52 protein-coding genes and 1 riboswitch (2 of these 53 running past the window's edge) are annotated in these 56,611 nt (G+C 62.0%); of the genes, 36 read left to right on the top strand and 16 right to left on the bottom strand.

Features of this window, described 5'->3' with window-relative positions:
• From ISP18_RS13300 to ISP18_RS13290, 3 genes are all read left to right on the top strand, one after another.
• On the top strand, positions 1–311 hold the 3' portion of the coding sequence (locus tag ISP18_RS13300; RefSeq protein ID WP_115494911.1) for a response regulator transcription factor. It extends 376 nt beyond the left edge of the window; only the last 311 of its 687 coding nucleotides appear in the window; its start codon lies off the left edge, out of view; the stop codon is at positions 309–311.
• Entirely contained in the window at positions 295–1,587 is a 1,293-nt protein-coding gene (locus tag ISP18_RS13295) for a sensor histidine kinase (RefSeq protein WP_380012632.1), read from the top strand. The genes ISP18_RS13300 and ISP18_RS13295 overlap by 17 nt, the downstream gene beginning before the upstream one ends.
• Positions 1,588–1,698: 111 nt before the next feature.
• Positions 1,699–2,037 carry an endonuclease domain-containing protein gene (locus ISP18_RS13290; RefSeq protein ID WP_380012629.1) on the top strand — a complete coding sequence of 113 codons (339 nt, stop codon included), beginning with the start codon at positions 1,699–1,701 and terminating at the stop codon, positions 2,035–2,037.
• A 101-nt stretch (positions 2,038–2,138) separates the two neighbouring features.
• Here the strand turns inward: ISP18_RS13290 and ISP18_RS13285 are convergent, their stop codons facing one another.
• Entirely contained in the window at positions 2,139–3,521 is a 1,383-nt protein-coding gene (locus ISP18_RS13285) for an L-serine ammonia-lyase (RefSeq protein ID WP_380012626.1), read from the bottom strand.
• Between the two features lie 77 nt (positions 3,522–3,598).
• Between ISP18_RS13285 and ISP18_RS13280 the strand changes: the two genes are divergently transcribed.
• The gene (locus ISP18_RS13280; RefSeq protein ID WP_380012623.1) at positions 3,599–3,832 is read left to right on the top strand and encodes a glutaredoxin family protein; all 234 of its coding nucleotides are present in this window, start codon (positions 3,599–3,601) and stop codon (positions 3,830–3,832) included.
• A gap of 100 nt (positions 3,833–3,932) precedes the next feature.
• Here ISP18_RS13280 and ISP18_RS13275 read toward each other — a convergent pair whose 3' ends face one another.
• From ISP18_RS13275 to ISP18_RS13265, 3 genes are read right to left on the bottom strand one after another with little or no spacing between them, the layout of a single operon-like run.
• Positions 3,933–4,493 (bottom strand): YceI family protein, encoded by a 561-nt coding sequence (locus ISP18_RS13275; RefSeq protein ID WP_380012620.1) that lies wholly within the window; start codon positions 4,491–4,493, stop codon positions 3,933–3,935.
• The gene (locus ISP18_RS13270; protein ID WP_380012617.1) at positions 4,490–5,071 is read right to left on the bottom strand and encodes a cytochrome b; all 582 of its coding nucleotides are present in this window, start codon (positions 5,069–5,071) and stop codon (positions 4,490–4,492) included. Before ISP18_RS13270 ends, ISP18_RS13275 begins: the two co-directional genes overlap by 4 nt.
• Positions 5,068–5,685, bottom strand: coding sequence for a YceI family protein (locus ISP18_RS13265; protein ID WP_380012614.1), 618 nt, complete (start codon positions 5,683–5,685; stop codon positions 5,068–5,070). The genes ISP18_RS13270 and ISP18_RS13265 overlap by 4 nt, the downstream gene beginning before the upstream one ends.
• A 172-nt stretch (positions 5,686–5,857) precedes the next feature.
• Here ISP18_RS13265 and ISP18_RS13260 point away from each other — a divergent pair, with 172 nt between their 5' ends.
• Entirely contained in the window at positions 5,858–9,469 is a 3,612-nt protein-coding gene (locus ISP18_RS13260) for a hybrid sensor histidine kinase/response regulator (RefSeq protein WP_380012611.1), read from the top strand.
• Between the two features lie 39 nt (positions 9,470–9,508).
• On the opposite strand, the gene ISP18_RS13255 is transcribed toward ISP18_RS13260, so the two are convergent.
• Positions 9,509–9,931, bottom strand: coding sequence for a DNA polymerase III subunit chi (locus ISP18_RS13255; RefSeq protein WP_380012608.1), 423 nt, complete (start codon positions 9,929–9,931; stop codon positions 9,509–9,511).
• 63 nt (positions 9,932–9,994) lie between these two features.
• Positions 9,995–11,488, bottom strand: coding sequence for a leucyl aminopeptidase (locus ISP18_RS13250; RefSeq protein WP_380012605.1), 1,494 nt, complete (start codon positions 11,486–11,488; stop codon positions 9,995–9,997).
• Positions 11,489–11,586: 98 nt separating this feature from the next.
• Between ISP18_RS13250 and lptF the strand changes: the two genes are divergently transcribed.
• From lptF to ltaE, 4 genes are all read left to right on the top strand, one after another.
• Entirely contained in the window at positions 11,587–12,690 is a 1,104-nt protein-coding gene (lptF, locus tag ISP18_RS13245; RefSeq protein ID WP_380012602.1) for an LPS export ABC transporter permease LptF, read from the top strand.
• The gene (lptG, locus tag ISP18_RS13240) at positions 12,690–13,793 is read left to right on the top strand and encodes an LPS export ABC transporter permease LptG (RefSeq protein WP_380012599.1); all 1,104 of its coding nucleotides are present in this window, start codon (positions 12,690–12,692) and stop codon (positions 13,791–13,793) included. Before lptF ends, lptG begins: the two co-directional genes overlap by 1 nt.
• Positions 13,786–14,238 (top strand): putative toxin-antitoxin system toxin component, PIN family, encoded by a 453-nt coding sequence (locus ISP18_RS13235; protein ID WP_380012596.1) that lies wholly within the window; start codon positions 13,786–13,788, stop codon positions 14,236–14,238. The genes lptG and ISP18_RS13235 overlap by 8 nt, the downstream gene beginning before the upstream one ends.
• A 100-nt stretch (positions 14,239–14,338) precedes the next feature.
• The gene (gene ltaE / locus ISP18_RS13230) at positions 14,339–15,358 is read left to right on the top strand and encodes a low-specificity L-threonine aldolase (RefSeq protein WP_380012593.1); all 1,020 of its coding nucleotides are present in this window, start codon (positions 14,339–14,341) and stop codon (positions 15,356–15,358) included.
• A gap of 36 nt (positions 15,359–15,394) precedes the next feature.
• Here ltaE and ISP18_RS13225 read toward each other — a convergent pair whose 3' ends face one another.
• Together ISP18_RS13225 and ISP18_RS13220 are read right to left on the bottom strand one after the other, a co-directional pair.
• Entirely contained in the window at positions 15,395–16,666 is a 1,272-nt protein-coding gene (locus ISP18_RS13225; protein ID WP_380012590.1) for a polyhydroxyalkanoate depolymerase, read from the bottom strand.
• Between the two features lie 148 nt (positions 16,667–16,814).
• Positions 16,815–17,315 (bottom strand): RDD family protein, encoded by a 501-nt coding sequence (locus ISP18_RS13220; protein ID WP_380012587.1) that lies wholly within the window; start codon positions 17,313–17,315, stop codon positions 16,815–16,817.
• 23 nt (positions 17,316–17,338) lie between these two features.
• Between ISP18_RS13220 and xerD the strand changes: the two genes are divergently transcribed.
• From xerD to ISP18_RS13185, 7 genes are all read left to right on the top strand, one after another.
• Complete coding sequence (gene xerD, locus ISP18_RS13215; protein ID WP_380012584.1) at positions 17,339–18,289, top strand: site-specific tyrosine recombinase XerD; 951 nt, start codon at positions 17,339–17,341, stop codon at positions 18,287–18,289.
• Positions 18,290–18,399: 110 nt separating this feature from the next.
• The gene (locus ISP18_RS13210; protein WP_380012581.1) at positions 18,400–19,182 is read left to right on the top strand and encodes a thioredoxin fold domain-containing protein; all 783 of its coding nucleotides are present in this window, start codon (positions 18,400–18,402) and stop codon (positions 19,180–19,182) included.
• An 82-nt stretch (positions 19,183–19,264) separates the two neighbouring features.
• Positions 19,265–20,125 (top strand): DNA ligase, encoded by an 861-nt coding sequence (locus ISP18_RS13205; protein ID WP_380012578.1) that lies wholly within the window; start codon positions 19,265–19,267, stop codon positions 20,123–20,125.
• 100 nt (positions 20,126–20,225) lie between these two features.
• On the top strand, positions 20,226–24,086 hold the full coding sequence (gene purL / locus ISP18_RS13200; RefSeq protein ID WP_380012576.1) for a phosphoribosylformylglycinamidine synthase: 3,861 nt from the start codon (positions 20,226–20,228) through the stop codon (positions 24,084–24,086).
• On the top strand, positions 24,044–24,838 hold the full coding sequence (locus ISP18_RS13195) for a hypothetical protein (protein ID WP_380012573.1): 795 nt from the start codon (positions 24,044–24,046) through the stop codon (positions 24,836–24,838). Before purL ends, ISP18_RS13195 begins: the two co-directional genes overlap by 43 nt.
• Positions 24,839–24,963: 125 nt before the next feature.
• Positions 24,964–25,830 carry a glycosyltransferase family 2 protein gene (locus ISP18_RS13190; RefSeq protein ID WP_380012570.1) on the top strand — a complete coding sequence of 289 codons (867 nt, stop codon included), beginning with the start codon at positions 24,964–24,966 and terminating at the stop codon, positions 25,828–25,830.
• Positions 25,827–26,729, top strand: a complete 903-nt coding sequence (locus ISP18_RS13185; RefSeq protein WP_380012567.1) for a DMT family transporter — start codon at positions 25,827–25,829, stop codon at positions 26,727–26,729. Before ISP18_RS13190 ends, ISP18_RS13185 begins: the two co-directional genes overlap by 4 nt.
• A 75-nt stretch (positions 26,730–26,804) precedes the next feature.
• Here ISP18_RS13185 and ISP18_RS13180 read toward each other — a convergent pair whose 3' ends face one another.
• The 3 genes from ISP18_RS13180 to ISP18_RS13170 form a co-directional block, all read right to left on the bottom strand.
• A complete protein-coding gene (locus ISP18_RS13180) occupies positions 26,805–27,290 on the bottom strand; it encodes a DUF2127 domain-containing protein (protein WP_380012564.1) in 486 nt (161 codons plus the stop codon).
• A 132-nt stretch (positions 27,291–27,422) separates the two neighbouring features.
• Positions 27,423–27,617 carry a YbdD/YjiX family protein gene (locus ISP18_RS13175; protein ID WP_380012561.1) on the bottom strand — a complete coding sequence of 65 codons (195 nt, stop codon included), beginning with the start codon at positions 27,615–27,617 and terminating at the stop codon, positions 27,423–27,425.
• Complete coding sequence (locus tag ISP18_RS13170; protein WP_380012558.1) at positions 27,614–29,701, bottom strand: carbon starvation CstA family protein; 2,088 nt, start codon at positions 29,699–29,701, stop codon at positions 27,614–27,616. The genes ISP18_RS13175 and ISP18_RS13170 overlap by 4 nt, the downstream gene beginning before the upstream one ends.
• Before the next feature lie 169 nt (positions 29,702–29,870).
• Here ISP18_RS13170 and def point away from each other — a divergent pair, with 169 nt between their 5' ends.
• On the top strand, positions 29,871–30,410 hold the full coding sequence (def, locus tag ISP18_RS13165) for a peptide deformylase (protein WP_380012555.1): 540 nt from the start codon (positions 29,871–29,873) through the stop codon (positions 30,408–30,410).
• Positions 30,411–30,418: 8 nt separating this feature from the next.
• Here the strand turns inward: def and ISP18_RS13160 are convergent, their stop codons facing one another.
• From ISP18_RS13160 to ettA, 4 genes are all read right to left on the bottom strand, one after another.
• Entirely contained in the window at positions 30,419–31,249 is an 831-nt protein-coding gene (locus ISP18_RS13160) for an undecaprenyl-diphosphate phosphatase (protein ID WP_380012552.1), read from the bottom strand.
• 354 nt (positions 31,250–31,603) lie between these two features.
• Positions 31,604–33,535, bottom strand: a complete 1,932-nt coding sequence (locus ISP18_RS13155) for a S1 family peptidase (RefSeq protein WP_380012549.1) — start codon at positions 33,533–33,535, stop codon at positions 31,604–31,606.
• Between the two features lie 194 nt (positions 33,536–33,729).
• Positions 33,730–34,542, bottom strand: a complete 813-nt coding sequence (gene pyrF / locus ISP18_RS13150) for an orotidine-5'-phosphate decarboxylase (RefSeq protein WP_380012546.1) — start codon at positions 34,540–34,542, stop codon at positions 33,730–33,732.
• A gap of 182 nt (positions 34,543–34,724) precedes the next feature.
• Positions 34,725–36,386 carry an energy-dependent translational throttle protein EttA gene (gene ettA, locus ISP18_RS13145; RefSeq protein ID WP_380012543.1) on the bottom strand — a complete coding sequence of 554 codons (1,662 nt, stop codon included), beginning with the start codon at positions 36,384–36,386 and terminating at the stop codon, positions 34,725–34,727.
• A 203-nt stretch (positions 36,387–36,589) separates the two neighbouring features.
• On the opposite strand from ettA, the gene ISP18_RS13140 reads away from it, so the two are divergent.
• From ISP18_RS13140 to nrdR, 4 genes are all read left to right on the top strand, one after another.
• Complete coding sequence (locus ISP18_RS13140) at positions 36,590–37,459, top strand: DUF817 domain-containing protein (RefSeq protein WP_380012540.1); 870 nt, start codon at positions 36,590–36,592, stop codon at positions 37,457–37,459.
• Positions 37,460–37,709: 250 nt separating this feature from the next.
• Complete coding sequence (glyA, locus tag ISP18_RS13135) at positions 37,710–38,963, top strand: serine hydroxymethyltransferase (RefSeq protein WP_380012537.1); 1,254 nt, start codon at positions 37,710–37,712, stop codon at positions 38,961–38,963.
• Positions 38,964–39,008: 45 nt separating this feature from the next.
• Positions 39,009–39,413 (top strand): four helix bundle protein, encoded by a 405-nt coding sequence (locus tag ISP18_RS13130; protein WP_380012534.1) that lies wholly within the window; start codon positions 39,009–39,011, stop codon positions 39,411–39,413.
• 4 nt (positions 39,414–39,417) lie between these two features.
• Positions 39,418–39,954, top strand: a complete 537-nt coding sequence (gene nrdR, locus ISP18_RS13125) for a transcriptional regulator NrdR (RefSeq protein ID WP_380012531.1) — start codon at positions 39,418–39,420, stop codon at positions 39,952–39,954.
• Between the two features lie 129 nt (positions 39,955–40,083).
• On the opposite strand, the gene cysK is transcribed toward nrdR, so the two are convergent.
• Positions 40,084–41,040 (bottom strand): cysteine synthase A, encoded by a 957-nt coding sequence (gene cysK, locus ISP18_RS13120; protein ID WP_380012528.1) that lies wholly within the window; start codon positions 41,038–41,040, stop codon positions 40,084–40,086.
• A gap of 385 nt (positions 41,041–41,425) precedes the next feature.
• On the opposite strand from cysK, the gene ribD reads away from it, so the two are divergent.
• The 15 genes from ribD to ISP18_RS13045 form a co-directional block, all read left to right on the top strand.
• The gene (gene ribD, locus ISP18_RS13115) at positions 41,426–42,541 is read left to right on the top strand and encodes a bifunctional diaminohydroxyphosphoribosylaminopyrimidine deaminase/5-amino-6-(5-phosphoribosylamino)uracil reductase RibD (RefSeq protein ID WP_380012525.1); all 1,116 of its coding nucleotides are present in this window, start codon (positions 41,426–41,428) and stop codon (positions 42,539–42,541) included.
• A 33-nt stretch (positions 42,542–42,574) separates the two neighbouring features.
• Positions 42,575–43,588, top strand: a complete 1,014-nt coding sequence (locus ISP18_RS13110; protein ID WP_380012521.1) for a Gfo/Idh/MocA family protein — start codon at positions 42,575–42,577, stop codon at positions 43,586–43,588.
• Positions 43,589–43,729: 141 nt separating this feature from the next.
• A riboswitch (FMN riboswitch) is annotated at positions 43,730–43,877 on the top strand.
• Between the two features lie 128 nt (positions 43,878–44,005).
• Positions 44,006–44,647: a riboflavin synthase gene (locus ISP18_RS13105; RefSeq protein WP_380012518.1), complete on the top strand. Its 642-nt coding sequence runs from the start codon at positions 44,006–44,008 to the stop codon at positions 44,645–44,647.
• A gap of 90 nt (positions 44,648–44,737) precedes the next feature.
• On the top strand, positions 44,738–45,832 hold the full coding sequence (gene ribBA / locus ISP18_RS13100; protein ID WP_380012515.1) for a bifunctional 3,4-dihydroxy-2-butanone-4-phosphate synthase/GTP cyclohydrolase II: 1,095 nt from the start codon (positions 44,738–44,740) through the stop codon (positions 45,830–45,832).
• Positions 45,833–46,032: 200 nt separating this feature from the next.
• Positions 46,033–48,246 (top strand): beta-glucosidase family protein, encoded by a 2,214-nt coding sequence (locus ISP18_RS13095; protein WP_380012512.1) that lies wholly within the window; start codon positions 46,033–46,035, stop codon positions 48,244–48,246.
• 145 nt (positions 48,247–48,391) lie between these two features.
• Positions 48,392–49,348 carry a muramoyltetrapeptide carboxypeptidase gene (ldcA, locus tag ISP18_RS13090; RefSeq protein ID WP_380012509.1) on the top strand — a complete coding sequence of 319 codons (957 nt, stop codon included), beginning with the start codon at positions 48,392–48,394 and terminating at the stop codon, positions 49,346–49,348.
• 355 nt (positions 49,349–49,703) lie between these two features.
• Positions 49,704–50,165, top strand: coding sequence for a 6,7-dimethyl-8-ribityllumazine synthase (ribH, locus tag ISP18_RS13085; protein WP_380012506.1), 462 nt, complete (start codon positions 49,704–49,706; stop codon positions 50,163–50,165).
• On the top strand, positions 50,165–50,611 hold the full coding sequence (gene nusB, locus ISP18_RS13080; protein WP_380012503.1) for a transcription antitermination factor NusB: 447 nt from the start codon (positions 50,165–50,167) through the stop codon (positions 50,609–50,611). The genes ribH and nusB overlap by 1 nt, the downstream gene beginning before the upstream one ends.
• Positions 50,612–50,786: 175 nt before the next feature.
• Positions 50,787–51,746 carry a thiamine-phosphate kinase gene (gene thiL / locus ISP18_RS13075; protein ID WP_380012500.1) on the top strand — a complete coding sequence of 320 codons (960 nt, stop codon included), beginning with the start codon at positions 50,787–50,789 and terminating at the stop codon, positions 51,744–51,746.
• The gene (locus tag ISP18_RS13070) at positions 51,743–52,240 is read left to right on the top strand and encodes a phosphatidylglycerophosphatase A family protein (RefSeq protein WP_380012497.1); all 498 of its coding nucleotides are present in this window, start codon (positions 51,743–51,745) and stop codon (positions 52,238–52,240) included. Before thiL ends, ISP18_RS13070 begins: the two co-directional genes overlap by 4 nt.
• Before the next feature lie 115 nt (positions 52,241–52,355).
• Entirely contained in the window at positions 52,356–53,120 is a 765-nt protein-coding gene (locus tag ISP18_RS13065) for a hypothetical protein (RefSeq protein ID WP_380012494.1), read from the top strand.
• An 11-nt stretch (positions 53,121–53,131) separates the two neighbouring features.
• Positions 53,132–54,100 carry a potassium channel beta subunit family protein gene (locus ISP18_RS13060; protein WP_380012491.1) on the top strand — a complete coding sequence of 323 codons (969 nt, stop codon included), beginning with the start codon at positions 53,132–53,134 and terminating at the stop codon, positions 54,098–54,100.
• Positions 54,101–54,311: 211 nt separating this feature from the next.
• A complete protein-coding gene (hemP, locus tag ISP18_RS13055) occupies positions 54,312–54,521 on the top strand; it encodes a hemin uptake protein HemP (RefSeq protein WP_380012488.1) in 210 nt (69 codons plus the stop codon).
• A 93-nt stretch (positions 54,522–54,614) separates the two neighbouring features.
• Positions 54,615–55,175, top strand: coding sequence for a hypothetical protein (locus tag ISP18_RS13050; RefSeq protein ID WP_380012485.1), 561 nt, complete (start codon positions 54,615–54,617; stop codon positions 55,173–55,175).
• 169 nt (positions 55,176–55,344) lie between these two features.
• A protein-coding gene (locus tag ISP18_RS13045) for an efflux RND transporter periplasmic adaptor subunit (protein ID WP_380012482.1) crosses the window boundary here: on the top strand, positions 55,345–56,611 show its 5' portion. 5 nt of this gene lie beyond the right edge of the window; the window shows 1,267 of its 1,272 coding nt (coding positions 1–1,267); it begins with the start codon at positions 55,345–55,347; its stop codon lies beyond the right edge, outside the window.

Genomic DNA, 56,611 nt, shown 5'->3' with positions numbered 1-56,611 from the left:
GGGTGCTGAAGGTGGCCGACCTCACCTACAACCTGGATACCCTCACGGTGACCCGCGACGGCAAATCCATCCAGCTCAACCCCATCGGCCTGAAGTTGCTGCAGGCGCTGATGGAAGCCAGCCCCTCCGTCGTCACGCGCCAGGATCTGGAGCAGAAAGTGTGGGGCGAGGAACTGCCCGACAGCGACAGCCTGCGCGTACACATCCATGGCCTGCGCGCCGCGATCGACAAGCCGTTCGAAAAGGCCTTGATCCACACCAGGCACGGCATCGGTTACCGCATGGTCGATCCGGATGCAGTCCAGGCGTAAGCTGCGGTTCCGCCTGATCATCTCCTTCGCGCTGTTCGGCTTCGGCCTCAGCGCGTTGTTTGCTGTGGCGTCGTTGTATGTGCGTGCCAAGGTCGAGAACCAGCTGATTAATGCCAGTCTGCAAAGTGACGTCGACCAGGCAGTTGAGAACACGCATAGCAGTCCTGAGCAACCGTCGCGCTCTCAACTTATCGATGCATGGATGTGGAGCGATCGCACCATCTATAAAGCGCCGCTCGCCTGGCAGAACCTTGCCCCAGGCGTGTACGACATGCACGACGTGGACAAGGATGGCCGGACCAGGCATTACAAGCTTGCGGTTGCGCGCAAGTACGGCTTGATCGGCTTCATCAGCTACGACATCAGTCGCGAGGATCTGGGCAAGCGCCAACTCGTTACGTCGCTGGTTGCTTCCGTCATCCTGTTCAGCCTGCTGTCTCTCGCGATCGGCTTATGGTTGTCGCGCAAAGTGCTCAAGCCGGTGAGTGAACTGGCGCTGCGTCTGCGGGATTTCCGCAAAGCAGGACGCGCCGAACTCTTGGCGCCGCATTTTGCCGACGACGAAGTGGGCGAGCTCGCGCAAGCACTCGACGAATACGCCTCGCGGCTTACCGCAATGGTGGAGCGCGATCGCGAGTTCAATTCGGATGTGAGCCATGAGCTGCGTACGCCGCTGGCGGTGATTTCCAGCACCACGGAGTTATTGCAAGGCTCGCCCGACCTCACCGACAAGCTACGCGAACGCCTCAAGCGCATCGAACGCGCATCACGTCAGGCGACGGAACTGATCGAAGCGCTTCTGTTGCTATCTCGCGCCGAACGTCGTGGACCGACACGCGGTGAAACCACCGAAGTTGCCAAAGTGGCTTCCGACGTGATTGAAAGCCAGCGCCCACAAATCCGCGACAAACCGATTGAAGTGGAACTGACGCAGGGCGATCCAGTGACCGTCAACGCGCCGGCATCCGTATTGTCGGTGGCGCTCACCAATCTGATCGGGAACGCAATCAAATACACCCTGGAAGGTCGCGTGACAGTGCAGGTGGAAAAGGGTCGCATCGACGTGATCGACACCGGTCCCGGCATCAAGCCCGAAGACGCGGAACGTCTGTTTCAGCGCGGCGTGCGTGGTGAAGGTGCGGGCGGCAGCGGCGCAGGTTTGGGGCTCGCCATCGTGCGCCGTTTGTGCGAACTCTACGGTTGGGATGTATCGATCAGGCCGCGCACGGATGCCAATGGCGCCATTGCCAGTATCGTGTTCGAGCGTGGCAGTTAGATAGCCTGGAAACTTCCATGAAAACTTGATCCTGCAAGAGGCCGCTCCCTTCCCTGCTTGCAGGGGAGGGTTGGGGTGGGGTGAACACTTGCGATGAAGCAACGGATTGCGATGCAGAAAACATGGAAACATGCTCGTCACTTGCGAACATTTGCCACGGATGCGGAACGCCTTCTATGGCATCACTTGCGTGGCCGGCAGCTTGGCGAATACAAATTTCGGCGCCAATACCCAGTAGCCGGGTACATCGTGGACTTCGTTTGCGTATCAGCCAGGCTCGCCATCGAACTGGATGGTGGACAACATTTGGATGCGACCATCTACGACGCAAAGCGTACGCAACTCATCGAAGCACATGGCTACCAAGTATTGCGCTTTTGGAACGATGACGTGCTACTGCGTACCACTGATGTGTTGGAAAAGATTTGGCGACTGCTGCACGAAACGTAAATTGCTTGGGAAAGCCTGAGGCTAGTACTCACCCCACCCCAACCCTCCCCTACAAGCAGGGGAGGGAGTCATTCCCGGCATTGTGAGGGGTGTTCAAAAGATCAGCACTCGATTACGTTGACCGCCAAACCTCCGCGCGACGTTTCCTTGTACTTGTCCTTCATGTCGCGCCCGGTATCGCGCATGGTCTTGATCACCTTGTCGAGCGACACGCGATGCTTGCCGTCGCTCTTCAATGCCATGCGGCTGGCGTTGATGGCTTTTACCGAACCCATGGCGTTGCGTTCGATACATGGGATCTGCACCAGGCCACCGATGGGGTCGCAGGTGAGGCCGAGGTTGTGTTCCATGCCGATTTCGGCGGCGTTTTCGATTTGCGCAACGCTACCACCAAGTGCTGCGGTAAGGCCGCCGGCAGCCATCGAGCAGGCGACGCCTACTTCGCCCTGGCAGCCCACTTCCGCGCCGGAAATGGAAGCGTTCTCCTTGTAGAGAATGCCGATCGCCGCGGCGGTGAGCAGAAAATCGATTACGCCGTTCTCGTCGGATTTCGGGCAGAAGCGGTGGTAGTAATGCAGCACGGCCGGAACGATGCCGGCGGCGCCGTTGGTCGGCGCGGTGACCACGCGACCGCCCGCGGCGTTTTCTTCGTTCACCGCCAGCGCGTAGAGATTCACCCAGTCGAGAATGGTGAGTGGATCCCTGAGTGCAGCCTCGGGCTGGCCGCGCAGTTCCGCCGCCATCGCCGGCGCGCGCCGCGCGACCTTGAGTCCGCCGGGCAGCACGCCGGACGAACGCAGGCCGCGCTCTACACAACCTTGCATTGCCTTCCAGATGGTGAGCAGACCCGCACGCACGTCGGCTTCGCTACGCCACACCTTTTCGTTTTCCATCATCAGCTGTGCGATGGTCATGCCATGTTGCTCGCATAGTGCAAGCAGTTTTTCGCCGGTGTGGAATGGGTAGGGCTGTTCGGTGGTGTCGGCAACGATGCGGTCTTCCGCCGCTTCATCGTGATTGACTACGAAACCGCCGCCTACCGAGTAGTAATCACGCGTGGCCAGTTCGTGGCCTTCGGCATCGTAGGCGGTGAAGCGCATGCCGTTGGTGTGGAACGGCAGCTTCTGGCGTTTGTTGAAAACCAAGTCGCGCTTTTCGTCGAATTCGATCTCGTGCTTGCCGAGCACGAGGATGCGATGGGTGGTGCGCACACGCTTGAGGATCTCCGGAATGTGGTCAGGATCGACCGTATCCGGATGCTCGCCCTCGAAGCCGAGGATCACGGCCTTGTCGGTACCATGCCCGCGACCTGTCATCGCCAGCGAGCCGTAGAGCTCCGCACGCACCTGCGCAACGCGATCGAGCACGCCTTTTTCTTCCAGCCAGCGCTCGGAAAAGCGCGCGGCTGCGCGCATAGGGCCCACAGTGTGGGAGGAAGAAGGGCCGATGCCGATCTTGAAGATATCGAAAGCGCTGACCGCCATGGGGAAGACTGCGAGGGTGGGGATGAACCGGCTATTCTACGCGGGGGTTTCATCCGGAGCATTCTGCAAGCGCACGTATGGTCCACTTCGTGCTCTATCAACGTGATTATTGTCACCTGTGCGATCAGGCGCTGGCGGTGCTGGCCGAGGCTCGCGTGCCGGATTTCGACAGCGTGTGGGTGGACGACAGCGAGGAACTAGAGGATCGCTACGGCACACGCGTGCCCGTGCTATGCGATCGGCGCAACGGACGGGAGCTGGATTGGCCGTTCGATGCGGCAGCGGTGAGGCGCTGGATCGGGCTTGCGTGATGGGACGTAGGTTGGGATGCAGCATAGCCGTACCCCAACGCGGCAATAGGTACAGCAATGTTGGGGTTCGCGCGCGCTCACCCCAACCTACGCGAAGAGACTATTTCGCGCTGAGTACCAAGTGTGCCGTCACCTTCACATCCGGTCCGATCACCGACGTATCCGCGTACTGGCCGCCACCCACGCCGAAATCCAACCGCTTCACGGTGCCGGTCACATCCAGCGTGGCGCCGGTACCTTGTGGCTTGAACACCACGTTCAAGCTCACCGGCTTGGTTACGCCGCGCAGTGTCAGCATGCCGTCGGCGACTACTTGGCTGCCTTGCTGATGGAAGGCGGTGGTGACGAAATGCGCCTGCGGGAATTTCGCGACGTTGAAGAAATCCGGGCCGGGAAGCGCGCTGTCACGATCGTTGTCGCCGGTCTTGCCGCTGGACAGATCGACCGTCACGTCGAACTTGGAAGCGGTCAGTTTTGCCGCGTCGTAGCTGATCGCAGCGGTCCACTTGTCGAAATGTCCGTCGAAATTGCTGCCTTGGAAGTTGCTGGTGAAGCCTAGCGTGCTACCTGATTGCACGGCGTAATCAGCAGCGCCGGCGATACACGGCGCCATCAAAGCAAGCACCAGGGCGAGCGAGCGGGACTGCATGCGGATGTTCATGAGAGATCTCCTGAGGGAAGCTTGTTCTGGCGCGCGCGTGCGAATGGCAGCATGCGGCGCAATACGTTGTCCTGGTCGAAAAAGTGATGCTTCAGCGCAGCGCCGACGTGTCCGATCAGCACCAGCAGCAGCAGATAGAACAGCCACTCGTGCACCGTGCCCGCGAGATGCGAAAGCTCGTCGTTCTTGGCGGCCAACGGCGGCAGGTTGAACAGCTTGAACCATTGCAGCGGATAACCGTGCAAGGAATTGAACAGCCAGCCGCTTAGCGGCATGGCGAGAATGAATCCGTACAGCAGCACATGCGTGGCGTGCGCCACGATGCGCTGCCAGCGCGGCATCGGTTCGTCCGGCGGCGCGCGATCATAGAGCCGCCAGGCCAGACGCAGCGCGAACAGCGCCAGTATGGTCAGGCCGATCGACTTATGCAGCGCATAGATGTTGATCTTGCTGATGGAAGGGGCCATGTCGGTCATCAGCAGACCCCATATGCCGTTGCCGAGGATTCCCAGCGCCACGATCCAATGGAAAAACCTGGCGACCGAACCCCACTGGTGGTCGTCACTACGCAAACTCATGAATGCTCCTTGTCGTTATTCGAAGTTTCGCGAATGCCTTCCAGTTCCAGCCAGATCGCGACGCTATGGCCCACGGCATTGGGAAAGCCGTTGATGCCGAATGCGGTGCGGTCGAGCATGGCGGTGGCGGAAAAGCCCGCTACCGTATGCATGCCGTAGATCGTCTTGCCGATGCGGTTGACGCGAAATGGAATGTCGATCGGCTGGCTGACGCCATGCAGGGTGAGCGTGCCGTGCAGCACGCCGTGCGTGTCGTCCTTGCGCTCCACCGACGTGCTGATGAAATGCGCGGTCGGATAGGTCTTGCAATCGAGCAGCGAAGGCTTACACGCAGCGTCGTTCCACGCGGCATCGCCAAGGTCGATGCCGCGCATGTCAATATCCAGCTCGGTGCCGGATTTGGACCAGTCGTCCGGATCGAAACGCAACCTGCCCTGGGCGACATGCAGTCGTCCCAGTGGACGCGAGAAGCCGTCGTGATCGATGCTGAAGACGATCTGGCTATGCACCGGGTCGTAGCGATAGTCGCTGGCGGCCGCGAAGGCGGCCTGCTGCATCGACACATAGCCGAAACATGACATCAGCAGCAGTTTGGCAAGTTGGCGAAGTCGCATTCTGCGAGTCTGGCGGAAACGCTGCGGGTCTGCCAGCGCGGGCGCAGGAACGGATTGTTGCGCTGCGAGGAACAGCAGCAGATGCGGCGAGCGGACGGATTTGGCATGATTTCGTCTTGTGGAGCGCGCGGGTAGGGTGTTCGCTCCGCCTGACGTGGCTGAGGGCCCACTAGTGGCAGTATTCGTGTTGGGGCTGGGGTTCCTGCTGGGTACGTTCGTGCCTGGCAATCCCATGTCAGCGGCCTCCGTAGCGACCGCGCCTGTTCCGCCGGCGGCGATCCATGCGCCGGATGTCGCTCCGTTGCCTACACCGCAGTTCCGCCGCTATGGCATCCAAGACGGGCTGCCCAGCAGCGGCGTCTACGCTGTGGCACAAGATCGTGATGGCGCGATGTGGTTCGGTACCAAGGGCGGCATCGCCCGTTTCGATGGCGTGCACTTCGAAGTGTTTCGCCATATCGAGAACGACCCGGATTCGCTTTATTACAACGAGATTTCCTCGTTGATCGTCGACAAGCAGGGCATGCTCTGGGCCGGCGGCCTGGACGCGGGTCTGAACCGCTATGACCCTGTTACCCGCAAGTTTGCGCACTGGGGTCACGATCCGGCCAATCCGCAGAGCCTGGCCAGCGATCGTGTATGGGTGGTTACGCAGACACCTGACGGCTCGATCTGGGTAGGCACCGGCGAAGGGCTGGACCGTATGCTGCCGGATGGGCACGGCTTCGAGCATGTGGTCAACCCGCTGATAGGCCTTTATCCCAGTGATGTCGGTACGGTGTGCGCGCTGTACGTCGACGCCAAGGGCCGCCTGTGGGTCGGTTCCGACCGGGGTGTGTTCCGTCGCGATCTGGACGGCAGTTTCGTTCGCATCAAGCCCGACGATCCGGATCAATCGATGGAGGCCTGGCGCATCGATGGCAACGGCGATGAAGTACGTATCGCCACCGAACGCGGCTTGCTGATTGTCGGAGCCGATGGCGTGGCGCGCTTGTTTGGCGCACCGGTCATTCCGCACAAGACCAACGTCATGGCCAGCACGCGTGATGCTGCCGGGCGCCTATGGATCGGCACGCAGCGCGGCATGTATCTGCAGGCACGCGCGAACGGGCCGATCATTGGACTGGTCAACCAGCCGCTGCTGCAGGGCAATCTGCCCGGCACCTGGGTATACCAAACGCTGATGGATCGCGAAGGCGGCCTGTGGGTCACAATGCTCGACGGCGGCGTGGCCTATCTCGCGCCAGGCTGGAACAGCTTCAGCCACTTCACGCACATTCCCGATGATCCCGGCAGTCTGCGCGATTCGATGGCCACGACCATGGCGCGCGGGCGCGATACCCGGCATGTATGGGTGGGCCAGCGCGATGGGCGCGTCGACCGGCTCGATCCGGTCACCGGTCAGGTGGAGCACATCCTCAACGGCCTGGGCGGCGACGTGGTCGGCATGACGGAAGACAATCGCCAGCGCTTGTGGATTGCCGCGCAAGGCACTTTGTATCGCTACGACTACGCGCATGACCGGCTGGATCAGGTGGACCCAACGCGCAGCCTGCTCGATCGTCCGCTGGAAGTCGAACCTGGCGTGGACGGCATGATGTACGCGCGCACCTTCGGCCACGGCATTTTCCGTATCGACCCGGAAACGATGGCCGTATCGCCGGTGGCGATGGACAAGCCGAACGAGAAGGTGATGTGGGGCAGCCAGATGACGCTCTACAAGGGCACGTTCTGGTATGCCAGCGACGGCGGCTTGATGTGGTTCGATCGCGCGCAAGATCGCTTCGTCATGGTGCCGGGCGTGCCGGCCGGCAAATCCATTCAAGCCTTCGATTTCGATCGCACGGGCATATGGCTGGCGACCGAGGACGGCCTATTGCATTACCACCTTCAGGGGCGGCGCCTGGTGGAGGATCGCTCGGTGGATGCCGAGCACGGCTGGCCCTCGTTACGCACGATGGACCTGGATGTCGACTGCCTGGGACGCGTGTGGGTATTCAGCATCGACGGCTTGTGGCGCTTTGATCCCACGCTGGGCAGCCTCCATGAGATCGGTCTGCAACATGGCCTGGCTAATGGCGAGTTCGGACGTGGCTACGCACTGCTGCCCAATGGGTATCTCTATGCGGCGACGAATGGCGGCGTGGTTGGGTTTGATCCTGACAAGCTCGATCCCCCACCCATCGCGCCCACCTTGTCGGTGACGCAGATCACCGTGCAGCGCAAGGGCATGACGCGTCATCTGTCGTTGAATTCGCAGCCGATTCGGGTCAGCTGGCGCGATAGCCGGTTGAATATCCAGGCCAGGGTGTTTTCCTATATCAACACTTCCGCCAATCAGTATCGATTCCGCCTCAACGGTTTCGATAGCGATTGGCTGGATCGCGACAATCATGGCGAGCGCGAATTCACCGGCCTACGCAGCGGCGATTACACGCTGGACATCATGGCCCGCGGTTCGGAAGGCCAATGGGTGCAGTTGCCCGCGTCGCTGCATATCGTGGTGCAATCGCCGCCGTGGCTACGCTGGTGGGCGTGGCTGGTGTATGCGGGCGTGACGGTTGCGATCGGGTTTTTGGTGCTGCTCGCGTGGCGCCGTCGCATGGCGCATCAACATCGCATGCAACTGAACGAACAACGGCATCAGATCGCCGAGCAGGCAAGCGCGGCGAAGAGTCGCTTCCTCGCCACGCTCAGTCATGAAATCCGCACGCCGATGACCGGCATGATGGGCATGGCCGAGCTGTTGCTGGCTACGCCCTTGAACGATACGCAGCGCGAATACGCCCAATCCGTGCAGCGCGCGAGCAACGTACTGCTCAAACTGCTGAACGATGCGTTGGATTTGGCGCGCATCGAAGCCGGCAAGCTGGTGTTGGATCCCGCGCCGTTCGAACTGCGGCCATTGCTGCAGGATGCCGTCCGCTTGCAGAAAGGCGGAGCGCAAGTGAAGGGGCTTGCACTGGAATTGCAACTGGATGAAAACGTGCCGCCCTTGCTGATCGGCGATGCGTTGCGCATTCGCCAGGTGCTGCTCAACCTCGTCAACAACGCAGTGAAATTCACCGAGCGCGGCGGCATCCATATCCACGTGGGTTGGGTGGAGGGTTCCCTGTCGCTGGATGTGAGCGATACAGGCCCAGGCATTTCCGAAACGAGTCGCGTGCGCCTGTTCAATCGCTTCGAGCAGGAAGAAAGCCCGCAGCGCAGTATCGGCAGCGGCCTGGGGTTGTCCATCTGCAATGAACTGGTCGGCCTGATGGGCGGCGACATGACGCTGGAGTCGGCGCTGGGCAAAGGCAGCACGTTCCGCGTGCGGCTGCCTTTGCAGGTGGCGCAAGAAACGGCGCAGACCGTGCCGGAGTGCCACAGTCAGGAACGTTCGCTGGATGTTCTTCTGGTGGAAGGCGATCCCACCTCCGCGAACGCCATCCGCGGCATGCTGGAGCATCAAGGCCATCGTGTGCGTCATGCGAGCCACGGTCTGAATGCACTTGCGGAACTGACGGTGGAAGCGTGCGACGTGATCCTGCTCGAGCTGGATCTGCCCGGCATCGACGGACTGCAAGTGGCGCAGCTGATCCGCCATGGCGAAGTGGCGGGCCGGCATGTGCCCATCGTCGCGACGACCACGCGCGACGACGAAGAAGAAATTGTGCGTGGGCGCCAGATAGGCATCGATGCGTTCTTGCGCAAGCCGCTGACCGGCGCGCAACTTGCGGCGGCGTTGAAGGAAGCGCTGATGGCGCGGGCTGGGGCGCCGAGAGAAATGAATCCGGCGTAGCCACCTTCCCGTATTCGCGGGAATGGTGGTGCGATGCGCTTACATATCGAACTTGTTCACTTCAAACCCGAGCCGCTGATATTCACGCCAACGCACGCGCGAACCTTCGCGTTCCGTGGGATTGGCAGCGACTACTTCCAGCACGCGTTCGCCGTAGCTCTGCGGGCATTGCTCGCGCAGGTTGATGGTCAACGGACGCGCTGGGATGTCGACGCCAGGCGGCACGATCAACACGGCGGTGTTTTCGTCGTCATCGTCGCCCGCCAACTGATGTGGAATGTAGGTGTCTTCGTCGAATGACCACAGCAGTTCGTCCAGTTCCTCCGCCTGCGGGAAATCGCGGGTGAGAATGAGCGTGGACTGCTGCGCGGCAAAGGCCTTGCGCGCCAGTTCGCACACCAGCAGCAGCGGCTGCTCGCTGAAGCGAGGTTTGGCGATGAGGTAGAAGTCGGCGCGAGGCATGGTAGTCGACGCGAGAAGGGAAGGGCGGGAACGGGTATGCGTAATGCCCGTTCCCGATCTTGATCAGCCGGCGCGATCAATGAGCCACTGCGCGAGCAGCGGCACCGGTCGGCCGGTGGCGAGGCCCTTGCGGCCTTCGTCCCACGCGGTGCCGGCGATATCCAGATGCGCCCAACGCTGGCCTTCGGTGAAGCGCGAAAGGAAGCAGCCGGCGGTAATCGCGCCCGCGTTCTTGCCGCCGATGTTGGCCACGTCCGCAAAGCCGGATTCGAGCTGGGCGTGGTAGTCGTCCCACAGCGGCAGACGCCATGCGCGATCGAGCGTGTGCTCGCCGGCATGTAACAGTTCGTCGGCCAGGTCATCGTGCCGGCTCATCAGGCCGCTGGCGTGCTTGCCCAGCGCGATAACGCAGGCGCCAGTCAGCGTGGCGGCATCGATCAACACCTTGGGATGGAAGGTCTGCGCGGTGTAGGTAAGGGCGTCGCACAGGATCAGACGGCCTTCGGCATCAGTGTTGAGCACTTCGATGGTGAGGCCGGACAGGCTGGTGAGCACGTCGCTGGGACGATAGCTGTCGCCGTCGGGCATGTTTTCCACCGCCGGCACTACGCAGACAAGATTGATCTTGAGATTCAACGTCACGGCCGACACGAATGCGCCGAGCACGCCGGCCGCGCCGCCCATGTCGAACTTCATTTCTTCCATGCCCGGACCGGGCTTGAGGCTGATGCCGCCGGTGTCGAAAGTGATGCCCTTGCCGACGAGCGCATAGGGCTTCTCGTCCGCGGCGCCGCCTTTGTATTCGAGCACGATCAGCTTGGGCTTGTTGGCCGAGCCGCGGCCGACGGCCAACAGCGAGCCGAAGCCGAGCCGTTCCATTTCCTCGTGATCGAGCACTTTGCAGCTCACCTGTTTATCCGCATGCGCTTCGGCGAACTTCACCGCCTGGTCGGCGATGTAGGCCGGGTTGCAGATGTTCGGCGGCAGATTGGCGAGATCGCGCGCGAAGCGCACGCCTTCGGCGATCGCGGTGGCCTGGTCGAGCCCGTGCTGCGCCTGTTCGTCGGCGGCGAAGGCAATGCCGCGCAGTTCCGGCTGGCTGCTTTTTTCGCGCGGCTTGAAGGTGGCGGTGTAGCGATAGGCAGCATGGTCGGCGGCGATCGCGGCGGTGCGCACACGCCATGCTGCATCACGCCCGGGCACGTCCGCTTCAGTCAGGAACGAGGCAGCGCTGTCGATTGGCAGACGGGTGAGCGCGCGTGCGGCTTCCACGTTCACCTTCTGGAAGCGCGCGCCGTCGAAGGTCTTTTGCGTACCAAGGCCCACGACCAGCACGCGCTTGGCCTGCACGCCTTCCGGTGCGAACAGCACGGTGGTGCTGCCAGCCTTGCCAGTGATGTCGCCGCTTTCCACCTGGCGCTTGATAGCACCGCCGGCGGCACTGTCCACCCGGGCCGCAGCACTGGTGAGCAGGCCGTTTTCGTAGACGCCGACCACCACGCACGGGGTGTCGACGGTTTCTGGGGCGTTGGAGGCGAGGCTGAATTGCAACGTCATCGTCAAGTTCCTGCGGGGAGACCGGCATGCATCTAACCGGCTAGACTACGGGTTTGCCTCCCAAGGCTGGTGAGGCATGGAACCCGTAATTCTATCGCATGCTGAGCATCCTAGACCGGTATTTCCTGCGTGAGCTGGGCCAGACCATCGGCGCCACCGTGATCGTGCTGCTGGTGATCATGGCCGGCACCACCTTCGCGCACGTGCTCGAGCAGGTGGCGAAGGGCAGCTTCCCCGCCAGCGTGATGTTCCAGGTGCTGGGGCTGAACATGGTCGACACCATGTCCAGCATGCTGCCGTTGGCGGGCTTCCTGGGTGTGTTGCAGAGCTTCGGGCGCATGTACCGCGAAAGCGAGATGCACGTGCTCGCTTCCTCGGGCATGGGCATGGGCGGACTGCTGAAGCCGATGGCGATCGTCGCGATTGTCATGGTCGGCCTGGTGAGTGCAGTGTCGATGTGGCTGGGGCCGATGGCCGCGCGCACCTCCGACAACCTGGTGCAGGCGGCCAACCGCTCCATCATTGCCGCCGGCCTTGATGCCGGCCGCTTTACCGAACTGCCGGGCAAGGGCGGCATCATCCTGGTCGATTCGCTCAGCCGCGATGGGCAGAAGCTCGGCCGCACCTTCATCGCCGCCGAGCGTACCAACAAGGACGGCAGCCTGGTGATGAAGATGGTTACCGGCCAGCACGGCGACCTCTATTCCAACAGCGACAGCAGCAATCGCTATCTGGCGCTGTACGACGGTTGGCAGTACGAGATTCCGCTCGGCGCCGACAACTGGCGGCGCATGCAGTACGAGCGCAATGATAGTGCGCTCTCGTCGATCCAATCTGACGACGAAGAAGATCCCATCCACAACCTCGACATGCTCGAGCTGATGCGCAACCCTACGCCCGATGCGCGCGCCGAATTCGCGTGGCGCACGGTGGTGCCGCTGATGACGTTGGCGCTGTTGATGCTGGCGATGCCTCTGTCGCGGCAAACCCCGCGCGAACCACGTTATGGACGCATGCTGATCGCCGTGCTCGGCTTCTTCCTGTACTACAACCTGTTGGCCCTATGCCGCGGCCAGCTCGCCAAGGGCCATTGGCATCACCCCACGCCGATGTGGTTGCTCAGCCTGGCGCTGTTCGCGATTGCCGCCTGGAGTTTCCGCAACCAATACGCAGCGCGGTCGCCGCGCAAGGCGAGGGCCTGATGGCGAGCTTGCGCATCAAACGCGTGGATTGGCTGATCGGCGTCACCGTGCTCGGTTCGATGCTGATGGTGTGGCTGGTGCTGGTGGGCCTGGATGCGATGATCCAGTTCGTACGCCAGCTCGGCTTCATCGGCCGCAACGGTTATACGTTGAGTAATGCAATCTTCTACATCGTGGTGACGATTCCGCGCCGCATGTACGAGATGTTCGGTTTTTCGGCACTGATCGGCGGCTTGATGGGCCTGGGTGGCCTGGCTGCCACCGGCGAGTTGACCGCCTTGCGCGCGGCGGGCATGTCGCGCCTGCGCATCGCTGTGTCGGCGATGGGCATCGTGGCGGTGTTGGTGGCGGGTGTGGTCGTCATGGGTGAAACCGTCGGCCCCTGGGGTGACCAGCAGGCGCAGGCCCTGCAACTGCGCCTGCGCTCCGGCGGCAATCTCGGGATGACCAGCAGCGGCCTGTGGGCGCGCGACGGCGATCGCATCATCAACGCCAAGAGCAGCGCACTACGCACTGCGGACGAGCACGCCTTCGTGCAGTTGAGCGATGTGCGCGTGTTCACGCTCACGCCGGACGGCCAGCAGTTGAGCCGCTTCGACCAAGCCAATACGGCCGAACAGGTCGGCAAGGAATGGGTGCTCGACCACGTGCGTACCACCACGCTGGACAACAACGGTGTGCACAGCAGCACCTCCGCCAATGAACGCTGGGATTCCAAGCTCGATCCGGAAGTACTGCAGCAATCGCTGGTGCAGCCGCAATACCTGGCCATGCGCGATCTGCAACACATCATCGCGTACAAGCATAAGAACGGCGAGAACACGCGTCCCTACGAAACGCCGTTCTGGGGCCGCGTGATGTATCCGCTCAACGTGCTGGTGCTGGTGTTATGCACCATGCCGTTCGCCTTCGGCGCACTGCGTTCGGGTGGTTTGGGCAAGCGCATCTTCATGGGCATGATCATCGCGATCAGCTGGTATTTTGTGCAGAAGGCCATTGTGAGCTTCGGCACGGTGTACGGCATTCCGCCGCTGGCCGCGAACGTGTTGCCTGCACTGTTGATGGTGTTCATCGCGTTCTTCTACTTCCGCAAGCATGCGTAGCGGCGCGCCGCTGCGCGTCGTACCGGATACCAACGTCTGCCTGGATTTGTTCGTATTCGACGATCCGAACGGTGCATCGCTTCTCGCGGCCGTGCGCGCCGGTGAGATCGAGCTGATTACGCGCGAGGATTGCCGCGCCGAATGGCTGGCCGTGCTGGCCTATCCTCAGCTCAAACTGAGCGAGCAGCGGTGCGCGCAAGCGATCGCCATGTTCGATGCGCATGTGCATTGCGTGGAATTGACCGAGCACGATGACGTCGTGCTGCCGCGGTGCCGCGATCGCGACGATCAGAAATTTCTGGAGCTGGCGTATCAGGCAAGGGCAGGTGCTTTGCTGACGCGTGATGAAGCATTGTTACGGCTCGCGCGGCGCGCGAAGCGGGATGGCTTGTTTGCGATCTTGCCGCCTGCGTTATGGCGAGAGGCGATAAGTCGTTCCATCTAGGTCCGAGATGTCGTACGGCACCCTGCCTCAAGTCCTACTTGCCGGCAGCCACCGCACCCGGCAAAGTCCTTTATCCCTCCATCCATCAATGAGGAACGTCATGGACTGGGTCGACCTACGCAGCGACACCGTCACCAAGCCGACACGCGCGATGCGCGAGGCCATGCTCGATGCCGAAGTCGGCGACGACGTCTACGGTGAGGATCCTACTGTCAACGCGCTGCAGCAGCGTCTTGCCAGTGATTTAGGTTTCGAGGCGGGGCTTTTCGTGCCGTCCGGCACACAGTCGAACCTGGTGGCCTTGATGTCGCATTGCGAACGCGGCGACGAATACATCGTCGGCGCCGATGCGCATACGTACAAGTTCGAAGGTGGTGGCGCGGCGGTGCTGGGTTCGATCCAGCCGCAGCCGCTTCCGCACGATGTGGACGGTACGTTGCCGCTAGACAAAGTGGCGGCGGCCATCAAGCCGATCGATCCGCATTTTGCTCGCACGCGCTTGCTGGCGCTGGAAAACACCTGGCACGGTCGCGTATTGCCGCTGAACTATCTGCGCGCCGCTCACGCCTTTACGCGCGAACGCGGGCTTGCATTGCATCTTGATGGCGCGCGGCTCTACAACGCAGCCGTCGCTTGCGGCGTACCGGCACGTGACATCGCGCAGCATTTCGATAGCGTATCGATCTGTTTGTCGAAGGGGCTGGGCGCGCCGGTGGGCTCTGTGCTGGTCGGTTCCACGGCGCTGATCGACAAGGCGCGGCGCTGGCGCAAGGTGACCGGCGGCAGCTGGCGCCAGGCCGGCATATTGGCGGCGGCATGCTTGTATGCGCTGGATCATCATGTGGCGCGCCTGGCGGATGATCATGCGCGCGCAGCGCGGCTTGCCAATGGCTTGCGTGAGATTTCTGGCGTCAAGCTGCTCGGTCATCACACCAACATGGTGTTCATCGACGTACCGGCCGAGCGATTGAAGGAGCTGGATGCGCATCTGCGTGCGGCTTCCATACGCATCAGCATCGGCTATCTGCCAACGCTGCGGCTTGTGACGCATTTGGATGTCGATGATGCAGGCGTCGAACGCGTGATCGAAGCGTTCAAGTCATTCTTTGCGAGCCACTAACTCCTTCTCCCCCTTTGGGGAGAAGGAGAAAAAACATCAGGCTCGCTTGGTCGAGACGAGCGCCAGATCCGACCGACGAATGAAATCGCGAATCTGCGGATATACCGTTTCACGCCAGCGGCGACCGCTGAAGATGCCGTAATGGCCAGCACCTTGGATCACTCGGTGCGCGCGACGTGAAGCCGGAATGCCGGTACATAGGTCGTGCGCCGCTTCGGTCTGGCCGATGCCGGAAATATCGTCCAGCTCGCCCTCGATGGTGAGCAGGCTGGTGCGCTTGATCGCGGCCGGGTCCACGCGCTCGCCGTGCACGTCCCACAAGCCGCGCGGCAGCAGGAACTGCTGGAACACGGTGCTGATGGTGTCCAGGTAATACTCCGCCGGCATGTCCAGCACGGCGTTGTATTCGTCGTAGAACTTGCGATGCGACTGGGCGTCGTCCAGGTCACCGCGCAAAAGGTTTAGATAAAAATCCCAGTGTGAACTCAAGTGACGGCCCGGGTTCATCGCCACGAATCCGGCGTGCTGCAGGAAGCCCGGGTACACCTCGCGACCATGGCCGGGGTAATTCACCGGCACGGTGTGGATCACGTTGCCCTGGAACCAGCTCAGCGGTTGCTGGGTGGCCAGATTGTTGACGCTGGTGGGGCTGCGGCGTGGGTCGATCGGGCCGCCCATCATCGTCATGCTGCGCGGCGTGGCTTCACCGCGCGCGGCCATCAGCGAAATCGCGGCCAGTACGGGCACGGTGGGCTGGCACACCGAAATCACGTGTAGCGATTCGGCGCCGATGTGGCGGATGAATTGCTCGATGGTCGCGACGTAGTCGTCCAGATGGAACGGACCGGCCGATGCAGGAACCATGCGCGCATCGATCCAGTCGGTGATGTACACCTTGTGGTCGAGCAGCAGCGCGCGCACGGTGTCGCGTAGCAGCGTGGAGTGATGGCCGGACAACGGCGCCACCACCAGCACTACCGGCTCGGACTTCATCTTCTCGATGGTTTCCGGATCGTCGCTGAAGCGCTTGAAGCGACGCAGCTGGCAGAACGGCGTTTCCAGATCGATACGCTCGATGATGGCGATCTGGTTGCCCTGCGGATTGGTGATGCTGTGGATGTCGAACGCCGGCTTTTCGTAATCCTTGCCCAGACGGTGGATTAGCTCATAGCCCGCCGCCATGCGCTGCGCGCCCGGCATCTGAGCCAGGGGGCTGCTTGGATCGGTGAGCATGCGGGCGCTGGCTTCGGCGTAGTGACTCAAGGGGCCGAGGAAGGCGCGTTGCCATTCGTGGAGCTGATAAAGCATGGGAACGGAACCAAGGGCTAAAGTCATATCATAGCCGGTAATGCGTGGCGATGTTGCATTGCGTCACGTCGTATTTTTCCTAAACTATCAGCAAGTTACGAATTCTGACTGAATGCGTTTGTCTCAGCCGAACGGGCGACGGTAAATTTCAGGACATCCGCCGTACGTCCGATCCGGCAGCCAGATCGTGCACGGCGCGTCGACGAGGATCGAACAGGGCGACGCCGAACCAAACGACCCAGCCAATCGCCACGGCCCACAGCGCCACGCGCAGGCCCAGCACAGGCGCCAGCAACAGCAGCAGCAAGGGCAGGGCAGCCACGACCAGGCGGAGCAGTGCCTGTCCCGCGGTCAACCGCGCACCACCGTTGGCTGCCACGCGGATGCGCCATGGCCGCATGCCTAGCGTCTGGCCGCCGCGCAGCCAGGAGGCCAGGAAATAAGCCGCCACCACCAGCCCCTGCAGCGGCTGATACCACCACGCGATATGCACCTGCTTGCCGGCGGTGATCAGCTCGCCGTGTGTAGCCAATTGGCAAAGCAGTCCTACCACCATCACGATGGCCAGCACCGCGACCAAGTCGTAGAGCAGCGCGAGCAGGCGGCGCCAGAGTGGACAGGTTGCATGAATATCGATTGTTTGCGTCATGAAAAGCCTAGCGCTTGCACAACATGCAAGTAACACCCAGCATCGTGCGCATGAAACAGAACACGAGTAAAGAGCCTGCGGTCGTTTCCGAAGTCGACGAACAGGACATCGCCGCCTTCCTCGAGCGCGTGTGGTCGGAGGACGGACTGGCCGAACGCACGCTTCAAGCCTATCGGCAAGATCTGGAAACGCTCGCGCGCTGGTTGGTTGCGCGGGGACGAAGCCTGCGCACGGCGCGGCGCGAAGACCTGTCGGCTTTCCACGGATCGCAACCGGTCGCCGTGCGTTCGATGGCGCGCCGCCAGTCGGCGTTCCGCCGTTTCTACGCGTCGATAGTGCGCAACGAACCGGGCTTCGACGATCCCACGCTGCTGATCGAACGCCCCAAGACCCCACGCAGCTTGCCCAAGGCGCTGGCCGAACGCGAAGTGGAAGGCTTGCTGCATGCGCCCGATGTGTCCACCACGCTGGGCCTGCGCGATCGCGCCATGCTGGAGCTGATGTACGCCGCGGGCTTGCGCGTTTCCGAACTGGTAGAACTGCCATTGGCCGCGTTGAACACCCGCCAGGGCGTGCTGCGTGTTACCGGCAAAGGCGGCAAGGATCGGCTGGTACCGGTGGGCGAAGTGGCGCTGGAATACATTCAGGCTTATCTCGTGCAGGCCCGTCCGGTGCTCGCCAAGGGCAGACAGCCGCCCGCGCTGTTCCTGAGCAATCGTGGCGAGGGTATGACGCGGCAGATGTTCTGGACGCTGGTGAAACGTCACGGCGTTTCCGTGGGTATCAACAGCAAGCGCATTTCGCCGCACGTGCTACGTCATTCGTTCGCAACGCATCTGTTGAATCATGGGGCGGATCTGCGCGCTTTGCAGATGCTGCTGGGCCACAGCGCACTGAGCACCACGCAGATCTACACACTGGTCGCCAAGGAAGGGCTCAAGCGCTTGCATGCGCAGCATCATCCGCGCGGCTAGCAGCATGTGTGTCGCATCGCATATCGGCGCATGCCTACAGAGGGTCGTGCAGGCCGATATGCGATACTCAGCCTATTTCGCTCCTATCGCCCGCACGGCAAAGAGGTTGTATGTCCAAGAAGTTCTGGCTGATGCTCTGCGCGAGCGTGCTGGCGATGCAAGCAGGCGTGGCGCTGGCTCAGGCCACCGTGTCGACGCCGCCGGTCGCGAACACACCTGAAGCCGTGGTGCGGCAGACGCTGCTCAAGCTCGTGCCCAAGGCGAAGATCGACCAGATCACGCCGTCGCCGCTGCCGGGCTTCTATCAGGTGATTGCCTCCGGACATCTGGTCTACATCAGCGGCGACGGCAAGTACGTGATCAATGGCGAGGTGATCGATGCCACCAAGGGCTCCAGCCTCACCGACGATGCCTGGGGGGCTTACCGCAAGACGGAGCTGGCCAAGATACCCGTGTCCGATCGCATCGTGTTCGCGCCCGAACACCCCAAGTACACGGTGACTGTGTTCACGGACGTAACTTGTCCGTATTGCCGTGTGCTGCACGAAGAGATCAAGGCCATCAACAACGAAGGCATCGCCGTGCAGTACCTGGCGTGGCCACGCTCAGGCGTCACCGGGGATGATGGCCAGCTGACCGCCACATACAAGGAAATGGTGTCGATCTGGTGCGCAGCCGATCGCAACGATGCCTTTACCCAGGCCAAGAAGGGCCATGACCCGAAATCCGCCGACTGCAAGAATCCCGTCAAGGATCAGTTTGACCTCGGGCTGCGACTCGGCGTGACCGGCACCCCGGCCGTATACGCCGAAGACGGCACCCTGATCGGCGGCTACCTCACGCCCGCGCAGATGCTGCAGGCGGTACAGGAGCATTCCGCGAAGGGCGGTTGATGCATGGATGACACAGATCGGCTGCGTGCCGATCGTGTTTCCGTGATGGCAACGGAGACAGTTTCTTTTACAAGGATGTTTCATGCGCAAAGCATTGCTGCGAATCCTGCCGTGCTTGATCGTTCTGCTCGGGCTCGTCATGGCCCGACCGGCTTATCCGGCGCCGCTCACGCCATCGCCAGTCATGCTGGCGAACGTGTATCACTCGGGCATCGCGCTCGGCGACTATTGGGTGAGCGAGAAATACGACGGTGTGCGCGGCTATTGGGATGGCGAAAAGCTGCGCGCGCGTAGCGGCGCGATCATCTATGCGCCGGCATGGTTCACCGCGCACTTGCCGAAAACACCTATGGATGGCGAGCTATGGGCCGGGCGCGGCCAATTCGAGCAGGCATCGGCCACCATCCGCCAGCTGACTCCCGACGACGAAGCATGGCGCCACATCCGCTACATGGTGTTCGACCTGCCCGGACACGCGGGCACGTTCGATCAACGCATCCCGGCATTGCAGCAACTGGTTGCGCAAATCGACCAGCCCTGGGTGCAGGCGGTGTCGCAGTTCAAAGTGGCCGATGAGAAGGCCCTGAAGCGAAAGCTCGATGAAGTCGTGCAGAGCGGTGCTGAAGGGCTGGTGCTGCATCGAGGCGCTTCGCTGTATCGCGCGGGCCGCTCCGATGATCTGCTGAAATTCAAGCCGTTCGACGACGCCGAAGCCCGGGTGGTCGACTATGTGCCCGGTAAGGGCAAGTACGCCGGCATGATGGGCTCGCTGCTGGTGGAAGCGCCGGATGGCACGCGCTTTCGCATCGGCACGGGTTTTACCGACGAGCAGCGCCGTAAGCCGCCGCCGATGGGCAGCCTGGTGACTTATCGGTATCAGGGCATCACGTCTGGCGGCAAGCCGCGGTTTGCGCGGTTCATGCGGGTGCGGGATGAGCCGTGAATCAGTGATACGGCAAAGCCCGCTTCCGAAGGAGAGGGGCGGCGCACGCGCTGCTCAGGTACAATAAGCCGCTCCACTGCTTAGCGCCTTTTCCCCCGCAATGATCGCACTCGACGGGCAGAGCGCCCTCTCGGCTTTTCGTCTGGAACGTCTTAACGCCCGCCTGGATGCCCTGCATCGTGGTGCCCGGGTGCAGGCGTGCTGGTTTGTCTACTTCATCGACGCTGCTGCCGAACCAGAGGGCGAGCAGCGCAAGCGCCTGTTGGAAGCGCTGGAAGCCAAGGACAGCAAACCGGACACGGCATCGCTGTGGGTGGTGCCACGCCTGGGCACGATTTCGCCCTGGTCGAGCAAAGCCACGGACATCCTGCATGACTGCGGTTTCGACGTGCGCCGCGTCGAGCGTGGCACGGCCTACCAGGTAAGCGGCCTGCCAGCGATCGACAACGCCAGCTATCGCGACCTGCTCGCGGTGCTGCACGATGCGATGACGCAGTCGGTGCTTACTCACATCGAGCAGGCTCAGGGTTTATTCCTCGCCGGCCAGCCTGGCGATCTGGTGTACATCAAGCTCGGTTCCGATCCGCGCGCCGCGCTGGCCAAGGCGAATACCGAGTTGGGCCTCGCGCTAGCGGATGACGAGATTGATTACCTCGCCGAGCGCTACGCCGAACTGGGCCGCGATCCCACTGACGCCGAACTCTTCATGTTCGCGCAGGCGAACTCCGAGCATTGTCGCCACAAAGTGTTCAACGCCAGTTGGACACTGGATGGCGAAGCGCAGGAGAAAAGCCTGTTCGCGATGATCAAGAACACGCACCAGCACTCGCCTGCGTACACGCTTTCCGCCTACAAGGACAACGCGGCGGTGATCGAAGGTCACGTTGGTCAACGCTTCGTCTGCGGCGACGACGGTATCTGGCGCAAAAACGAAGAACGCATCGAATACGCGATCAAGGTGGAAACGCACAATCATCCCACCGCGATTGCACCGTGGCCCGGCGCGGCCACCGGCGCGGGTGGCGAAATCCGCGACGAAGGCGCCACCGGCCGCGGTGCCAAGCCCAAGGCAGGTCTTACCGGTTTCTCCGTGTCCGATCTGCGCATTCCCGGCCACCCGCAACCGTGGGAAGTGGAACGCCCGCTGCCGCCGCGCATGGCCAGCGCGTTCGAGATCATGCGCGACGGCCCGCTTGGCGCTGCCGCGTTCAACAACGAATTCGGACGTCCATGCCTGGGTGGCTATTTCCGCACCTACGAGCACGAAACTGGCGAAGCCGGCGTGCGTCGCGGTTACGACAAGCCGATCATGATCGCTGGCGGTATCGCCAACATCCGCAACGATCACGTGCAGAAGCGCGAGCTTCAGCCGGGCCACGCGGTCATCGTGCTCGGCGGCCCAGCCATGCTGATTGGCCTGGGCGGCGGTGCGGCCTCGTCGATGGCATCCGGCGCATCCAGCGCGGAACTCGACTTTGCCTCCGTGCAGCGCGACAACGCGGAGATGGAACGGCGCTGCCAGCAGGTGATCGATGCCTGCTGGTCGCTCGGCGAACACAATCCCATCGTCAGCGTTCACGACGTGGGTGCGGGCGGCTTGTCCAACGCCATTCCCGAATTGCTCAACGATGCGGGCGTGGGTGGCGAGATCGATCTGTCGAAAGTACCGTGCGACGATCCTTCGCTGTCGCCGATGCAGGTGTGGAGCAACGAATCGCAGGAACGCTACGTGCTCGGCATTGCGCAGGAAGATCTGCCGCAATTCGAAGCGTACTGTGCGCGCGAACGCTGCCCGTATGCAGTGGTCGGCACCGCCACGCAAGAACGCGTGCTGCGCGTCACCGATCCACGCCGCAATCTCGCCGTGATCGATTTGCCGATGGACGTGCTGTTCGGCAAGCCGCCACGCATGCATCGCGATACCAAGCACATCAAGCCGCGCATCGACCTGATTCCGGACTTGAGCGGCATCGGCATGGACGAAGCGCTGATGCGTGTGTTGCGTCTGCCGACCGTGGGCAGCAAGAGCTTCCTCATCACCATCGGCGATCGCACGGTCGGCGGCCTGTGCGCGCGCGATCCGATGGTCGGTCCGTGGCAGGTGCCGGTGGCCGATTGCGCGGTGACGCTGGTGGATTTCGAAGGCTACCAGGGCGAAGCAATGGCGATGGCTGAGCGTGCGCCGGTAGCGCTGCTCAACAGCGCGGACGCGGCGCGCCTGGCGGTCGGCGAGGCCATTACCAATCTGGCCGCGGCGCCGATCGAGTCGCTGGGTGAATTGCGCCTTTCCGCCAACTGGATGGCGGCCGTGAATCATCCTGGTGAAGACGCGGCCCTGTTCGACGCGGTAAAAGCGGTCGGCATGGAGCTGTGCCCGGAATTGGAGATCTCCATCCCGGTCGGCAAGGATTCGCTCTCCATGCAGACCGTATGGCAGGACGGCGATACGCCGCAACGCACGGTAGCGCCGGTGTCGCTGGTGATCACCGGTTTCGCGCGCGTCAGCGACGTCCGCCGCACGCTCACGCCGCAATTGCGACTCGATCGCGGGGATTCCGATCTGTGGCTGATCGATCTCGGTGCGGGCCGCGCGCGTCTGGGCGGTTCGGCGCTGACGCAAGTGTTCAACCGCGGCGGCAGCGTGCCGCCCAATCTGGATGACGCCAAGCGCCTGAAAGCACTATTCGATCTGGTGCAGGAAGCAAACCGCGCGGGCATGGTGCTGGCTTATCACGATCGTTCCGACGGCGGTGTGATCGTCACTTTGCTGGAAATGGCCTTCGCCGGTCATTGCGGGCTGGAGATTACGCTCGACGGCTGGGCCGAAGCCACGCTGCGCGCGCTGTTCAATGAAGAACTCGGCGCAGTGCTGCAAGTGGCCACGGCCAATCGCGAAGCATTCGAATCGTTGCTGATCAAGTACGAGCTCGCCGGCTTGAGCGCGCGCATCGGACGTCCCAAGGAAAAGCTCGGCATCAAGTTGTTCCACAATGGCGACACGCTGTTCAAGTGGAACTGGACGCAGCTGTTCAAGGCCTGGAACGAAACCAGTCATGCCATGCAGCGCCTGCGCGACAATCCGGTCGGTGCGGATGCGGAGCTGGAATGGCGCATCGACGATGCCGATGCAGGCATCACCCCCAAGCTCACCTTCGATACGGTTGAAGATATTGCCGCGCCATACATCGGGCAGTCGGTACGCCCGCGTGTCGCGATCCTGCGCGAGCAGGGCGTAAACGGCCAGGTGGAAATGGCGGCGGCATTCACGCGTGCAGGCTTCGAAGCGGTGGACGTGCACATGTCCGATCTCGTAAGCGGCCGCATCAAGCTCGGTGATTTCCGCGGCTTCGCAGCGTGCGGTGGGTTCTCCTTCGGCGACGTGCTCGGTGCGGGCCGCGGCTGGGCTGCGTCGATTCTGTATAACGATGCGCTACGCGCCCAATTCACTGCTTTCTTTGCCGACACCACCAAGTTCGCGCTGGGCGTGTGCAATGGCTGCCAGATGATGAGCCAGCTGAAGGACATCATCCCCGGCGCGCAGCATTGGCCGAAATTCCTGCGCAACACCTCCGAGCAATACGAAGCGCGTCTAGTGACACTGGAAGTGCTGGATTCGCCCAGCATCTTCTTCAAGGGCATGACCGGTTCGCGTATTCCCGTGGCGCTCGCGCACGGCGAAGGGCGCGTTAGCTTCCCGCAGTCGTGCAGCCCGTCCAAGTCGGGTTCGGCCTTGCGCTATGTGGACAATCGCGGCAAGCCCACCGAGCACTATCCGCTCAATCCCAACGGCTCACCCGGAGGTCTCGCCGGTTTCACCGCGGCGGATGGGCGCGTAACGATCCTGATGCCGCATCCGGAGCGCGTGTTCCGCACCGTGCAGATGAGCTGGCATCCGGATTCCTGGGGCGAGGATTCGCCGTGGATGCGTATGTTCCGCAACGCAAGGGTGTGGTGCGGCTGAGAGCAGCCGCGCTATCCGGTCGGTGGCCGGCCTGGCTGCTGGTCATCGCATGGATGCTGTTGCTTGCGTGCCTGCCGTGGTGGGTAGGCTTGCCTTTGTTGCTGGCGCTCGCAGCCATCCAGGTTGCGCAATTGCCTCGCTTACAGCGCTACAGCGGCATGTTTCGGCGCGCCTTGCGCTGGGGCTTGGCTGGCCTGCTGGTTGCTAGCTACCTCGCGTTCGACATCGCGTTTGACCATCGCGCGCTCGGCCTTACCTTGGCGATGCTGGCCGCGCTGGCAGGCTTCTCGCTGTTGGTACTGCTGGAGTCTTGGCAAGATCGCAAGCCGCAGCGAAATGCCGCTGTGGCAGCCGCGTCGCCGGAGTGGAGCGAACTGGCGCTTGCGCCGATCGGCCCTGCAGATATGCTGATCGAATTGCAGGTGCCGCATTGGATCGTGCTGGACGGATCGGCAAATGCGCCGGATGGCATGTCCATGCTGCATGCAAACAGCTGCGCGATGGATGGTGGAATACGCGTCGACCATATCGAGCCGCAGGTCGCCATGGCGCCAGGGCGGCATTGGCTGGTCTGGCCGATGACGGCATGGCGCGGCGTGGTGCTGTACGATCGCCTCCACGGCAAGCTGTACCGGTTGCGCGGCTGGCAGCTTTACGGTTGGCATGGCGACGAGGCCTGGCTGAGTCGCGGCGAAGACCAGCCGCCGTTGGCGATGTCGCACGTGCTGGGGCAGGATCAGCCTGAAGACTAGCGCGTCTTTGAGTTCAAGCAACGCTTGATCTTGCTTTGTGTCGTCATTCCGGTGCGCTCTGAATCACCCGTTACGAGTGAACTGAATTTTCGTACGATCGGAAATCATCGAACCTCCGCCCATTCATGCCAGCTTTCCATACCAACTCACTGCAACTCAGCGTCATCATCGTTTCTGCCGACAGCGGCCCGAGCTTGCGCGACTGCGTGAGGAGCGTGCTGGCCTGCACGATACCGCTCGAACTGCTGCTGATCGACAACGCTTCCGCCGACGGCGTGCCGCAGGCGATCGCGCGCGCGCGCGAAAGCGATCCACGTTTCAAAGTGATCTATAACCACGCCAATCTCGGCTTCGGTCCGGCAGTGAACCGTGCGGCAGCGCAAGCGCGAGGCGAGGCTTTGCTGATCCTCAATCCGGATTGCCTGATCGATGAAACCGCCTTGCAGCGGCTGCTGGACGTACTGGCAACGGAAAACAAGGCGGGTCTGATCGGCGCGGTGGTATGCGACGCGCAGGGCGTGCCTGACCCTGCCTCGTTTCGTCGTGACCCGATACTGGGGCGCGCGCTCGCCACACTGTTCAAGCGCAGCGGCGGTATGAATGCGAGCACCATTCCCGATCACGTGGTCGAAGCAGAGGCTGTTTCCGGCGCGGTGATGCTGATGCCGTTACGCGTGTTCGAACTGCTGCACGGGTTTGACGAAAAATATTTTCTGCACTGCGAAGATCTCGACCTGTGTCGTCGCGTGCGCGATACGGGCTGGCGCGTGCTGCTTGCTGGCGATGTGCGGGTGCTGCATGGAAAAGGCGGATCGAGCCGGCACCGGCCCGTCTTTGTGAGTTATCACAAGCACCGCGGCATGTGGCGCTGGTTTCGCAAATTCGATCCGGCTGCGCAGAAGCCCTACATCGCAGCCGTGGTGTGGCTGGGCATCTGGGCGCGTTTCCTACTGAAAATCCCTGGGCAGCTGCTGCGAGCGGCCACTCGATGAGCGCTGCGTCGCGCATCAGCCTGCTGGCGACCTTCGGTCTGCTGGCCATGACCGCCGTGTGGGGCTCCACCTTCGTGCTGATCAAGGGCGTGGTCGATCGCATGCCCGTGGCGGATTTTTTGGCTGTGCGTTTCGTTGTGGCCGCCGTCGTCATGTTCGCGCTGTTCCATCGGCAAGTTGCGCGCCTGGCACGGCGGCAGTTGTGGCGTGGTGTGGTGCTGGGCGTGATGTACGGCCTGGGACAATTGCTGCAGACCTGGGGACTTTCGCTGATTTCGCCCAGCGTCAGCGGTTTCGTCACCGGCATGTACGTGGTGTTTACGCCGATCCTCGCCACGCTACTGCTGCGCCAGCGCATGCCAGTCGTAGTGTGGTTGGCGGTCGGCATGGCCACGCTTGGGTTAGCTTTGCTGTCACTCAACGGGTTGTCCGTGGATACAGGTGTATGGCTTACCTTGGCTTCAGCGCTGTTGTATGGCTTGCACATCGTGGCGCTGGGCCATTGGTCGCGCGCGGATGAAGCGTTCGGCCTGTCCGCCGTGCAGATGGCCGTGATTGCGCTGGTGTGTCTGCTGGCAACTGCGGGGCACGGTGGTCCGGTACTACCGCCCGATCGCAGCGCCTGGATCGCCGTGCTCTACATGGCGCTGGTGGCCGGCGCGGGCGCGATGTTGATGCAGACCTGGGCGCAGGCGCATCTTCCGGCCACGCGCGCGGCGATTGTGATGACCACCGAGCCGGTATTCGCAGCGGGTTTCGCCGTGGTATTCGGTAGCGACGTGCTGACCTGGCGCATGCTGTGCGGTGGCGGATTAGTGCTAGCTGCGATGTATCTGGTGGAACTGATGCCACGGCGCAAGACGGAGCCGCCGGCGGAAGCGATTCATCACGAGGTGTAAGGCCAGCATGTTTGTAGGCTGGGATGCCAATCCCAGCTTTCATTTGGATGGCAATGCTGGGATTGACGCCCCAGCTTACGTTGTTCGCTTATGCGGCTGCATCGCAATACGGATCAGATACACCACGATCACCACATTTCCGATCAACGCGCCGACTTTCAGCCAGTTGAACTTGTGGAATACCTCGTACACCTCTACCGGAATCAGCGAACCGGTGGCGATCACGGTGAACCACTCCGCCCAGTGCTTGCGCAGCCATAGTCCGGTGCCTTCAGTAGCGAAGATCGCCGCATAGGCCAGCGCCACGATGCCAACGGCGATGAACTTGCTGGGCCCCCATTCCTGCAGCAGGCCCACCAGGCGCCAGCGCATACCGCTGCTGTCCTGCAGTGACAGATGCTCCAGCGTATGCACCAAGCGATCGAAGTTCTCCGCCTTGTGCAGGCCGAACGCGACGAAGGCCACGAAGATCAGGCACACCGTCTTGATCGCCTTGTAAATGGCGATCACGCGTAGGCCGAAGCTGTGTCGAGCCTCGATCTCGGAAACGGGTTTGGTCATGTGGGAATGGCCAGGAGCATGGCGTGGGCGAAAGGGGAAGTGTAACCGCAGGTGGATACGACAAGGCCATGTCTTTATATGGACATGGCCTTGTTTTTCCAGCGTGACGAAAGTCAGGGGACGGTGGCGCCCTTAGCAACAGCGCCCGCCCGTGCCCTTGTAGCGCGCGGTCTGCCGGTCGCGGAAGAACTCCGCATAGGTGGGTATCCGGCGCTCCGGATGATGGGCGCGCAGGTGGGCCACGTAGACGTCGTAGTCCGGTACACCACAGCTCAGGCGGGCGGTCTGTACCAGGCGTTGCCATAGTTTTTGGAGTGTCATGGTCATGTACTCCGGCTGGCCAAGCTGGCCAGGGCGACGCGCGGCGCCTCCTGCGCGGTGGGCGCGTTGTTGCGCAAGGCCTTCACAATGGCATAGAGGCTGAAACCGAGCATCGACAGCACCAGCAATACGAACACCGCCGTGAGCGTGGCATCCACGCTGTTGTTGGTGATGATGCGTTGCATTTCCGCCAGGTTCTTGGCCGGCGCGAGTAATGTGCCGGCGTCCATGGCGTCGGTGTATTTCTGCGCGGCAGCGGTGAAGCTAATCGAGCCGACGAGCTTTTCGAAGCCGGCGGTGAGCGTGCAGGTGACCAGCCACACTGCCGGAATGCCCGGTACCCACGCATAGCGTTCGCGCTTGAGCTTCACCGTGACCACGGTGGCGAGCATCAGCGCGATCGCCGCCAGCATCTGGTTGGCGATGCCGAACAGTGGCCACAGTGTATTGATGCCACCCAGCGGATCGACGGCACCCTGATAGAGGAAATAGCCCCACAAACCCACGCAGATCGAAGTGGCCAACACGTTGCCGATCCACGATTCGGTACTCTTCAGCGGCGCGTAAACCAGGCCGGCGATCTCCTGGATCATGAAACGGCCCACGCGCGTGCCGGCATCCACGGTGGTGAGAATAAACAGCGCCTCGAACAAGATCGCGTAGTGATACCAGAACGCGACCATGCCTTCGCCAGGCAGGATGTTGTGCAGCAGTTGCGCCATGCCTACCGCCAGCGTGGGCGCGCCACCGGCGCGGCTCAAGATACTGGTTTCGCCGATGTCTTTCGCAGTGCGCGTTAGCTCGTCCGGCGTGACAACAAAACCCCACTGGCTGATCACACCAGCCGCGTGTTCCACCGTGGTGCCGATCAGGGCTGACGGTGAGTTCATCGCGAAGTACACACCCGGATGCAGCGAAGACGCTGCGATCAAAGCCATGATCGCCACGAACGCTTCCATCAGCATGCCGCCGTAGCCGACCATGCGCGCTTCGCCTTCATTGGAAAGCAGCTTAGGCGTAGTCCCGGAGGCGATGATCGAATGCCAGCCCGATACCGAACCGCAGGCGATGGTGATGAACAGGAAGGGGAACAGCTTTCCCTGGAACACCGGTCCGGTGCCGTCGATGAAATGCGATACCGCTGGCATCTGCAATTGCGGCGCGGCGAAGATGATCGCGATCGCCAGCAGCAAGATGGTGCCGATCTTGAGGAAGGTAGACAGGTAATCACGCGGCGCCAGCAGCAGCCACACCGGCAGCACCGAGGCGACGAAACCGTAGATGATCAGCAGCCAGGCCAGCGACTTGGCATCGAAGTCGAACAAGTGCGCAAGTTCCGGTGTTGTCGCCACGTGCGCACCGTAGGCGATGGACGAAAGCAACAACACTAGGCCGATCAGCGACACCTCCAGAATGCGTCCCGGCCGCAGCCAGCGCAGATAGACACCCATCAGCAGCGCGATGGGAATCGTGCAGGCCACCGAGAAGGTGCCCCATGGGCTGTGCGTGAGCGCTTTCACCACGACCAGCGCCAACACCGCCAGCACGATCATCATCAATGCGAGCAAGCCGAACATCGCCACCACGCCGGCCAGCGCGCCCAATTCCTCGCGCAGCATATGGCCGAGCGAGCGCGCATCGCGGCGCACCGACAAGCCCAACACCATGAAATCTTGCACCGCACCACCGAGCACCACGCCGAACAGAATCCACAAAGTGCCCGGCAGATAACCCATCTGCGCCGCCAGTACGGGGCCTACCAGCGGGCCGGCGCCGGCAATAGCTGCGAAGTGATGGCCGAACACCACCCACTTGTCGGTGGGCACGTAATCCAGGCCGTCATTACGCAGCACCGAAGGCGGCGCGCGGCTGGGATCCATCTGCAGCACGCGGTGCTCGATGAACTTGCCGTAGAAGCGATAACCGATCAGAAAGATCGCCACGGCCGCGGCCACCAGCCAGATGGCGTTGACCGGTTCGCCGCGTCGCAAGGCGATCACCGCCAGGCAGGCGGCGCCGATCGCGGCGACAATGGCCCAGAGAATCCTGCCTGCTATGCCGGTTGGCCTCAGTGCAGTGGTGGTAGCCATAAAAACTCCGCATGGGTCAAAGCCTGCCTAAGATTCTTCCTGTCTGCGGCAGGGGTCAATACCGGATCGAACGCGTTTGATGACGGAACCGTAAGCTGCCAGGACGCGTTGCGTTCACGCCGCGCCGTCCACAGTTAAACTTCCAGGCAACACCCGCTGCGAGGTTGGCATGATCCGCGAGATTCTGAAGATGGGCGACCCGCGTCTGCTTCGCGTCGCTCCGCCCGTGCCCGACAGCATGATCGGTAGTGCCGAACTCGATGCATTGATCGTCGACATGTTCGAGACCATGCATGCCGCGGGCGGCGTCGGGCTTGCTGCACCGCAGATCGGTGTAGACCTGCAACTGGTGATCTTTGGCTTCGACAGCTCGGAGCGCTATCCGGATGCGCCGCCGGTGCCGCAGACCATCCTGCTCAACCCCGCCATCACGCCCTTATCGCAGGATATGGAAGAAGGCTGGGAAGGCTGCCTTTCTGTGCCGGGCTTGCGCGGCGCGGTGAATCGCTATTCGCTGATCCGCTACGAAGGTATCGATCCCAAAGGCGAACGCATCGATCGCACGGCTGAGGGTTTCCATGCGCGCGTGGTGCAGCACGAGTGCGATCACCTGATCGGGCGCCTTTATCCTTCGCGCATCACCGACTTCACCAAGTTCGGGTTTATCGAGGTGTTGTTCCCGGGGATGGACCCGAACGTTGACGAATAATCGGTATTTCAGGCGGGCTGCGGATACAGCAGGAACCAGCCGAGGAACACCGCACCGGCGATCACGCAGTACGTGCCGAACGAAGTCAGCCGTCCACGGCCTTCGAAGTAACGCATCAGGAAACGCAAGCTCATCCACGCTGCAATCGCCGTCAGCACGCCACCGAGCAATGCGTCTCCGAGTTGTTCCGGTGCTTTGAACAGTTTGGGAATCTCCAGCAGGCCCGCGGCAAGAATGATCGGTGTGCCGAGCAGAAAGGAAAACTCCGCCGCCTTTTCCTTGTCCAGGCCCGTAGCGGAACCCGCGATCATGGTGAGGCCGCTGCGAGAAAAGCCTGGAATCAACGCACCGACTTGCGCCAGTCCGATCAGGAACGCCTGCCGAAAGTTGAGTTTTTCCGGCGGCTTGTGCGCACGCGTGCGCTCGATGCGATCGCCCATCCACAGAAGCAGGCCGTTGGCGATTAACGCCGCGGCGACGATGCGCAGATCCTTGAACACCAGCTCCAGCCGTTTCTCCAGCAGCAATCCCACGACGCAGGCGGGGATCGTGCCGATGATCAGCGCCCACATCATGTGTCCTTCATCGTTACGGCGACCGGCCAGCGAGGCGAAGAAGCCTTTGGTCAGCGCGATCCATCGATGCCGGAAATAACCCAGCAAAGCCAGCGCCGTACCGAGATGCAGAGCCACTAGAAAAGGGATCAGCTGCGGTGCGTGCTTGTCGATGTGCACGCCGAACAGCGCGGGAACGAGCAGGGTATGGCCAAGGCTGCTGACCGGGAAAAGCTCGGTTACGCCTTGCAACACGCTCAGAAAAATCAGGAACCACAAGCTCACGCGTCGATCCTTTTGGGGTTAATGGCCGCTACGCGAGCATGCCATTTCTCTAATGAAAAGCGTCTGAGTACTTCATGACGAGGAGCTGACAATCATGGTGAGTGCGGCCCCGCCCAATCTCTCGTCGGAGCTTGATTTGCGTCGAGTCTCTGCTCGCGATGTTTTTTGCTCGTCGTCCCGGCGAAAGCCGGAATCTAATGACGTTGAGCCGTCTGAAAGGCGCTGGACCCCGGCTTTCCTCGCTCCTCAAACCCGAGCACATCCATGTGCTCTCCCCGCGTGCGCCGGGGTGACGAAACGCATAGTTGACGTGACGCGAATCGGATACACGGGCTGAGGAGAGCAGTTAACGCATCAAGGCGATTTCACCTTGAATTCCTGTGTCAGCAGCTTGAGCTTGGCCTTCATGTCCTCGGGCTTGTGCGTACCCTGGGTAGCGTAGAACGCGGTGTAGAGTTCCGAAGGTGCGTCGCCTGCCGGCGGATCGATCACCGTGGCGACGTCCATTTCATCGCCGTCGTTGTAGGGTACGCCATCGAACGGATGCTGCTTGTGCAGCAGTTTGCCCCAGGCTTCCTTGAAGTTGTCGTCCAGGTCGGGACTGGGCGCGGTGTGGCGTCTCACGCTGATGCGGTCGGGATCGGTGATGTTCAAGCGCAACTGCACGATGCCCGTTTGCAACGCGAATTTGCCGTGCTTTTCGTAGTAGCCAACGCCCACAGCAAGCAGGTTTTCAGAAGCGATGGGTTGCAATGTGACCGGATAGCTGAAGGCGATGTTGCTGGAGTCGTAGCTGAAGCGCTTGCCGTAGTCGACATCGATGCGGGCATCCTTCAGCACGTCGGGCAGCAGCGAGCTATTGGCAAGGAATTCCTTCCACTGCGCCAGCGTGCCGCCGTAATCCACGTTGAGGAAGTCGGTCAGCGCCTTCATGTCGATCACGCTGTCATGAGTGACCACGGAGGGGCTCAGGCGCATCATGATCGAGTACCCATCCGGCGTCGGTAGCGCGAACACCACCATTTGCGCGTTGATGTACGGCAGCGACCACACGAATGCTTTCCAGTGCCGTTGCCAGCTGTCGGTGTAACTGACGTCGGTGGCGGGTTTGCCCATCGAGACGATCTTGACCTTCTCAGGGCCGACCTGCCGTGTCCAATAGCCGGTCTTCAGCACCAGATCCATCATCTGCTTGGGATCGTTGTAGAACGTGGCGGCCTTCATGTCGTCCGGCCGGCGCAGATGCATTAGGAACGTGTGGCCGACGTAGCCGCTGGCCACATAGCCGTTGCCGCTGAGCGGTACGCGGTTGAGTTCGCGTCCGGAATACACCCATTGGCCGCTGCGGTTGCGCACGATCAGCTCGGGAAACAGACTCAGCTCCGGCGCGTCGTGCAAGATGTGGTTGGAACCGGCACCGTGCGGAAACAGTTCATTGCCCTGTTGCTGCAGCAGCGCTTTCAGCAAATCTTCGCTGTTGCGATTGAGCAGCTTCAGGTATGTCGCGCTGAAATCGTCGTAGCTGGCGGGCAGCGGGAATTGGGCCTTGAGTGTGCCGTTCTGGTCGTCTTCGATAATGTCCAGCTGATAGGACTCGCGCTTGTCCATCACAGCCAGGTTGTCGGATGCATTGAGCACCTCGCCAATCGGTAGCGCATAGTTGAGGTTTTCGTTGGGCGACTTCATCAGCACCACGCCGATCACCTTGCCGTCCTGGTCCAACAGCGGGCCGCCGCTGTTGCCCGGCGATGCCGCGGCGGAGAAACGCATCCACTTCCAGCGCCCGTTTTCGTCTTCCGGCGTGTCAGAGGTGTAGAGACCATCGCGGATCACCACGCCGGTACCGAGCGCATTGCCGACGGCATACACCACGCTGTTCATCGCCGCCTTGGCGTTGGTTTCCAGCGCGGCGTTGCCGTTGGGCTGCTCCTTCAACGAGAACATCACGAAGTCTTGTTGCAAGGAGAATTTCTGGACCTTGTCGATCGCATACACGTGGCCGCTGGCGTCGCGCAGTGCAGGCGGTCCGGTGAGATCACCGACGGCGGCCAGCAACACGTGGCCCGCGGTGACGTAGCGATTGTGGCCGATCGCAAAAGCGGTACCGACAGAAAAGTACTTGTCGGTGCGTTCTTGATACGGCAGCAGGTCGAGCGGCAGCGGTTTTTCGTAGGTGAGCGGATCGTCCACCGCTCTGGGGATCACCACTTCGAAGGTGGCCGCATTGATTTTCGAAACCAGGGACGGATCCGGGCTGGCAGCGTGCGCATGTTGCGTCACGCTCATTGCCAGCACGACCGACCACAAAGCCAACCGACGCAAGAGGCCGCAAGTTCTTGAAACGGCCTTCAGAGCCTGCCCATTTAATGTCCGCATACGTTCCCTCTCAAGGATTCCCCACCGGCGTAAAGCCGGTTTCCCGAGCGGATACTGACATAGTGCGGTTACGCGGGGGAGTGGCGAAACGCGGGCAGGGCGGGCTAGCGATAACGGTTGATGGCGTCGCGCAGTTCGATCGTGGCGGTGCGCGCGGCCTGGGTGAAATCCTCGCCGTTGCCGGCGTAAAGAATCGCGCGCGAGGAGTTGATCATCAGCCCGGTGCCGACAGCGGTGCGGCCATTGCGAACCACCGCTTCCACGTCGCCGCCCTGTGCACCGATGCCCGGCACCAGCAGTGGTATGTTGCCCACCAGGGCGCGCACTTCGGCCAGCTGTTCCGGCCACGTGGCACCGGTGACCAGCGCGCAATTGCCGTGCGTATTCCATTCCTGCGCGATAAGGCGGGCGACGTGCTGGTACAGCGGCTTGCCGCCGACGTCGAGATCCTGCAAATCCGCCGCGCCCGGGTTCGAGGTATGGCAGAGCAGGATCACGCCTTTGTCTGCGCGATCGAGGAACGGCTGCACGGAATCGCGGCCAAGGTAGGGGTTCAAGGTCACGGCGTCCGCGCCGTAGCGCTCGAACGCCTCGGTGACGTAATGCTGTGCAGTGCTACCGATGTCACCGCGCTTGGCATCGAGGATCACCGGCACGCCGGGATGCTTGGCATGGATGTGCGCGATCAGCCGCTCCAGCGTTTCTTCCGCGCGCAGAGCGGCGAAGTGGGCGATCTGCGGTTTATAGGCACAAGTCAGATCGGCAGTGGCGTCGACGATGGCACTGCAGAATTCGAAGACGGCGTCGGGGCGGCCTTTGAAGTGTGCGGGGAATTTCGTGGGTTCGGGATCGAGGCCGACGCAGACCAGGGAGTTGTTGCGGGTCCATGCGGTTTGCAGGGATTGCATGAAGTGCATGGTCTGTCTCCTTGCCACCATCCATTCCCTCTCCCCTCTGGGGAGAGGGTTAGGGTGAGGGGGCAATCTTGCGGTGTGTATAGATTTTTGGAGCGTGATTCTTTGAGGCTTGAGGCCAGCCTTGGCCCCTCACCTGAATCCTCTCCCCGGAGGGGAGAGGAGGCAAACGCAAAGAGCCACTCTTAAGCCAGTTTCTTGTACTTCACCCGATGCGGCTTCGCCGCCTCATCACCCAAACGGCGCTTCTTGTCGGCTTCATACTCGTTGTAATTGCCGGGGAAGAATTCCACGTGCGAGTCGCCTTCGAACGCCAGGATGTGCGTGGCGATGCGGTCGAGGAACCAGCGATCATGCGAGATCACCATCGCGCAGCCAGGGAATTCCAGCAGCGCATCTTCCAGTGCGCGCAGGGTTTCCACGTCCAGGTCGTTGGAAGGTTCGTCGAGCAGCAGTACGTTGCCGCCCTGCAATAGCGTTTTGGCCAGATGCAGACGGCCGCGCTCACCGCCGGAAAGGTTGCCCACGATCTTCTGCTGATCGGTGCCCTTGAAGTTGAAGCGACCGATGTAGGCGCGCGATTGGATTTCGAAATTGCCGATGGTGAGGATGTCCGCACCGCCCGACACTTCTTGCCAAACGTTGTTCTTTGCTTCGAGCGCGCCACGCGACTGGTCGACGTAGGCCAGCTTCACCGTGTGGCCAAGCTTCACTTCGCCGGAATCGGGCTGTTCCTTGCCCATGATCAATTTCATCAGGGTGGACTTACCCGCGCCGTTCGGGCCCATGATGCCCACGATGGCGCCCGGCGGCACCTTGAACGACAGATCGTCGATCAACAGGCGATCACCGAACGACTTGGTGACGTTCTTGAACTCGATCACTTCCTGACCCAGGCGCTCGCCCGGCGGAATGAAGATTTCGTTGGTTTCGTTGCGGCGCTGATATTCCACCGCGTTCAATTCCTCGAAGCGGTTCAAGCGCGCCTTGCCCTTGGACTGGCGACCCTTGGCGGCCGAACGCACCCACTCCAGTTCCTTCTCAATGGCCTTCTGGCGCGACTTTTCCTGCTGCGCTTCCTGTTTCAGGCGCGCATCCTTCTGCTCCAGCCACTCGGTGTAGTTGCCCTTCCACGGAATGCCGCGGCCGCGATCGAGTTCCAGAATCCACTCGGCGGCGTTGTCGAGGAAGTAGCGATCATGGGTGACGGCCACCACGGTGCCCGGGTAATCCTGCAGGAAGTGCTCCAGCCATTCCACGGATTCGGCGTCCAAGTGGTTGGTGGGCTCGTCCAGCAGCAGCATGTCCGGCTTGGAGAGCAGCAGGCGGCATAGCGCCACGCGACGCTTCTCGCCACCCGAGAGCGGGCCGACTTTCACATCCCACGGCGGTAGGCGCAGCGCGTCGGCGGCCACTTCAAGCTGGCGTTCCAGTGCGTGGGCGTCGTTCACCGCGAGGAGGCTTTCCAGCTCCTGCTGTTCGGCGGCGAGCTTGTCGAAATCGGCGCCTTCTTCGGCGTAGGCGGCGTAGACCTCCTCCAGGCGCTTCTGCGCATCGAGGATCACCGACACACCTTCCTCGACCACTTCGCGAACGGTCTTGTCCGGATCGATCTGCGGCTCCTGCGCCAGGTAGCCGACTTTGATGCCCGGCTGCGGACGTGCTTCGCCTTGGAAATCCTTGTCGACGCCGGCCATGATGCGCAGCACCGTGGACTTGCCCGCGCCGTTCAGACCCAGCAGGCCGATCTTGGCGCCGGGGAAGAAGCTCAGCGAAATGTCCTTGATGATCTGACGCTTCGGGGGAACGATCTTGCTGACCCCGTTCATGGTGTAGATGTATTGCATGCTGGCTCCGTTGGCATGCGCGTGCCGGCCCCGATGAGCGGGCAACGCGCAGGGCGTGGGTATCAAACCCCCGATTATAGCGGGATATGGGTAAGTGCCGGTGACAGCGGAACGCCGTTCGCCGCCTTATCGCGAGCCGATGGCCACCTGTTCGCCACTTTTCGCGTCCGTCGGGCCATGCCGTGCTGCCAGGCTGCGATGCCATGGGAGCGAAACGAAGCAGCAGCCTTGTCGCCGTACTGGGTATATGGCGCGAATGGGACGAGCGCGCCGGCCATTGGGCGCGTGCGCGCGGCCGGGGTGCGGTGTTTTTGCACGAGTTCGTTTGCTTCGGCGTAAAGCAGGCCGCTGCCTGCGTGTTCGGTGGCAGCATGGTGCTGCTGCTGGGATTCACCTGGGCGTTCTATCCGTCACATGCGGCGCTGGCGCGTTATGACTTCCTCACGCTGGCCGCGCTGGCGATTCAGTGCGTGCTGATCGCGAGTCGGCTGGAAACGCTGGAAGAGGCGAAGGTGATCTTGTTGTTCCACCTGGTGGGCACGGCCATGGAAGTGTTCAAGACCTCGGTGGGTTCATGGATTTATCCGGAGCCCTCGCTGCTGCGCATCGGCGGCGTACCGCTGTTTAGCGGCTTCATGTATGCATCAGTGGGCAGCTACATCGCGCGGGCGTGGCGATTGTTCGCGTTTCGATTCACGCGGCATCCGCCGTTTGCGGCGACGGCGTGGCTAGCGGTGGCCATTTACGCGAACTTCTTTACGCATCATTTTCTACCCGATGCGCGATGGGTGCTGTTCGCGGTGGTGGCGTTGCTGTTCGGGCGCACCTGGGTGCATTTCCGCATTCGCCATGCGCATCGGCGCATGCCGTTGCTGCTTGGCTTTCTGCTCGTAGCCACGTTTATCTGGATCGCCGAGAACGTCGGTACCTTCACCGCGGCGTGGCGTTATCCAATGCAGCACCATGGCTGGCGCATGGTGCCGTTGTCGAAGCTGGGTTCGTGGTTTTTGTTGATGATCATCAGCTACGTGATGGTGAGTGCGCTGGCGAAAAAGCCAGCGAAGGCCTCGTAGGTTGGGGCGCAAACCCCAACGTCCCAATGTCTGGGCCTGGCGATGTTAGGGTTTGCACCCCGACCTATGCGTCGCTCCGGCGAAGACCGGGCGCAGTGCCTTGATTTCAAAGCAAAGTCACAGGGTCCCGGCGGTCGCCCGGACGAAGAGCACCATGCATCGCCCATCGTTACGGAGGGTGGCCGCATACACCGGCGACCATTACACTTTCAAGTCTTTCCCCCGTCCCACGCGACCCCACGAGGCCCGAATGTTCCCGAAGCATCAAACGATTGCCGGCTACGATGACGAGCTGGCCAAGGCCATTGCCGACGAAGCCCGCCGCCAGGAGGACCACGTCGAGCTGATTGCTTCGGAAAACTACGCCAGCCCGCGCGTGCTGGAAGCCCAGGGATCGGTGCTCACCAACAAATACGCCGAAGGCTATCCGGGCAAGCGTTACTACGGCGGTTGCGAATACGTGGACGTGGCCGAGCGCCTCGCCATCGAGCGCCTGAAGCAGCTGTTCGGCGCCACCTACGCCAACGTGCAGCCGCACTCCGGTTCGCAGGCCAACCAAGCGGTGTACTTCGCGCTGCTCAATCCGGGCGACACCATTCTCGGCATGAGCCTGGCGCACGGTGGCCACCTTACGCACGGCGCGAAGGTGAATCTCTCCGGCAAGATCTACAACGCTGTGCAGTACGGCGTGAACGAACAGGGCTTGGTCGATTACGACGAAGTCGAGCGCCTTGCTGTCGAACACAAGCCCAAGATGATCGTGGCCGGTTTCAGCGCCTATTCGCAGGTGATGGACTGGGCGCGTTTCCGTGCGATTGCCGACAAGGTTGGTGCGTACCTGTTTGTCGACATGGCGCACGTCGCCGGTTTGATCGCCGCGGGCGTGTATCCCAGCCCGCTGCCGCACGCGCACGTGGTGACATCGACCACGCACAAGACGCTGCGCGGACCGCGCGGCGGCTTCGTCATTGCTAAGGATGCCGGCGAGGAGATCGAGAAGAAGCTGCAATCCATCGTGTTCCCCGGCATCCAGGGCGGCCCGCTGATGCACGTGATCGCCGCCAAGGCGGTGGCGTTCAAGGAGGCACTCGAACCGTCCTTCAAGGATTACCAGGCGCAGGTGGTGAAGAACGCCAAGGCCATGGCCAAAACGCTGATCGAGCGCGGTTACAAGGTCGTCTCCGGAGGTACCGAAAACCACCTCATGCTGATCGACCTGATCGGCCGCGAAGCCACCGGCAAAGATGCGGAAGCCGCGCTCGGCAAGGCGCACATCACCGTCAACAAGAATGCCGTGCCGAACGATCCACGTTCGCCTTTCATCACTTCTGGCCTGCGCGTCGGCACGCCTGCCATCACCACGCGTGGCTACAAGGAAGCGGATGTGGTGGAACTCACGCACTGGATTTGCGACGTTCTGGACGCACCCGGCAGCGAAAGCGTGATCAACACCGTGCGGGAGAAAGTTTCCGCACAGTGCAAGAAGTTCCCGGTTTACGGCTGAAGCCGAGGGAACGGGGAACAGGGAACGGGGAACAGGGAGGTTCCAGTGGCTTCAAACTATCGGGAATTGCGAGTTTGGCAGGACGCCATGAGCTTGGCAGAGTTGGTGTACGCGATGACCTGGCAGTTTCCGGTGGAGGAGCGTTTCGGGCTGAGCGGACAGTTGAGGAGAGCAGTGGTTTCTGTGGCTTCGTGTATTGCTGAAGGTAATGCGCGAGGCTCAACCAAAGACTATATGAGGTTTTTATCCATGTCTGCCGGCTCGCTTGCTGAAGTCGAAACTCAAACACTGCTTGCACGCCGACTTGGTTATATCAGTGAAGTCGATATTGTGAAGCCATTAAGCGCTATACATTCGTTGATGTGTCAAATACAGGCATTGAAGAACGCGTTGGTTCGTAAACAGCAATCCTCATGTTCCCCGTTTCCCGTTCCCCGTTCCCGGCAGTGATCCAATGCATTGTCCGTTCTGCCAGCATGAAGATACCCGCGTGATCGATTCACGCCTTGCCGACGACGGCGCCACCGTGCGCCGCCGTCGCGAGTGCCCGCAGTGCAGCGAACGCTTCAATACGTTCGAAACGGCCGAGCTGAAGTTGCCGGCCATCGTAAAAAGCGGCGAGCGGCGCGAGAGTTTTGACGAACGCAAGCTGCGCACCAGCTTCGAGCGGGCGCTGCAGAAACGTCCGGTGGCCAGCCACGACGTGGACGCCGCGGTACGCGCGGTAATCGACGATCTGCGCAAGAGCGGTGAGCGTGAAGTACCTTCGCGCCATGTCGGCGAGCTGGTGATGCGCGAGCTGAAGAAGCTCGACCAGGTCGCATACGTGCGCTTCGCTTCCGTCTATCGGAAGTTCGAGGACGTGCATGCGTTCCGCGAAGAGATCGAGAAGCTGGAGCGCGACTTGCCAGGGCTGGACAATTTACAGCTTTCGTTGCTTGGCGAAGCGGGTGCGGTGGCTGCAGCGAAGCGTGGCCATCGTAAAGGCTGAGTTGCCCTGCAGGCCGTCATTCCCGCGAAAGCGGGAATCCATTTGGCGCTTAGGTGAATCCCACATGGATTCCCACTTCCGCGGGAATGACGGCCTTATGGGATTGCGACGCTTTAGGGAACGATTGCCCTAGCCAAGACTCTCCAACCACGCATCATCCGATCCTTCCTCCACGCCTTCTAGCAAGAACGTGGACAAGTAGCGTTCACCCGTATCCGGCAGCATCGCCAGAATCACGCTGCCTTGCTCAGCCGTTTCCGCATACTTGAGCGCCGCAGCAACCGTGGCGCCGGCAGAGATGCCGACGAAGATGCCCTCCTCTTTCGCCAGTCGCCGCGCGGTGTCGCGAGCGACCACTTCATCCACCGGCAGATCCAGATCGAACACTTTGCGGTTGAGCACTTCGGGCACGAAGTCCGGCGTCCAGCCCTGGATCTTGTGCGGCTGCCATGGCTTGTCCTGCAGCAGCGATGCGCCGGCCGGTTCGGAAGCGACGATCTTCACCTCAGGCCGCGCGAGCTTCAGCATTTCGCCCACGCCGGTAAGCGTGCCACCCGTACCCCAGCCTGTGACGAAGGCATCGAGCCGCTTGCCGGCGAAATCGCGCAGGATTTCCGCCGCCGTAGTGCTGCGGTGATAGGCCGGATTGGCTGGATTCTGAAACTGTCGCGGCAGGAACCAGCCGTGCTTCTTGGCCAGTTCTTCCGCACGGCGCACCATGCCGCTGCCGCGCTCGGCGGCGGGCGTCAAGATCACCCTGGCGCCGTATGCGCGCATCAGCTTGCGACGTTCGATCGAGAAAGTTTCGCTCATGGTCGCCACGAAGCGGTAACCGCGCGCCGCGCATACCATCGCCAGCGCCACGCCGGTGTTTCCGGACGTGGCTTCGACCACGGTATCCCCCGGCTTGAGCAGGCCTTTCTGCTCTGCATCGAGAATCACCGCGATGGCAAGGCGATCCTTTACCGAGCCGCCCGGGTTGAACGCTTCCACTTTTGTATAGAGCGTGACGTGCGAAGGTGCCACCCGATGCAGCCGGACGATGGGCGTATTGCCGATGGTGTCGAGAATGCTTTCGTAGATCATGGGTGTCGTCCTTCCGCAGTGGAGGATGCTCTGATCCGTTTTGCGTGGGCGTCACCGTTGCTGTCTGTTCGCAGGCCACAGGACCGTCGGCGAAGGCAGACTGGCTGTCTGTCGAGCCGGCGGGCCGAAGGGATGCGGACAGACAGCAACGGCCCGAAGGGTGATGTCCAGGAGGCCCGCATGCTGCGCCGCGCGACTTGGCAAGACGGCCAGTCTTCCCTGCGTCGCGCAACACACCCTGCGGGCCTCCTGGACATCATGCCGCCTACGCAAAACGGATCAGAGCATCCTAGAACTTCAAGGCTACTCCCGCTCCCGCCGGCGCGACAAATGCCGCGTGTTCGCGCACACTGATGATCATGCATATCCATATTCAGACGCTTCCATGACTTTCTCCGTCGTCGATGCTATGCACATGGCGCAAGCGTTGCGCCTGGCCGAGCGTGGCCTCACCACCACGCAACCCAATCCACGCGTGGGTTGTGTCATTGCCCATGGCGAACGCATGGTGGGGCAGGGTTGGCACGAACGGGCCGGTGAACCGCATGCCGAGGTGTACGCGCTGCGCGAAGCGGGAGAGCAGGCGCGCGGCGCCACGGCCTACGTCACCCTGGAGCCCTGCGCGCATCACGGACGCACGCCGCCTTGTGCCGATGCGCTGATCGCCGCAGGTGTGGCCCGGGTGGTGATTGCCGCCGAGGATCCCTTTCCACAGGTGGCAGGCAAAGGCATCGAAAAGCTGCGTGCCGCGGGCATTACGGTGGAAAGCGGACTGATGCGGGAAGCGGCACGGGAAATCAACATCGGATTCTTCAGCCGGATCGAACGCCACCGTCCCTGGGTGCGCGTGAAATTGGCGATGAGCCTGGACGGCCGTACCGCGCTGGCGAACGGCGAATCGAAATGGATCACCGGCGAAGCGGCCCGGGCGGATGTGCAGCGCTGGCGGGCGCGCAGTTCGGCCATCCTCACCGGCGTGGGGACGGTGCTTGCGGATAATCCGCAGCTAACGGTGCGTCTCCCTCTCCCCGACGAGGACGGGGGACAACCCCGCGACCCGTTTTCACCCACGCGCGTGATCCTCGACCGTCACTTGCGCACCCCCGCCGGCAGCCATGTTCTGGACGGCCAAACACCCACGCTCGTGCTGCATGCTGCTTCGGCAAATGTCACCGACGACCGCTTCGCCAACGTGGAGCGCGTCGCCATCGCCGAGCAAGGCGATGGGCTCAATCTGCACGCCGTGCTTGCCCTGCTCGCCGGTCGCGGTTGCAGCGAGCTGCACGTGGAAGCCGGCCCCACGCTATGCGGTTCGCTGTTTGCCGCCGGCCTGGTGGACGAACTGTTGATCTACATGGCGCCCTTGCTGCTGGGTGACACGGCGAGGCCGCTGCTGACATTGCCGCCGCTGGCCGATATGGCCTCACGCTGGAAGTTGCAGATGATGGATTGCCGCGCCGTCGGCATCGATCTGCGCTTGCGGCTGCGGCCAGCTGCCTGAGTATTTTTTCCGTAATTCCGGAGTGATAGCGAAATGACCATGCCAGCCGTCCGCTGGGGCATCATCGGTTGCGGTGACGTCACCGAAGTGAAAAGCGGCCCCGCCTTCCATCGCGTCGATGGTTCGGCGCTGGTGGCTGTGATGCGCCGCGACGGCGACAAGGCGCGCGACTATGCGCAGCGCCACGGCGTAGCGAAGTGGTATGACGATGCCGCGGCATTGATCGCCGACAAGGATGTCGATGCGGTTTACGTTGCCACCCCACCTTCCACGCATCACTCGTATGCACTCATGGCCATTGCGGCGGGCAAACCGGTTTACGTGGAAAAGCCGATGGCGCGCGACCATGCCGAATGCCGGGCCATACTCGATGCCGGCCGCGACGCGGGTGTGCCGGTATTTGTCGCGTACTACCGTCGCTGTCTGCCACGCTTCCGCAAAGTGCGCGAGTTGCTGTTCGAGCGGCGCGTGATCGGCATGCCGCGTATCGTCAACGTCGTGCTCTACGAACCGCATCATCCACGCTACCAAAACCCGTCGGAACTGCCGTGGCGCGTGCAACCGGAGCTTGCCGGAGGCGGCCTTTTCATGGACCTGGGCTGCCACACACTCGACATCCTCGATTGGCTGTTCGGTCCTATCGCCTCGGCGTCTGGACACGCCAGCAACCAGCTCGGTGCCTATCCGGCGGAAGACTGTGTAGCCATGTCCTATGTCTTCGGCAACGGCATGCTCGGTACCGGTTTGTGGAACTTTGCTGCTCAGCGGCATGAAGATCGGGTGGAGGTGATCGGCGATGGCGGTCGCATCGTTTTCGCGACGTTTGGCGACGGCCCGATCGAGGTCGAGAACTCCGAAGGCGTGCACGAATACGCTGTCGCGAATCCGGCGCACATCCAGCAGCCGCTGATCGAAACCATCGTGGCGGAGCTGCGCGGGCAAAAAGGGGCCTGTCCCTCGATGGCTGAATCGGCCGCACGCACCGGCTGGGTGATGGACCAGGTGCTGCGCGATTACCGGCGCCAGACAGCGCAGGCGCTTGGCTAGCGGGCGGGTCTATTCCAACGCTGTACGATCGTTTTCTGGCGCAGGCGCTGGTGGCGGGTGAGGTGACGCAGCGTTCCGTAGCGTGAACGGACGATACGCCAATCGGTGCTAAACTCCGCCGGCCGGCGTGTCCGGCAAAACCAACGTCTTCAGGGCGGGGCGAAACTCCCCACCGGCGGTAGGGGCCGCAAGGCCCGAGCCCGCGAGCGCTTCCGGTTCCGCCGGAAGGTCAGCAGATCCGGTCCAATGCCGGAGCCGACGGTTACAGTCCGGATGAAAGAAGACGGCATCATGCATCGCGCCATGCGATGCGTGTGCCTTTGCCTTGGGGCGTTCCCACATCGATAGTTCGTGGAGAACGTTCATGCACATTCGTCATCACCAGGTTTTGTCCACCTTCCCCGCGGAGGTGCGCTGATGTTTACCGGCATCATCCAGAGCGTCGGCCGCGTTGCGCGGCTGGAAGCCCGCGGCGGCGACGTGCGCTTGCATGTCGATACCGCCGATCTCGATCTTTCCGACGTGCAACTGGGCGACAGTATTGCGGTGTCCGGCGCGTGCCTCACCGTGGTCGTGCTGGAATCGCGTGGATTCGCCGCCGATGTTTCCAATGAAACGCTGTCGCTCACCACGCTGGGTAAGCATAAGTCCGGTGACCCGGTGAATCTGGAAAAAGCCCTTCGGCTGGCAGATCGCCTTGGCGGCCATCTGGTTTCCGGCCACGTCGACGGCGTGGGCAAAGTGGTTTCCGTTGCGCCGGACGGCCGTTCGCAACGCTGGACATTTGAAGTGCCCGCTTCGCTCTCACGCTATATCGCCTCCAAGGGCTCCGTCTGCATCGACGGCACCAGCCTCACCGTCAATGAAGTGAATGGCAATCGCTTCGGGGTCAACCTTATTCCCCACACGGTGGAACATACGACGTTCCACGCGCGACGCCCGGGCGATGCGGTGAATATCGAGGTGGACGTGGTGGCGCGCTATGTGGAGCGGTTGATCGGTGGCGGCGAAGGGTCGCGTATTGATGAAGCGTTTCTCAAACAGCACGGGTTTGCGTGAGTGATCTGGCCGATCTGCTCCCTCCCCTGCAAGCAGGGGGGAGCAGTCGCGATGCCGCAAGTACATAAAGAACACAGGACAAAACACATCATGGCATTCAACACCATCCCCGAAATCCTCGAAGACATTCGCGCCGGTCGCATGGTCGTGATCGTCGATGACGAAGACCGCGAGAACGAGGGCGATCTGATCATGGCCGCGCAAATGGTGCGGCCCGAAGACATCAACTTCATGGTGCGCGAAGCACGCGGATTGGTCTGCCTGACGCTTACCGAACAACGCACACGCCAGCTCGGCCTGCGCCCGATGGTGAGCGACAACACTTCGCAATACCACACCAATTTCACCGTCTCGATCGAGGCGGCCGAAGGCGTCACCACCGGCATTTCAGCGCACGATCGCGCGCGTACCATCCAGGTGGCGGTGAAGCTGGATGCGAAACCGCAGGATCTCTCGCAGCCCGGCCATATCTTTCCGCTCACCGCGCAACCCGGTGGCGTGCTCACGCGCGCAGGCCATACGGAAGCCGGCTGCGACTTGGCCGCGCTCGCCGGGCTCGAGCCGGCCGCAGTGCTGATCGAAGTGCTACACGAAGACGGTTCGATGGCGCGCCGCCCCGAACTGGAAGTGTTTGCGAAAAAGCATGGACTGAAGATCGGCTCCATCGCCGACCTGATCCGCTATCGGTTAGAAACGGAAAAAACCGTGCAGCGCGTGTATGAGGAAGAGGTGCAGACCGAGTTCGGCTCGTTCCGCCTCGTGGCCTATCGCGACGCCATTCGTCACGGCCTGCATTTCGCCTTGGTGCGCGGCGCCGTGGACGATGGCAAGCCGGTGCTGAGCCGTGTGCATGTGCGCAACACGCTGTCCGATGTATTGCATCTGCAACGCGAGGATCTCGGCCTCACCGTCACTGCCGCCCTGCGCCGCATTGCTGACGAAAACCGCGGCGTGCTGTTGGTGCTATCCGGCGAAGATACGCCGGACGCGCTGCTGCGCCGTCTCACCCGTCAGCCGGCTACGCAGGCACCTGATGAGATGCAACGGCAAGAGTGGCGACAGCACGGCCTGGGCGCGCAAATCCTCACGGACCTCGGCGTGCATCGCCTGCGGGTGCTGGGAACGCCACGCAAACTGGTAGGGCTGGCCGGATTCGGACTCCAGGTGGTCGAGTACGCGGAGTGACCACGTAATCCCCGTGGCCGTCATTCCCGCGAAAGCGCCTCCGCTTTCGCGGGAATGACGTCTATGCGAAGGCTGGGGGTTTGCACCCCCAGCCTGCAATTTAAAAGGATCATAAGGCCGACTGGCCATATTCATCACTGCCACGAGGTGCGCTTCGTGGCATCCTTCGTCCGGTTGAAAACCAGCTCGAAGGGATCACGATGAAGCTCGCCAATCTGCCGTTTGCCCGCACCGCCTTGTTCACCGCGCTTTCGCTGGCTTGCCTCACGCCGGCTTTCGCCGATCAGGCCGCTTCGTCGCCGGATCAGCGCGCGACCAAGTTGCTCAAGCGCATGTCGCAGGACGACATGCACCACATGGTGCAGAGCTATAACGACATGATGTCGCTGCAACAGCAGCAGGGCGGCATCGGTGCAGCAGGTTATGTGCCTGCGCTGCCGAAGCTCGGCATTCCCGCCATGCAGCAGAACGACGCCGGTATCGGCGTGCACAACTATCCGATCGATCAGGGACCGGGTAAGCAGCCGGCGCATGTGCGTGGCGAAGCGGGCAATACCACGGCGCTGCCTTCGCTGATCGGCATTGCCGCAACCTGGAATCCGCAGATCGCGTACGAAGGCGGCCGCATGATCGCGGACGAAGCGCACCGGCAAGGTATCAACGTGCTGCTGGCCGGCGGCATTAACCTCACGCGCGAGCCGCGCGACGGGCGCACGTTCGAATACCTCGGTGAAGATCCGCTGCTCGCCGCGCGCATCGACGGTGGGGAAATTCGCGGCATCCAGTCGCAGCACGTGATCTCCACCATCAAGCATTACGCGTTGAACGACCAGGAAACCAATCGTCTCACGGTGAGTTCCAACATCGACGAACAGGCGATGCGCGAATCGGATTTGCTCGCCTTCGAGCTGGCGATCGAAGACGGCCATCCCGGCTCAGTGATGTGCGGCTACAACAAAGTCAACGGCGTCTGGGATTGCTCCAACAAGCATTTGCTCAACGACATCCTCAAGGGTGATTGGAAATACCCAGGCTGGGTGATGACGGACTGGGGTGCCGATCACGGCGTCATGGATGCGATGGCCGGCACCGATCAGGTATCCGGCATCGATGCTGTGACGAGTTTCAGCTTGGGGCAAACGTCGAGTAGCTTCGGTACACCGCTGATCCAGGCTATCGATAAGGGCGAGATTCCGCACAGTCGTCTGGAAGATATGGTGCATCGCATTCTGCGTTCGATGTATGCAGTTGGCCTGTTCGAGCATCCGCCGGTGACCAAGCCGCTTGATGTTGACGCGGATGCGCTGGTCGCACAGCATGCAGCCGAGCAGGCAATCGTGTTGCTGAAGAACGATCACGATCAGTTGCCGTTGAACGCGGACGTCAAGACGGTTGTGATCATTGGCGGTCATGCCGACGCAGGCGTGTTGTCCGGTGGCGGCTCAGCGCAGGTATGGCCGATCGGCGGCCCAGCCATTCCGGCAGTGAAGACGCCAGATTGGCAGTGGAAAGTCTACGATCCTTCCTCGCCGATGAAGGCGCTGCAGAAGCTGCTGCCGAACGCAAAGATCACGTATGACGACGGCAGCGATCCGGCCAGAGCTGCGGCGTTGGCAAAATCGTCCGACGTTGCGCTCGTGTTCGCTACGCAATGGACCTGTGAAGGTGTCGATCAGCCGAACCTTTCGCTATCGGACAAGCAGGATGACCTGATCGACGCGGTGGCCGCAGCCAATGCACACACCGTGGTGGTATTGGAAAATGGCGGCCCGGTGAAGATGCCGTGGCTGTCGAAAGTCAGTGCGGTGGTTGAAGCCTGGTATCCCGGCGCGCGTGGCGGCGATGCGATTGCAGGCGTACTTAGCGGCAAGGTGAATCCATCCGGTCGCTTGCCTGTAACGTTCCCGCAGGACGAGCAGCAACTGCCGCGTCCGCAGATCACCAATGCGCAGGAAGTGGATTACAACATCGAAGGCGCGGCGGTCGGCTACAAGTGGTTCGACAAGAAGAACCTGCAGCCGCTGTTTCCGTTCGGCTTCGGTCTTTCGTACAGCCGCTTCGACTACAGCGATCTGCATGTCACCGCCCAAGGCGATCGCGTGACGGTCAGCTTCAAAGTAAGCAATGCAGGCGGGCATGCCGGCATGGATACGCCACAGGTGTATGTGAGCTTGTCTGGCGACAGCAGTGAAGCGCCGCGTCGGCTGGCGGGTTTTGAAAAGGTATCGTTGCGGCCAGGGCAAAGCCGCACGGTTTCTGTCACGATCGATCCGCGTTTGCTGGCGACGTTCGATGTGCCAGGGCATCAATGGAAGATCGCGGCGGGCAGTTATCCGATCCAGGTCGGACATTCTTCGCGGGATCTGGTGTTGAAAGGCGAAGCGACGATCGCCGCCGCGACAAACGCGCCTTGATGTAGGTTGGGGTGAGCGTATGCGAACCCCAACCTAAGCGCTGCCGCCACGCCACGATTTGTCCGCGGTGACGCCATAGCGATGCCCTCGTCCACGGATTCGAATGATATAGAGTGCATTCCTCGCCAACGGAACGAGCCATTCCATGCAGGCACAAGCCCCCTGCCATGTCCGCCTGATCGCCCCCTCCGGTTACCCGCACGATCGTGATGCCATGACACGCGGCATCGCGCGTCTGCGCGATGCCGGCTGCCAGGTGGAAGGCGTGGACGTGATCGATCGCACGGAGCTGCGCTACGCCGGCAGCGATGTCCAGCGCGCCGCGGATATCAATGGCCTTGCCATGCTCGATACGTTGCCGGACATCGCGCTCTCCATCCGCGGCGGCTATGGCGCCACGCGCCTGCTGGAACATCTGCATTACGACGCCTTGCGCGAACGTCTCGCCGGTCAGTCGATCGCGCTGGTCGGACATAGCGATTTCACCGCCCTGCAGATGGCGCTGTATGCGAAGAGCGGCATCGTCACGTTCGGCGGCCCGATGTTGGGGCCGGATTTCGGCGCACAGCGGTTGAGCCCCCTGACGTGGCGGCATTTCTGGCGCACGCTGAGCGCGCCGCACGGCAACGCGAGCTGGGACTGCGGAGAAGAAGCGGCGGAGCTGGCGGTGGAAGGGCCGTTGTGGGGCGGCAATCTCGCCATGCTGTGCAGCCTGCTGCAGACGCCGTATTTCCCGCGTATCGAGGGCGGCATCCTGTTCGTGGAGGACATCGGCGAGCCGCCGTTCCGGATCGAGCGCCTGCTCTATCAACTGCACTTGTCGGGCGTGTTGGGGCGGCAGCGGGCCCTGATCCTGGCGGACTTCACCCAGTGCCGCCCGGCGCCCTACGACAACGGCTACGACCTGGACGACGGCTTCGAGCAGATCCGCCGCATCGCGGGCATTCCGGTGCTTTCGGGTATGCCGTTCGGGCACGAGGCGGATAAGTTCACCCTGCCGTTCGGTGTGCCGGCGCGGCTACGCGTGGTGGGGCGCAGGGCCAGCCTGGATTTCCATGGCTACCCCCATTTGCGCCGGGCTCACGAACCTTCCATGGCCTAGGGATGCTCTGATCCATTCTTCGCAGGCGGCATGATGTCCAGAACCGCAGGCTGTGTTGCTCGGCGCAGGGCAGACTGGCCGTGTGTTCAAGCCGCGCGGCGCAGCCTGCGGGCCTTCTGGGCATCACCCTTCGGGCCGGCCCTGTCTGTCCGCATGCCTTCGGTCCATCGTCTCGACAGACGGCCAGTCTGCTTTCGCCGATGCCCCTGTGGCCTGCGAACAGACAGGGCCGGTGACGCCTACGAAGAATGGATCAGAGCATCCCCGGACACTCAGCGAGCAGGTCCGCGAACAAACCCGTAAAATAGCGCGCTCGCCGCGGGCCGAGCCGCCCGTTCACAGGAATTCAAGCAACATGAAGATCATCGAAGGCGATTTCGCCACGCCCAAGGGCCGCTTTGCCATCGTCGCCGGCCGCTTCAACGGCTTCGTCGTAGAACCGCTGGTTGCAGGTGCGCGCGATGCGCTGGTGCGCCATGGAGTGAGCGACGACGCCATCGACGTGATCCGCGTGCCAGGCGCGTGGGAAATCGGCCTGGCTGCGCACAAGCTGGCGCACTCGGGTAAATACGCAGCGGTGATCGCGTTGGGCGCGGTGATTCGCGGCGCTACGCCGCATTTCGATTTCGTCGCCGGTGAGTGCGCCAAGGCATTGACCCAGGCAGCGCTCGGTTCCGGCGTGCCGGTGTCCTTTGGTGTGCTTACCACCGACACCATCGAGCAGGCCATCGAGCGTTCCGGCACCAAGGCCGGCAACAAGGGCGCTGATGCCGCCATGGCCGCGCTTGAGATGGTCAATCTGTACGGAAAGCTGTAATGAATCAACGTCCCGAGGGCATCGATCTCGCCGCACGTTCGCGCGCTCGCCGACGTGCGCTGCAGGCGTTGTACGCCTGGCAGATGAGCGGTAGCGCGATGAAATCGGTGATCGAACAGTTCCGCCACGAGCAAGACATGGAAGTGGCTGACCTGGAGTACTTCGAGGATCTGCTGCGCGGCGTGGAAACGCACGTGAGCGAACTGGATGAGGCACTTAAGCCCTATATCGATCGCGAAGTGGAGCAGATCGATCCGATAGAGCGCGCGGTACTGCGCCTTGCCGCCTACGAATTGAAGTACCGCCCGGATGTGCCATATCGCGTGATCATCAACGAAGCGATCGAGGTGACCAAGCGCTTCGGTGCGGATCATGGGCATAGCTACGTCAATGGCGTGCTGGATAAGCTGGCGGCGCAGACGCGGGTGGTGGAGAAGCAGGGCTGATCAGCTTTCCGCGTCAGAGCATCCAGCTGGCACGACGTGTAATCTCGTTCGGCCGTCATTCCCGCGAAAGCGGGAATCCATTTTGCTCTGATGCAAAAGCGACAATGGATTCCCGCTTTCGCGGGAATGACGGCAACGCAAGGTAAGGCATCACGGAAGGGAGTAAACGCATTCCATGGAATTCTCCCTCATTGACCGCATCCGCCAACGCACCGCCCAAGGTCGCGACGACGTGCGCCTCGGCATTGGTGACGACGCCGCCCTGCTGGCAATGCCGCCGGGCCAGGAACTGGCCGTGGCGATCGACACCATGGTCGAAGGCGTGCATTTTCCCATCGGCACAGCAGCGGTGGATCTCGGCTGGAAAGCGCTGGCGGTAAATCTTTCCGATCTCGCCGCCATGGGCGCGACGCCGGCCTGGGCGCTGCTGGCGCTCACACTGCCGAATGCGGATGCGGCCTTTGTCGACGGTTTCGCCGACGGTTTCGCGCAACTTGCGCAAGCGTATCGGCTTGCGCTCGTGGGCGGCGATACCACGCGCGGCACGCTCACCATCAGCGTGGCAGTGCACGGCTTCGTTCCCCCCGGCAAGGCGCTCACGCGCGCGGGTGCGCAGGTGGGTGACGTGGTGCTGGTCACTGGCACCCTGGGCGATGCGGCGGGTGGTTTGCAGCTGGTGCAGCGGGGCGGGCGTAGCGATGCGCAAGCGAGCTATCTGATCCAACGCATTCATCGACCTACACCGCGCGTTGCGGCAGGTCTTGCTCTGCGCGGCCACGCCAGCGCCTGCATCGATGTTTCCGATGGCTTGCTTGCCGATCTTGGGCATATCTGCACGTCCAGCCACGTGGGCGCGGAAATAGAGGCCGCGTTGTTGCCGCGCTCATCGGCCTTACTCGACCTGTTCGACGATGCCACGTCGTGCGATTTCGCCTTGAGCGGCGGCGACGATTACGAACTGTGTTTCACCGTACCACCGCAACACGTCGCCAGCGTGCAAACGGATCTTGCCAGACTAGGCTGCGGCGCTGCGCGCATCGGTCGCATCGTAGAAGGCCGCGGCGTGAACGTGCGTGACCGCGAAGGCCGGCAGCTCGAACTCGTCCACCAAGGCTGGGATCACTTCGGCGCATGAGCGAACGCAAAATACTCACTCGCGAACAACGCCGCGCGCTGCTTTCCACACCGGCCGGCTGGCTGGCCTGCGGCTTCGGTTCCGGCCTCGCGCCGGTGGCGCAGGGCACGTTCGGCTCGCTCGCGGCGATCCTGCCGTGGTTGCTGCTGCGTCAGCTTTCGTGGTCGCTCAATCTGCTGGTCATCGCCATCGGCTTTGTAATCGGCGTGTGGGCCTGCGACGTCGCGGGCCGCAAATTGGGCGTGGACGATCATCGCAGCCTGGTGTGGGACGAGTTCGTCGGTCAGTGGATCGCGCTGCTGCCTGCGCTGCTGGCGCCCTGGTGGGCGATCGTCATCGGCTTTGCATTGTTTCGTCTGTTCGACGTGTGGAAACCCTGGCCGATCGGTTATCTGGATCGGCACCTCAAGGGCGGCCTGGGCGTGATGATGGACGACGTCATTGCGGGGCTGTTTGCCGCGGTCGTGCTAAAGCTGGTGCTGATGTACGCGTAATGCGGGCGATATCGCAAGATGCCGCGATCCGTCATCGAACGATGGCATGGCGCTAACGGAAGCTCGAGCGTCCTTGTTATCGTAAGGCCCTCTTCAATGCATAGAGGTGAGCGCCATGGGCATGGCATGGACGAAAAGGCTGGCGGCGTCGGTGGCGATTTCGCTGCTTGCGTTCGCATACGCCGCGCACGCGCAGCAAGGCGGCGGTAACACGGAAGATTCCGGCTATCTTGCGCAACATTTCAGCTTCGAGGCGCTCAACCCCGATGTGAAGGACGCGATCACGCACGCGAATCTGGCGCCCGTGTCGTTCCAGAAAATCGTGCTGCATACGCGCGACGTGATGACCTCGCCGGATCAATCGCAACCATCCACCTACTCCTCCACGGTGACGCTGGAAAACGCCGGCCACGGTCTGGTGCGGCGCGTGGAAGTAGTGCAGGACAACAGCGGCAGCAGTACCGCGACGCGCCTGGATCTTACTTATCGCGGTTATTTTTCATTCCTCACCCAGGGTATATCCGCGCGCGCGACCAGCCTTCCGCCCGTGCAGGAAACGCGCAAAGTGCTGCGCTTCGATACTGGCACCAGCGGTCATGTGGCCTTCGTGCATCTGTATGGCAGCACGGGCGCGCCGACCTTTCAGGATCCAGGCCAGTTCCTGTGCGACAGCGGGAAAAGTTACAGCGCCGCGCAGCTCAACGCTTCGATCGATGGCCAGGCGGTGGAGTTGAACTGCCGGATCATCGACACCAACGGCATCGAAACCGACAAGGTGGCGTTGGCGTATCTCGAAAAATATGGCGTGGCTGTCACGCTGCGTACGCATAATGGCCAGCGTACCGTGGATAGCAGCATTCTCGATTTCAGCGCGCACTGAAGGAGATACCCATGCAATACCGTCGTCTTGGTCGCACCGGCTTGCAGTTGTCTGCGCTGTCGTTCGGCGCATGGGTAACCTTTGGCCGCCAAGTAGGGCGCTCGGAAGCGCGCGAGTTGCTGGCACTGGCCTGGGATCGTGGCATCAACTTTTTCGACAACGCCGAAACCTACAATCACGGCGACGCCGAGCGGCTGATGGGTGACGTGCTGGCCGATCTGCGCTTTCCGCGCGACAGCTACTGCGTGTCGAGCAAAGTGTATTTCGGCGCGGCAGAAAAGCCGCGGCCCACGCAGCGCGGTCTATCGCGCAAGCATGTGATCGAAGCGTGCAACCAGGCACTGGAACGATTGCGCGTGGGACACCTGGATCTTTATTTCTGCCATCGCCCCGATCCGGAAACGCCGATCGAGGAAACGGTGGCGGCGATGGATACGCTGATCCGCCAAGGCAAGGTACTGTACTGGGGTACCAGCGAATGGCCGGCCACGGCGATTCATGAGGCGCATCGCATTGCGCAGGCCATGCACATGTATGCGCCGGTGGTGGAGCAGCCGCAGTACAACCTGTTGCATCGCGAACGTGTGGAGCACGAATACGCACCGCTGTACGCCAGCTACGGCATGGGCACCACGATCTGGTCACCGCTCGCCTCGGGCCTGCTAAGCGGCAAATACAGCCAAGGCATTCCGGATGGCTCACGCCTCACGCAGCCGGGCTACGAATGGTTGCGCGACTTGGTGCTGGGGGAGGGCGGTGAACGGGTGGAAAAGATAAAGCACTTGCCGGCGATTGCCGCAGAAGTGGGCGCCACGCCGGCGCAGCTTGCCATTGCGTGGTGCTTGGCCAATCCGAACGTGTCGACGGTGTTGCTGGGTGCGAGCAGGAAGGAACAGTTGGAGCAGAACCTTGGCGTGCTGGAACTGTTGCCGCGCTTCGATCTGGCGTTGAAGGAGCGCATCGAGCACGCACTGGCGTGATGCCATATAGGTTGTTGGTGAGCGTACGCGAACCCCAACACCGTGATGTTTGTCGTGTCGTATCGTGTTGTTGGGGTGCTGCTGTCGTCTCGCCGCCAACCGACGCTCGAGCTCAACCTGACGGCATTCATTCGGACGCGCCGAAATGATGGCTTGACTCACAAATGAGAATCATTATCATTCAATCGTCCCTCGACGATGGAGTCCAGCCATGTCCACCACCGGCACGCTACTCACCCTCTCCCAATCCGCGCCACCGCGGCCGTCGAACGTAGACGACGCAGGCACGCCGGTGGCTGCGGTCCGCCGCATCTCCAGCCATCGCCTGCTTGCCGGCGAGCGCGAGCTGGTGATCCAGCACATGGGCAGCGAATACCACCTGCGGTTGACCCGCAACGGCAAGCTAATCCTTACCAAGTGAACCTGCCGCTGCATTCGCAGCAGCTTCAAACCGCAATTGCTCTGCCAGCACGCTCACGCCGACGCCAGCCGGGTCTTCACCTAGGAGATCGCTATGTTCGGATGGCTGTCCGCCCGCTCCACTTCGCTTTGCCGCCGCGCGCCGCGCGCGGTTGTGTCCCGGCGCATCCGGCAGATCACGCCGCATGCACTGATAAACATGCTGCCTGGGCTTGGCAGCGTGCTTTACCTGCACGCCAACTCGAATACCGCGGTGCCGGATGCCTTGCCGCAGGGCTTGCTGATCGCGCAACGCAGCTTCACTCCCTTGCTGGATGCGCACTGGCTGGTTGCCGTCAGCGTAGTGACCGACGACGGTCCGCGCGAATGGTGCGAATGCGTGGATCGAACCGGACACACGCGTGCGCGCTGGCATCTGCTGCCCGATACCGACTACCTCGCCTGGGATGCGTTGACCGCTCCCTGCACGGGAATGCCCGCGCCGATCGATACGCAACCTTTGCGGCCAGATCACGCGAGCGTAGTGAATTTCCGTCTACGCGAATTTGCCGGCATGCAGATTCTGGATCAGGACCTTGTCGCCCCGCTCTCGCCGCTGGGCGATCGCATTGCCGCGCGCATTGCACGCGCCGAGTCCGCACTGCTGCAGTCCTAGCGTGTGCGGCGTCTGTCCACTGTCCGGCGAGTGTCCGCGGACAGCCGGTGTTGGTGCGATGATGCATGCAAGTGATTGATTAAAATACTCTAAATTGCCATCTCGGCACTGGCACGCAGATTGCTGATCATGATCAGGGGCCGCACTGTCCGCGGCCAAGGACTGCATCATGATTCGTGACACTTCCGCCCAGGACCGCCTGATCTCGGTCAAGGCCAATCCCAGGAAAAAGCTTCTATGGATCGGCGGTGCCGTGGCCGCTGTGATCGTATTGGCCTTCCTCCTGCCGGGCATCACGCGTCTGTTTTCTGCCGACTCTTCAGTAAGCGCTTCACGTCTGGCCTTCGCCACCGTGGAGCGCGGTCCTTTCGTGCGTGATATCGCGGCCGAAGGCCAGGTGGTAGCCGCGGTGAGCCCCACGATGTACGCCACTTACGGCGGCGCCGTGACGCTGAAAGTGCACGCGGGCGATACGGTGAAGAAAAACCAGGTGCTGGCAGTCATCGACAGCCCAGAACTGGTCAACAAACTTGCGCAGGAACAATCCAACGCCGACGCGATGGAAGTCGACTATCTGCGCGCGCAGATCGATGCGCGCAAGAAGCAATCGGAAATGCAGAAGGGCTACGACAACGCCAAGATCGACGAAGAAGCCACCGAGCGTGATTTCAACCGCTACCAGAAGGCCTACACACTCGGCGGCGTGCCGCAGATGGACGTGGACAAGGCGAAGGACACGCTGACCAAGGCAAAAATCGCCCTGTCGCATGCGCAGGCCGATCTCAATCTCGACAACAACACCGGCACTTTCGACATCAAGGCCAAAAAACTCGCGCACGACCGCCAGGTACTGCTAGTGCAGGATCTGCAACGGCAGGTGGACAACCTCAACGTGCGCTCGCCGGTCGACGGCCAGGTCGGCCAGCTCTTCATCGCCGAACGCGCCACCGTGGCGAAAGATGCGCAACTACTCAGCGTGATCGATCTGTCCGCGCTGGAAGTGGAAGTGAAAGTACCGGAAAGCTTCGCGCGCGACCTTGCCGTGGGCATGGGTGGCGAAATCAGCGGCAACGGCAACAACTGGAAAGGCCTGGTCAGCGCGATCTCGCCCGAAGTGGTAAACGGCGAAGTGGCCGCGCGTGTGCGCTTCGAAGGCGGCACGCCCAAGCAACTGCGCCAGAACCAGCGTCTGTCCGTACGCATCCTGCTCGACCATCGCGAAAATGTGCTCACCGTGCAGCGCGGTTCTTTCGTGGACGAATCTGGCGGTAGCTACGCCTACGTCGTGCGCGATGGCATCGCCACCAAGACGCCGATCCGCGCGGGCGAAAGCAGCATCGACAAAGTGGAGATTCTCGAAGGTCTGAAAGAAGGCGACAACATCGTGATCTCCGGTACCGACAATTTCAAAGGCGCACAGCGCGTCGTGATCAGCC

The organism is Dyella humi, assembly GCF_044904605.1.
Taxonomy (GTDB): domain Bacteria; phylum Pseudomonadota; class Gammaproteobacteria; order Xanthomonadales; family Rhodanobacteraceae; genus Dyella_B; species Dyella_B humi.
The sequence above is the reverse complement of the archived record's forward strand: the minus strand, read 5'-3'. Positions and strand labels throughout refer to the sequence as shown.

What these genes read in the sequence shown, in the direction of transcription:
- ISP18_RS13295 (WP_380012632.1), top strand. Translation starts at nt 295, where the DNA reads ATGCAGTCCAGGCGTAAGCTGCGGTTCCGCCTGATCATCTCCTTCGCG.
- ISP18_RS13290 (WP_380012629.1), top strand. Translation starts at nt 1,699, where the DNA reads ATGCAGAAAACATGGAAACATGCTCGTCACTTGCGAACATTTGCCACG.
- ISP18_RS13285 (WP_380012626.1), bottom strand. Translation starts at nt 3,521, where the DNA reads ATGGCGGTCAGCGCTTTCGATATCTTCAAGATCGGCATCGGCCCTTCT.
- ISP18_RS13280 (WP_380012623.1), top strand. Translation starts at nt 3,599, where the DNA reads ATGGTCCACTTCGTGCTCTATCAACGTGATTATTGTCACCTGTGCGAT.
- ISP18_RS13275 (WP_380012620.1), bottom strand. Translation starts at nt 4,493, where the DNA reads ATGAACATCCGCATGCAGTCCCGCTCGCTCGCCCTGGTGCTTGCTTTG.
- ISP18_RS13270 (WP_380012617.1), bottom strand. Translation starts at nt 5,071, where the DNA reads ATGAGTTTGCGTAGTGACGACCACCAGTGGGGTTCGGTCGCCAGGTTT.
- ISP18_RS13265 (WP_380012614.1), bottom strand. Translation starts at nt 5,685, where the DNA reads ATGCGACTTCGCCAACTTGCCAAACTGCTGCTGATGTCATGTTTCGGC.
- ISP18_RS13255 (WP_380012608.1), bottom strand. Translation starts at nt 9,931, where the DNA reads ATGCCTCGCGCCGACTTCTACCTCATCGCCAAACCTCGCTTCAGCGAG.
- ISP18_RS13250 (WP_380012605.1), bottom strand. Translation starts at nt 11,488, where the DNA reads ATGACGTTGCAATTCAGCCTCGCCTCCAACGCCCCAGAAACCGTCGAC.
- lptF (WP_380012602.1), top strand. Translation starts at nt 11,587, where the DNA reads ATGCTGAGCATCCTAGACCGGTATTTCCTGCGTGAGCTGGGCCAGACC.
- lptG (WP_380012599.1), top strand. Translation starts at nt 12,690, where the DNA reads ATGGCGAGCTTGCGCATCAAACGCGTGGATTGGCTGATCGGCGTCACC.
- ISP18_RS13235 (WP_380012596.1), top strand. Translation starts at nt 13,786, where the DNA reads ATGCGTAGCGGCGCGCCGCTGCGCGTCGTACCGGATACCAACGTCTGC.
- ltaE (WP_380012593.1), top strand. Translation starts at nt 14,339, where the DNA reads ATGGACTGGGTCGACCTACGCAGCGACACCGTCACCAAGCCGACACGC.
- ISP18_RS13225 (WP_380012590.1), bottom strand. Translation starts at nt 16,666, where the DNA reads ATGCTTTATCAGCTCCACGAATGGCAACGCGCCTTCCTCGGCCCCTTG.
- ISP18_RS13220 (WP_380012587.1), bottom strand. Translation starts at nt 17,315, where the DNA reads ATGACGCAAACAATCGATATTCATGCAACCTGTCCACTCTGGCGCCGC.
- xerD (WP_380012584.1), top strand. Translation starts at nt 17,339, where the DNA reads ATGCAAGTAACACCCAGCATCGTGCGCATGAAACAGAACACGAGTAAA.
- ISP18_RS13210 (WP_380012581.1), top strand. Translation starts at nt 18,400, where the DNA reads ATGTCCAAGAAGTTCTGGCTGATGCTCTGCGCGAGCGTGCTGGCGATG.
- ISP18_RS13205 (WP_380012578.1), top strand. Translation starts at nt 19,265, where the DNA reads ATGCGCAAAGCATTGCTGCGAATCCTGCCGTGCTTGATCGTTCTGCTC.
- purL (WP_380012576.1), top strand. Translation starts at nt 20,226, where the DNA reads ATGATCGCACTCGACGGGCAGAGCGCCCTCTCGGCTTTTCGTCTGGAA.
- ISP18_RS13190 (WP_380012570.1), top strand. Translation starts at nt 24,964, where the DNA reads ATGCCAGCTTTCCATACCAACTCACTGCAACTCAGCGTCATCATCGTT.
- ISP18_RS13185 (WP_380012567.1), top strand. Translation starts at nt 25,827, where the DNA reads ATGAGCGCTGCGTCGCGCATCAGCCTGCTGGCGACCTTCGGTCTGCTG.
- ISP18_RS13180 (WP_380012564.1), bottom strand. Translation starts at nt 27,290, where the DNA reads ATGACCAAACCCGTTTCCGAGATCGAGGCTCGACACAGCTTCGGCCTA.
- ISP18_RS13175 (WP_380012561.1), bottom strand. Translation starts at nt 27,617, where the DNA reads ATGACCATGACACTCCAAAAACTATGGCAACGCCTGGTACAGACCGCC.
- ISP18_RS13170 (WP_380012558.1), bottom strand. Translation starts at nt 29,701, where the DNA reads ATGGCTACCACCACTGCACTGAGGCCAACCGGCATAGCAGGCAGGATT.
- def (WP_380012555.1), top strand. Translation starts at nt 29,871, where the DNA reads ATGATCCGCGAGATTCTGAAGATGGGCGACCCGCGTCTGCTTCGCGTC.
- ISP18_RS13155 (WP_380012549.1), bottom strand. Translation starts at nt 33,535, where the DNA reads ATGAGCGTGACGCAACATGCGCACGCTGCCAGCCCGGATCCGTCCCTG.
- pyrF (WP_380012546.1), bottom strand. Translation starts at nt 34,542, where the DNA reads ATGCACTTCATGCAATCCCTGCAAACCGCATGGACCCGCAACAACTCC.
- ettA (WP_380012543.1), bottom strand. Translation starts at nt 36,386, where the DNA reads ATGCAATACATCTACACCATGAACGGGGTCAGCAAGATCGTTCCCCCG.
- ISP18_RS13140 (WP_380012540.1), top strand. Translation starts at nt 36,590, where the DNA reads ATGGGAGCGAAACGAAGCAGCAGCCTTGTCGCCGTACTGGGTATATGG.
- glyA (WP_380012537.1), top strand. Translation starts at nt 37,710, where the DNA reads ATGTTCCCGAAGCATCAAACGATTGCCGGCTACGATGACGAGCTGGCC.
- nrdR (WP_380012531.1), top strand. Translation starts at nt 39,418, where the DNA reads ATGCATTGTCCGTTCTGCCAGCATGAAGATACCCGCGTGATCGATTCA.
- cysK (WP_380012528.1), bottom strand. Translation starts at nt 41,040, where the DNA reads ATGATCTACGAAAGCATTCTCGACACCATCGGCAATACGCCCATCGTC.
- ribD (WP_380012525.1), top strand. Translation starts at nt 41,426, where the DNA reads ATGACTTTCTCCGTCGTCGATGCTATGCACATGGCGCAAGCGTTGCGC.
- ISP18_RS13110 (WP_380012521.1), top strand. Translation starts at nt 42,575, where the DNA reads ATGACCATGCCAGCCGTCCGCTGGGGCATCATCGGTTGCGGTGACGTC.
- ISP18_RS13105 (WP_380012518.1), top strand. Translation starts at nt 44,006, where the DNA reads ATGTTTACCGGCATCATCCAGAGCGTCGGCCGCGTTGCGCGGCTGGAA.
- ribBA (WP_380012515.1), top strand. Translation starts at nt 44,738, where the DNA reads ATGGCATTCAACACCATCCCCGAAATCCTCGAAGACATTCGCGCCGGT.
- ISP18_RS13095 (WP_380012512.1), top strand. Translation starts at nt 46,033, where the DNA reads ATGAAGCTCGCCAATCTGCCGTTTGCCCGCACCGCCTTGTTCACCGCG.
- ldcA (WP_380012509.1), top strand. Translation starts at nt 48,392, where the DNA reads ATGCAGGCACAAGCCCCCTGCCATGTCCGCCTGATCGCCCCCTCCGGT.
- ribH (WP_380012506.1), top strand. Translation starts at nt 49,704, where the DNA reads ATGAAGATCATCGAAGGCGATTTCGCCACGCCCAAGGGCCGCTTTGCC.
- nusB (WP_380012503.1), top strand. Translation starts at nt 50,165, where the DNA reads ATGAATCAACGTCCCGAGGGCATCGATCTCGCCGCACGTTCGCGCGCT.
- thiL (WP_380012500.1), top strand. Translation starts at nt 50,787, where the DNA reads ATGGAATTCTCCCTCATTGACCGCATCCGCCAACGCACCGCCCAAGGT.
- ISP18_RS13070 (WP_380012497.1), top strand. Translation starts at nt 51,743, where the DNA reads ATGAGCGAACGCAAAATACTCACTCGCGAACAACGCCGCGCGCTGCTT.
- ISP18_RS13065 (WP_380012494.1), top strand. Translation starts at nt 52,356, where the DNA reads ATGGGCATGGCATGGACGAAAAGGCTGGCGGCGTCGGTGGCGATTTCG.
- ISP18_RS13060 (WP_380012491.1), top strand. Translation starts at nt 53,132, where the DNA reads ATGCAATACCGTCGTCTTGGTCGCACCGGCTTGCAGTTGTCTGCGCTG.
- hemP (WP_380012488.1), top strand. Translation starts at nt 54,312, where the DNA reads ATGTCCACCACCGGCACGCTACTCACCCTCTCCCAATCCGCGCCACCG.
- ISP18_RS13050 (WP_380012485.1), top strand. Translation starts at nt 54,615, where the DNA reads ATGTTCGGATGGCTGTCCGCCCGCTCCACTTCGCTTTGCCGCCGCGCG.